Here is a 57,016-nt window from a genome sequence, read left to right as displayed (position 1 = left end):
GTGGTTCCTCTTTTTCGGTTTTTGCGGGCTTTGCCTGCACCTTGGGTGCGGGTGCAGCCTTTTTTTCAGGTTTTGCGTTTTTTGCTTCGGCCTTTGCGGGCTTCGGCTGCTTTGCGGCAGGCTTTTCTGCCGGTTCAGCGGCGGCTGCCTTGGGCTTTTTGCCGCGCACCGGCGGCTCCGGGCGCACCGGCGCGGGCACGCCGTCCCACGGGTGGCCGCTCACCACGGGAATTTTGCGGCGGTTCAGCTTTTCGATGCCTGCCAGATACTCCTGCTCCTCAGGTGCACAGAAACTGACCGCCGTACCGTCGGCACCGGCGCGGGCCGTGCGGCCGATGCGGTGCACGTAAGTCTCCGGTACCTCGGGCAGGTCGTAGTTGAACACATGGGACAGCTCGCTGATATCGATGCCGCGGGCGGCGATATCGGTGGCTACCAGCACCTTGGTCTTACCGGCCTTGAAGTTTTCCAGCGCGGTCACGCGGGCGGTCTGGCTCTTGTTGCCATGGATGGCCGCCGCCGGGATGCCCTGCTTGGTGAGGTCTTTTGCAATTTTATCCGCGCCGTGCTTGGTGCGGCTGAACACCAGCGCGTTCACCACCGGGGGCTGCAGGTTCTTGATGAGCCACGGCAGCAGGAATTTCTTGTTGCCCTTTTCCACATGGTACAGGCTCTGCTGGATGCGGTCCACGGTGCTGGACACCGGGTCCACCTTCACAAAGGCGGGCTTGCGCAGGATGCCTGCGGCCAGCTGTTCGATCTCGGTGGGCATGGTGGCGCTGAACATCAGGTTCTGGCGCTCCCCCGGCAGCTTTGCGATCACCTTCTTCACATCGTGCACAAAGCCCATATCCAGCATCCGGTCGGCTTCGTCCAGCACAAAGATCTCAAGGTTCGAGAGATCGATAAATCCCTGACCGATCAGGTCGTTGAGCCGTCCCGGGCAGGCGATCAGGATGTCCACGCCCTTTTTCAGCGCTTCCACCTGCGGTGCCTGGCCCACGCCGCCAAAAATGACGGTGCTGCGCAGCTTGAGATACTTGCCGTAGGCATCAAAACTTTCGCCGATCTGCAAAGCAAGCTCACGGGTAGGGGTTAGGATCAAGGCGCGGATGGCACCCTTTCTGCGGGGCGCATTGGCCGTGAGCCGGTCCAGCATGGGCAGCGCAAAAGCAGCCGTCTTGCCGGTACCGGTCTGGGCGCAGCCCATCAGATCCCGGCCGGACAGCACCGGCGGGATCGCCGCCGCCTGAATGGGCGACGGGGTCTCATAGCCTGCCTCCTGCACAGCGCGCAGAAGCGGGGCGGACAGATTCAATTCTTTAAATGTCATGGTTCTCCAATAATTATTCCGTAATTTTCCGGCACTCCACATAGTACCGCTTTTCTTCTGCGTGGCCCATGCTGAAGGTCTTGCGCGGCAGCACGCCGCCCATCACAACGCCTTTGAACAGGTCACTCTTGGCAAACGGCGGCATCAGGAATGCCACAGCACCTTTTTTGCACAGGGCGCGCACAGCAGGCTCGTCGTGCACATAGTCCACGCGGGCTTCCTTGTGGTGCTCAAGATAGTATTCGATAAATTCGTCAATGGTGCCCACGGTCAGCGGTGCGGTCGGGTCCTCAAAGCTGAGCACGTTGGACATGTGCGGCCCGGCCAGCGTGAAGGGCTGCTGCTTGCTGCCGCCAAAGCTGCAGCCGGCCATATTGGAATCGCTCCAGGTGATCAGGCTCAGCAGCACCGCTGCGCAGTCCACATTGAACAGCACGCGGTGGATCGGCTCGATCTCGATCGCAGGCGAGTGCACATTGCACACCTCGGCCAGACACCAGCGGGCCGGATGGTTTGCTGCCTGCTCCGGTGTGAGTGTCTTTTTCAGCTCCTCCCAGCAGGCCTTTGCAGTGGCCAGCGAGTGGTTGCCGTCGCCCACGGCCAGCGTCAGCGGGTCGCGGCGGGTGGCATCCGGATACTTTTTGTCGAATTCTTCCTGACTGCCCAGCACAGCCAGCGCATCTTCGATCTGCGCAATGAGGGCAGGGTCTTCCACAGCCCAGCCCGCAATGTGGCCACCGTTCAGCATCAATTCGCCCTCGTACACCTTGGGCAGTTCGGCTTTATGCGCCGCCACCGGCTCGATGAGGGTGCAACCGGGGTCGTCCGCCAGCATCATGATGTGAGGCGTTTCCAGCGCGGCACCGGTGCGCACCTTCATGCGGGGCGGGATGCGGCTTTCCACGGTGCTCTCGCTGGGGCGCACCGTGCATTTCTCGCCCCGGCGGTAGCTGTAGGCTTCCAGATCCACCATGCCCACAAGGCCCTGCCGCACCTTGCCGCTCTGCTCGGTGCGCTCCACGTAAACAAAGCCGTCCACCGCGCGGGTCAGCACGTTCCGGGCATAGTCATCCATGGTGGCATGGATCTTCTCAATGCGTGCATCGGCATCGCCGTCCTCCAGATAGACCTCCGGCAAGATCATGTTCAGGGTGCTGGGGCTGCCTGCCGCGGCAGCCTCGGCTTTCTGCCAGTAATCCCGGTCACTGGTGAACTGATCGCAGGCAATGCAGCCCCACTTTTCCAGTGGGATCTGCTCCGAAGGCAGAAGGATGTGGGCCGGTGCAAAGCAGGATTTGGTATTCATAGCAGATTCCTCCCTCTTATAAAACCAGAGACGTTACTGGAAAATGTCGGCGCTGTGCAGCACCAGATGCTGCACGCCCTGTCCGGCGGCAGACTGCTCCAGTGCGGTGCGGCTGTCGGCGTCCATCGCCTTGTCTGCCGTCACCAGCAGGTTGTCCATGCCCAGCGTCACAGCGGGCACATCCAGCGACACGCTGTTGGTATTGCACTGATCCAGCGTGTAGCTGAACCACAGGGTCATGCTGCCCGCAAAGCGGCTCTGCAGGGCGGCGATATCCGCCTTGAGCTGATCCGCGCGGGAAACGCCGCTGGTCTCGCCGTAGTCCTGTTTGCGGCTGAGCTTCGGGAACTGGACATTGGTCAGGACTACCTGCTCAAAGCCCATGCCCTGCACCTCGGCTACCAGATCGCCTACATATTCCACTGCCGCAGCGGAGTAGGGATTCAGCCATGCATTGCCGTCCTTCTGGGCGTCCAGCCACAGGCCGTCGCCGTAGTGGATGGCCATGCTGCGGTCGGTGCGGGAGGAGATGGGGTCCTTGAAGGCTGCAAGCTGGGCCACAGGGATCACGCCCTCCTCCCGGAAGATGGCCGCGATGCGGGCCGGGTCCACGGTGGTGTCGGCAATGCTCTGGGCGGCAGCCGGCACCTGCGAAGCGTAGCAGATGCTGCCATCCGGTGTTTTCAGGGTCACAAGGCCGTAATCCGCTCCCTGCGCCTTGAGCTGCTGCGCCGCTGCACGGATGGCCGCATCATCGGCAAGGGTGCTCACATCCACTGCGGCCCAGCTGCCGCCGGTAATGGCCTTGCCGTCCAGCTCCTTGGGCTGTTCCGGCTCCGGCTGGGACGAAGCCGCTTCCTGTACCGCCGAGGATGCAGCTGCTTCGGACGAGGCGGCTGCGCGGGATGCCGATTCAGCTTCCAGATCACGGTTCTTCACCACAGTATACCAGGTGTGGGTAGCCCAGTCCAGCACGTGGGGTGCTGCCAGCCAGGCTGCGCCCAGCACCGCCAGCACCAGCACCACGATGCCGATGCCTTTTTTGATGCGTGTACCGCGGCTGTAGAAGCTGCGGCGGTAGCGCTTGACCTTCTGACGTTTATACTTTGCCATTGTCGATTCTCCTCCCTGCCAATGTTACAGGATCACAGAATGTCCGGTGAAACCATAGATTGCCAGTGCCAGCACGCCGATATACACCAGCGTGATGGGCAGGCCGCGGAATGCTTCCGGGATGGCCTTGCTGCGCAGGCGGTGGCGGGCTTCCGTTACCAGCAGCACCGCCAGCACATAGCCAAGGCCGCTGCCAAGGCCAAAGCCAAGGCTCTGCCCCAGCGTAAAGCTCTGGGTGCGCTCCACCAGTACAGTGCCCAGCACACAGCTGTTCAGGCCCGCCAGCGGCACGATGCGCAGCAATGCGCTGCGGTGCGGCAGGCCCTTCGCCAGCCACAGCACGGCGTGCTCCAGAACGCACACCACGGCAATGCTGGCAATATACACCAGCGGGCGCAGCTGGGCACGGTTTGCCAGCGGCGCGATCCGGCTGCCGGCATACCACGCAAAGGGCGTTACCAGCACCTGCGTGATGCACAGCTGCATACCGAACAGCCAGCTGCTGGTGCGGTCATCGCCCACCAGCTGCACCAGACGCGAAACGCCCAGTGCACGGGTAAAGACGGCGTTCTGCGCGAACACCGCCAGCAGTGCATAGCTGAAGAACACTGCGCTTGTTGTTACAACATCTCTCATTGTTCGCGGTCCGCCTCCTTCTGGGAATGCACATCCACAAGGTTGCGTGCCTCTTTGGTGAGATATGCCTTGCGCTTTTGGGCCAGTGCACGCCATACGGCGCACAGCACGCCCAGCACGATAAAGCCGCCTGCCGGCATGCTTGCCATGGGCAGCACCGGGCGGCTGACAACCACACCGAACATGGTGCCTGCGGCCAGCCATTCACGGACGCAGCCCAGCAGCACCAGCAGCAAAGCATAGCCCACCGTGATGCGCAGGCCCTTGGAGACAGCCTTGCGCACCGTCTCCTGCACGCGGCCAAAGCGGTAGGTCAGCAGCGGCTCCACCGTGAGCATGGGCAGGTAGATGCCAAGGCTCAGCAGGCTGGTGCTGAACAGCATATTCAGGATGGGATACACCGCCAGATACACCACCGCCGTGCTGAAGCCGTACACCAGTGCACGGGGCAGCAGCTTTTTCTGCAGCGTTTCCGGGGCGGGATCCTCGTCGTGCAGGGGCACAAGGCGGCTCAGCAGACAGGCCAGCACGCGGGAGGGCACCAGCAGCAGCGCCACCGCCACCGCCAGCATCACCGCATTCTGGCCGCTGGTGGCAAGCACCACCAGCGGGGCAAGGCCCATGCCCTGCATGACCACCGGGTTATTCAGGAACACACGGTCGTGGTGGGCAAACTTGTTGGGATCTTTTACGATCAGTTCAGCCGTTGCGCGTCTCATTGTGCTGCCTCCTTTCCGGCATCTGCCTGCAGATGGGTCAGGTGATACAGCTTTGCCTCGGTGCGGTCGATCCATGCCGACACACTGTTGACCACCAGCAGCGCAAAGCACACACCGGTCTCGTACACGCCATAGTAGCGGAAGCCCATGCTCACAACGCCCACCAGCACGCCGTACAGCACACGGCCCATGCGGTGGTGCACGCAGGTGTAAGGCTCGTTGATCAGGAACACCGCGCTGAACAGGATCGCGCCAGTCAGCAGCTCATCCCGCACACACTGCAGGCGGGGCAGGATATTTGACAGCACGGCACTGTCGGCAAGGCCCGCCTGCCGCGGGAAGAAGAACGCAATGACCGCACAGGTCACAAGAAAGCTGATCGATGCAGACATGTGGGCATCCTTCTGGGTCCACAAAAACAGGCCGCAGGCAAGGATCACCAGCGCAGCGCCGGTGCCCATGGGAGCAGCATATTCGCCCAGACCCAGCGCCAGCGAGCCGATGTTCAGCATGCCGCCGCTGCGCAGGGTGTCCCCAATGGCGCTGGAGACCGGCACCATGGAAGCGTCCCACAAAGGGATGTTCGTATAGGGCTGCGGATAGCGGAACACCTGTTCCGGCCATGACACTGCCGCCACCACATAGCCCACAGCAGCCGGGTTGAAGGGGTAGCTGCCGTAGCCGCCAAAGATCTCCTTGCCGATCAGCACACCGGCAAGCACTGCGGCGATCAGAACATAGATATCCACCGTCACCGGCATCAGCAAGGCAATGACGAGCGCAAAGCTCTCGTTGGAAAAGTCACTGCCCTGATACACGCGGCGGCGCAGCAGCGAAACGAGACGGTCGCACAGGTTGCCGGTAAGCACCGCAATGCCGCACAGCAGCAGCGGGCGCACACCGTACAGAAAACAGGCCATGCACAGCACCGGCACCGCCATAAAGCAGATATGCTTATAGTAGCGGCCGGTCTTCTGGAGCTGTGCCTCCTGCTCCCGGATCAAAGATTCATCCATAAATGGTTATCCTTTCAAAGGCTGGCGAGGTGCTGCACGGCTGCAGCAGGGTCTGCTGCGCCGAACACTGCACTGCCCGCCACCAGAATATCAGCGCCCGCTTCCACGCACTGGGGCGCGGTGGCATTGTCCACGCCGCCGTCCACTTCCAGCAGATAGTGTGCGCCGCGCGCTTCGCGCTCTGCCTTGAGCCAGCGCAGCTTGTCCAGCGCCGAGGGCATGAACTTCTGCCCGCCGAAGCCGGGCTCCACGCTCATCACCAGCACAAGATCCAGCTGGTCAAGATACGGTGCCAGCGCCTGCGGCTCGGTGCCGGGCTTGATGGTCAGCCCCACCTTGCAGCCCAGCGCCCGGACGGCATCGATGGTGGCCTGGATATCGTCCTCGCACTCAAGGTGGAAGTTGTACAGGGTGGCACCGGCTTTGATGAAGGCTTCCGCATACTGCAGCGGATGGCTGATCATCAGGTGCACATCATAAAAGGCATCCGGCAGATTTTTGTGCAGGCTCTTGAGCACCGGCACGCCAAAGCTGATGTTGGGCACAAAGTGGCCGTCCATCACGTCGTAATGCAGCATCTGTGCACCGGCATCCAGCACCATGCGGCAGTCTGCACCCAGTTTGCCAAAATCAGCGGAAAGGATCGAAGGACTTACGATTGCCATATTCTATCTTTACGCTCCGTTATTTTATAATTTCTTATTCCCATTTGTCCCATTATGCTGGCGGTTTCAAACCGCAAAAACAGCATGGGCATGGTTATCTTTTAGTTTACATGAAAACGAGCAAAAAATCAAACCCGCCAATGGCTTTTTCACGGAAATGACGTATTTGGAAAGATCTGTCCATTTGCGAAGTAAACTCCCTCAGTCAAAGCCTGACGGCTTTGCCAGCTCCCTCGGAGAGGGAGCCTCTGGCACGCCCGGAAGATTTGCACTTTAACCGGAAGCTTTACCGCCATGCCAAGGGCCCCATCCCAGAGGGGGCTGGCATTGAGCGCAGCGAGATGACTGGGGGAGTTTCATCGGCGGCAAGGTTTCCCCACGCCAAAACAGCCAGACCGCCCCGGGTCCGGGGCAGTCTGGCTGGAAGTTCATTCTACGGGCTTCATGCTTGCAGGGTCTTCCACGGTGGGTTCACCGCCGGCTTCGTCCGGCAGGCGCTTCATGCCGCCGGGGTTCGGGGCCACGGTGGGCAGGGTGAACACGAACCGGCACCACTCGCCCTGCTGGCTCTCCACCCGGATCTGCCCGCCGGAAAGGTTCACCAGCACCTTGCAGATGTTCAGGCCAAGGCCAGCGCCCCGGGCGTGCAGGCCGCGGGAGCGGTCCTCCTTGTAGAACCGCTGGAACACGTAGGGCAGCGCTTCCGGGCTGATGCCCTGACCGGAGTTCCAGATGGAGATCTCGGCTTCCGGGCCAAGCTTTTCCACCCCGAAGCGGATGGTGCCGCCCGCAGGCGTAAACTTGATGGCGTTGTCCAGCAGGTTATACACCACCTGATGGATCAGGTCGGGATCGGCGTAGACCAGCACCTTTTCGTCCATGGTCAGGCCGTCGATGTCGATCATGCCGTCGTTGATGCGCTGCTCTGCCGACAGCGCCACGCCGGTGATCGTCTCCCAGATGTTGAACATCCGGGCATTCACCTGATATTCGCCGCTTTCCAGCTTGGAAAGATCCAGCATGTTCTGGATGAGCCGTGCCAGACGGCCCGTTTCCTCACTGACCAGCTGCAGGTAGTGGTTCTGCATATCCGGCGGGATGGTGCCGTCCAGAATGCCGTCCACAAAGCCCTTGATCGTGGTCATGGGGGTGCGCAGCTCGTGGGCAATGTTGCCCATGAACTGACCGCGGGAGTTGTCGTTCATCTGGATGTTGTCTGCCATGCGGTTGAAGGTGCGGGCAAGGTCGGCTGCCTCGCCTTCGCCTTCCACTCCCTCCACACGGACGGAAAGATCACCGCCGCCAAAGCGCTGGGCAGCATCCGTCACCTTCTGCAGCGGGTCGGTGAGCTGGCGCATCAGGATCTTGGTCAGGATGCTGGCACACAGCAGCATCACACAGGCCGACAGCAGGAAGTTGGACCAGAACTGCTGCTTGAACTGGGTCAGCTGCTCGCCGGAAGAGCACAGGAACAGGTAGCCGCTGGGCTGGCCGTTCTCATTGCGCATTTCGCTGACCGTGATGTAGCTTTTCCCGTCCAGCATGCCGCCCAGCGTGCCGAACACATGGTAGTAATCTGCATCGGAAGCGTCGATCTTCTCCATCATTTCTTCCGGCACGGTCAGGCTCTCCAGCTTGTCCGGGCTGGAGGCGATCATCACCCGGCCGTCGTTGTCGGTAAAGAACAGATAGGCCTCTGCGCTCTCGCCGATGATCTCCAGCTTGGTGCTCAGTGCGTCCAGCTCATCGCCTTCCGGCAGCTCCGCCTGCTGGACCAGATACTGGGCCGTGCGCTGGGTGACACCCACCACCTGATCCAGTGTTTCGTAGCGGTCCTTGGCGAAGTAGTTCTTGAACAGCACCCACTCCGAAGCGCCCATCAGTACGATGCCCAGCACCATCAGGGTGGACACCAGCGAGAAGAATGCCACCGAGATACTTTTGCGCATTACTGACGCACCTCGAACTTATAGCCCACGCCCCATACGGTCTTCAGCTCCCATTTGTCGGAAGCACCGGCCAGCTTCTCGCGCAGGCGCTTGACATGCACATCAATGGTGCGGCTGTCGCCGTAATACTCAAAGCCCCACACCTCGTCCAGCAGCTGGTCACGGGTGTAGACGCGGTTCGGATGGGAGGCCAGACAGTTCAGCAGTTCCAGCTCCTTGGGGGGAGCCTCCACCACCTTGCCCTTGACCCGCAGCTCATAGCTGTTCATGTCCAGACGCAGGTTGTCGAATTCGATCACGCCCTCGGTGCTCTCGGCAGCAGCCGTGGTGGTCTGGCAGCGGCGCAGCACCGCCTTGATACGGGCCACCACTTCCTTGGCATCAAAGGGCTTTACCATGTAATCGTCTGCACCCAGCTCCAAGCCCAGCACCTTATCAAAGGTCTCGCCCTTGGCCGTGAGCATCATCACCGGGGTGTTGCCCGCCTTGCGGATGCGGCGGCACACTTCCAGACCGTCCATCTTGGGCATCATCACGTCCAGCAGCACCATATCGGGCTTGACCTGATTGAACTTTTCCAGACCTTCTTCGCCATCGTTTGCCACCGTGACCTGATAGCCCTCCTTGGTCAGGTACAGCCGCAGCAGCTCGCAGATATTGGTATCGTCGTCCACAACGAGGATCTTTTCGTTGGCCATAATGATCTCCTCCCATTTTATCGGATGCCCGCCGGGGCAGGCAGAGCAGCAAAGTATTCCACTTCTTATTATACGGAAGAGTTATGACAAAATAAAGAAGGATTTGTATGATTTTTTCACAATTCCGGCCCGGCCTTACTCGATCATCAGCCGGATGATCTCCTCATTGGTCTCCTTCATGCCGTTCTTGCCCAGACGGCCGATGCCCTTGATGGTGGTCTCGATGTCCTTCATCACGATGCCGTCGCCGCCCTTGAACTCCTGATGGCACTTGTACATGTTGTAGCCAAGCAAGGCCGCGTCCACCGAGGATGCGATCTTTGCCGCGCAGGAGGCCTTTGCGCCGTCGCACACGATGCCGGACACGATGGCCAGCGCATTGACCACCGTGTGGATGGCGGCCTGATAGCCGTCGCCGCACAGATATACGATGCCCGCGCCTGCGCCCGCACCGGCGCTGACTGCGCCGCAGTAGGCGGACAGGGTGCCGATGCCGGTCTTTTCGTGGATGGCCACCAGATTGGAAATGATGAGGGCACGGTAAAGCTTTTCCTTGCCGCTGTGCAGCTCCTTGGCATATTCAATAAGCGGCACCGAGCAGGTGATGCCCTGATTGCCGCTGCCGGAGTTGATGATGACCGGCAGCTCACAGCCGTTCATGCGGGCATCCGAACCGGCGGCCGCCTTGGCCTTGGCCCGGATAGACACATCGTTGCCGTAGGTAGAAAGCAGTACCCGGCCGATGTTCGCGCCATAGTCGCCCAGAAGGCCCTCCTCTGCAATGGCGTTGTTATAGCGGATCTGGCGTTCCAGCAGGTCCGCCACATCCTGCAGGTCGGCCGTCTCGGCAAAGTCCCAGATGTCCTTCATGTTCAGCAGGCTGCGGTCGGCCCGGCTGTCCCGCCGAGCCTCCTCGTTCAGCAGCGGCTTTTCGTAGAGCACCCGGCCATTCTTTTCGATCAGGCAGATGTTGGTGTGAAAATCCGCAATGCGCACCTTTGCGTAGGAATCCCCGCTGCGCTCGGTAACGATGATATCGAACACATGCCCCTGCTCGATGTGCTGGATGGAAATGGGCACCGTCTGCAGATAGTCCCGGATGGCAGCCTTCTTGTCCTCGCTGACCTCGGAGATGACTTCCAGCTCTCTGTCTGCCGAACCGGCAATGATGCCCGCTGCCACAGCGGCTTCCATGCCTTTCAGGTGGCCGGTGTTGGGCACGATGACGCTCTTCACATTCTTAATAATGCTGCCGCTCACCTGCAGCTGCACGCTCTCGGGCAGTGCGCCCAGCACCTCGCGTGCCCGGGCCGCAGCATAAGCCAGTGCAATGGGCTCTGTGCAGCCCATTGCCGGGATGAGCTCCTCTTTTAATATTTCCACATACGCCTGATAGCGCGGATCACTGCATTCCATGACGGGTCCCTGCCTTTCCTGTCGATTCGATATTTACCAACAGGAATAGTATACTATAGAACCCGCGCAATGTAAAACAAATTCTTCCCCGCCCGCAGGGCCGGCTATTGCAAAGCGCAAACCGCAGAAGTAGAATAGGAGCATCCAAACCGATAAATCCATGGAGGGTCTTCCAATGATCGAAAAAGAAGTACAGGAGCTGCTGTCCTTCATTGACGGCAATCCTACCGCATACCACACCACTGCATCCGTCCGGAATATCCTGCTGAAGGAGGGCTTTTCCGAGCTGCTGGAGAGCCGCCGGTGGCAGCTGGAACCCGGCGGGAGCTATTTTGTCTGCCGCAACGGCTCCAGCATCCTTGCATTCCGCATGGGAGAACAGCTGGAAAACTACAGCTTTAACGTGGCCGCTGCCCACACGGATTCCCCCTGCTTCCGCATCAAGGAAAACGCCGAGATCCACATGGGCCGGAAGTACACCAAGCTGAACACCGAGGGCTACGGCGGCATGATCTGCTCCACATGGATGGACAGGCCGCTGTCGGTGGCAGGCCGTGTGCTGATAAAGGAGAACGATGCCATCACCTCCCGCCTGCTCACACTGGACCGCGACCTGCTGATGATCCCCAGCGTGGCCATCCATATGAACCGCGAGGTCAACGACAAGGCTTCCTACAACAAGCAGGTGGATATGCTGCCCCTGCTGGGCGGTGCCGCCGAGGAAGGCGTGCTGAAAAAGCTGATCGCCGCTGAGCTGCAGGTCGCAGAAGACCAGATCCTTGGCAGCGACCTGTTCCTCTGCATCCGCGAAAAGGCCGCCGTCTGGGGCTGCAATGAGGAGTTCATCTCCTCCGGCCGTCTGGATGACCAGCAGTGCGTGTTCGGCATCCTGAAGGGTTTTCTGAACGCGCACTGCGCCCGGTCCATCAATGTTGCCGCCTTTTTCGACAACGAAGAAGTGGGTTCCGGCACCAAGCAGGGCGCGGCTTCCACCTTCCTGTACGACGTTCTGCACCGCATCGCCCAGAACGTCTGCCCCGGCGATGAGGACTTCCACCGTGCGGTGGCTTCCAGCTTCATGTTCAGCGCCGACAACGCCCACGCCGTGCACCCCAACCACCCGGAATATACCGATGTGAACAACTGCACCTACATGAACGAGGGCGTTGTGGTCAAGGTCCACGCCGGCCAGAAGTACACCAGCGACGGCATGAGCATGGCCGTTGCCAAAGAGCTTGCCGCCCGCGCCGGTGTCCCGCTGCAGTATTTTGCCAACCGTTCCGATAAGGTCGGCGGAAGCACTCTGGGCAACCTTGCCATGGCACAGGTATCCATGAACTGCGTGGACATCGGCCTGCCCCAGCTGGCCATGCACTCCTGCTACGAGACCGCCGGTGCCCGGGACATCATTTCTCTCATCCGGCTGATGGAGGAATTCTACGCCAGCCACTTTGAAGAGACCGCGTCCGGCACCCTTACCATCTGCAAGTAAGACCCGTACAACCTGAATCATAAGGACTGCCCGTGGAAAAGCAGCACTGCTTTTCCACGGGCGGCTTTTCGTTTCCACTTAAGTGAGTATTGAGAAAAAACGTCCATTGTGCTACAATTATCCTGTTATAATATCGCTTTTTACCGCAGCGTAAAATCTTTTTCGCAAGGAGTATAATAAAATGAAATTAGGTATCGTCGGCCTGCCGAACGTCGGCAAGTCCACTCTGTTCAATGCCATCACCTCCACCAAGAACGCAGAAGCCGCAAACTATCCCTTCTGCACCATCGAGCCGAACAGCGGCATCGTAGCCGTGCCGGACAAGCGTCTGGACAAGCTGGCCGAGATCTGGCAGACCAATAAAAAGACCCCTGCCATCGTGGAGTTCGTGGATATCGCGGGCCTTGTAAAGGGTGCCAGTCAGGGCGCGGGCCTTGGCAATAAGTTCCTGGGCCACATCCGCGAGTGCGACGCCATTGTGCATGTGGTGCGCTGCTTTGACGATGACAACATCATCCACGTGGTGGAGGATGTTTCCAAGGCTGAGGCCGTGGACCCCATTGCCGACATCGATGCCATCGACTACGAGCTGATCCTGTCCGACCTTGAGGTGGTGCAGAACCGCGCAGGCCGCATGGCAAAGGCTGCCAAGAGCGGCAACAACAAGGGTGCTGCCGCCGAAGCCGCATGGCTGCAGCAGCTGGCCGACCACCTGAGCGCCGGCAAGCCTGCCCGCAGCTTCGATTTTGACGAGGGCGATGCCGAGCAGCAAGCTGTTCTGCATGAAATGGGCCTGCTGAGCGCAAAGCCGGTGCTGTACGCCTGCAATGTGGGCGAGGACGACCTGATGGAGGGCATCGAAAACAACAAGTATGTCCCGCTGGTGGCCGCACGCGCCAAGGAAGAGGGCGCACGCTACATTCCCATCTGCGCCAAAACCGAGGAGGATATCGCCGACTACTCTCCCGAGGAAAAGAAGGCTTTTCTGGCTGAAATGGGCATTGAAGCCAGTGGTCTGGACAACCTCATCACTGCCAGCTATGATCTGCTGGGCCTGATCTCCTTCCTGACCGACGGCAAGAAGGAGTGCCGCGCATGGACCATCCGCAAGGGCACCAAGGCACCGCAGGCTGCCGGCAAGATCCACAGCGATTTCGAGCGCGGCTTCATCCGTGCCAGCGTCATTGGCTACAGCGATCTGGAAGCCAACAACTTCGATTACGCCGCCGTCAAGGCCAAGGGTCTGCAGCGCACCGAGGGCAAGGAGTACGTTGTCAACGACGGCGATGTGATCGAGTTCCTGTTCAATGTTTAAAGGGAAACCCTCTCAGTCAAAACCCGACGGTTTTGACAGATTCCCCCTTTTGTCGCTGCGTGACATCTTCCCCCGGCCGGGGGAAGTCTTTCCTCTCAGGGGGAGCTCGATTGCAGCGAACCGGAAGAGCCATAAAAGCTCTCCCTTTGGGAGAGCTGGCATCGCGCAGCGATGACTGAGAGGGTTCGTTCCCCAGCCTTCCTGAATTAAAAAGAGTCATTCCCCTGAATATGGCCAGAGCGCACGCGTCGGCCATTTAAAATCGTAAAAGAGGTTTCCTATGATTTTCGGTATTATGGGCGCAATGCCCGATGAAGTCGATCAGCTGTGTGCAAAGCTGGAAAACGTCACCGTGGAGCCCTACGGCGGCGTGGATTACCACAAGGGCACGCTGGCCGACAGACAGGTGGTGGTGTGCTGTGCCGGCATGGGCAAGGCCAATGCCGCCGCCACCACGCAGGTGCTCATCACAAAATTCGGCGCGGAGAAGATCATCTTTTCCGGCATCGCAGGCAATATGACCTCGAAGATCGGCATTGGTGATGTGGTCATCGGCAAGACCGTGCTGTACCACGACGCACAGCTGGACATGATCTGCCAGAACCCGCCGTTCCTCAAGGAATACACCGGCGACCCGGAGCTGATCGCTGCCGCCGAAAAAGCCTGCGCCGAAGCGGGTGTGAAGGCTCTGGTGGGCAAGATCACCACCGGCGACCTGTTTGTGGGCGACAGTGAAACCAAGGCTGCCATTGAAGCCAAATGCGCCCCCGACTGCGTGGAGATGGAGGGTGCCGCTGTGAGCCAGATCGCCGCCAAGAACGGTGTGCCCTGCGTCATCCTGCGCGCCATGAGCGACAACGCTGACGAGGACGGCCACGAGGTGCTGGTGGTGAAAAAGTTCAGCATTGCTGAATATGTAGCCACCGCCACCAAGATCGTGGCAGCAATGGTGGAAGCACTGTAAAAAAGAACCCTCTCAGTCAATGCTTCGCATTGCCAGCTCCCCCGAAAGGGGGAGCTTTTGACATTCCGGAAACGTTTTCCGTTTTGCCAATGGCTCGCCCTTCGGGAGAGCTGGCGAACAAAGTGAGCCTGAGAGGGTTTTCTTTTACAAGAACTGTTCCAGCCTTACCCGGCTATCCTCCTGAAACTCCTGCAGTCTTTGGGCAAGGCGCTTTGCGCCGGGCGCGGCATTGGGGTAATCCTTCTGGGCCTTTACGCAGTCCACCACCCCCATGCCGCTGCCCTGTGTGAGCATCTCGGCCAGATTGCGGGTGGACTTGTCCGTGAGGGTCTTCATACTGATGCCCATTTTCGTGTTCAGCTTTGCCATGGCGCTCTGCCCCTGCGCGGTGCCGCCGCAGGCCTCGATGGCGGTGTGCGCTTCCTGATTGAGCTGGTGGTACACATTGCGCTGGCGCAGCAGCTCGGCCTTGAACTGCACATCGTCGGTCATCGGCACGATCTGTTCCAAGGTGTTCTTGCCCATCTCGGTATTCTGCACCACGGCTTCCAGCAGGTTCAGGTTGTCGTTTTTCTGGTTTTCCATACAAAAAATCCCCCTTCTGGCCTTAGTCTGCGCCAAAAGGGGGATTTTATACACTGGTTTTATTCTGCACGCATCTGATCGCCGCCGGCGTTCTGTGCCTCCCGCAGGCGTGCATCGCACAGCTCGTACAGCGCCTGCCAGTTCTTTGCAGAGACATTCTCCAGCCCGGCTGCGCCGCAGCTCAGGGTAAAGGGTACCCGGCGCATCATGCCGGTGGTGGTGATGCATTCCCGGGGCATCTGCCGATACAGGTTCTGCATTTCCTCTGCCAGCTGCTTGCCGTCGGCATCCAGACAGCCCACCGCAAAGATGCTGCCGGTCAGGCGGCAGACCACGCGGGTCGCAGGGGTATCAAAGTTCTTTTTCCACTGGTTGCCCACAAAGCAGTGCAGTTGGTCCATCACAGGCTGGCCGTAGGTATCCCGCAGCTTCTGGCCGTTGTCGATGCTCACCAGTGCCACGGCCGCTTTGCGGCCCTGCGCTGCACACTGTTCCAGCTTTTGGGCAAACACCGTTTCCAGATAGCGGCGGTTGTACACGCCGGTAAGGAAATCGTGGCTCATATCCTCGCGGCACAGTTCCCGCTCCCGGGGTGTCATGCGCTCTTCCGGCAGCACATTGCCTGCCAGCGGTGCACTCATTTCCAGCTCCCAGCATTTGCCGTCCGCTTCCACTCTGCGGTGCAGCACACAGTCCACACGGCCATTGCGCAGCTCGTAGTCCACCCGCAGGCCATCGTCCTGCCAGCCGTCACAAAGCGGTGCTTCGGTCAGGGTCACTGCCTCAAATACGGCCTGCGCTGAGCGCGCAAGTTCCCGCAGATCCTGCTCGGTACATTCTTTCTTCATGTAATTTTCCCCATCATCTGCGCACGCGGCGCTCCCGTATCCCGCGTGCAGTCACCTGTTCCCCATACGTTCAGGAACCATCTGCCGCATTATGCATCCCGCGCCCGCCCTGTTTCCGGAAATGCCGGGAACGCATCAGGCAAAGAAAAATGGCATAATGCTGCTTTAGCAACATTATACCATTCAGCTTCCGATTTTACCAGCAAAACGCACAATTTTCTGCCGGAGTTTTTATATTTTCGTCAAATTGCTAAGCTCCCGCCGCTCTGTGCCTTCTGTTTATACGCGGCAGTACACACTGCACTCGTCGTGGATGGTCTTGGCCAGTGCCTTGGCGGCAAAGCCGTCAGCGGCGCGCCATGCCCAGTTTCCACCCAGCTTGCCGGGGGTATTCAGGTGTGCTTCCGCACCCAGACCCAGCCAGTCGTACATGGGGATGATGGCCCGGTCAGCCACCGACCCCAGCGCTGCGCGCAGCAGAGCGATGCGGACATCATCGGTCCGGATGGCCGCCAGCTCCTTTGCGGTGGGCTTTACGCCGGTCAGGTGCAGGTAAGCGGCAGCGGCAGCCTTTTCCTTTTCGGAAGCGCCGTTCTCCCACCAGTCGGTCAGGGTGGTGTTATCGTGGGTGCCGGGATACACTACGCTGTTCTTGACGTGGTTGTGGGGCAGATACTCGCTGTCCCCACCGCTGAAGGCGAACTGCAGCACCTTCATGCCCGGGAAGGTGCTGTCGGCCAGCAGCTTTCGCACGCTGGGGAACAGTTCACCCAGATCCTCGGCAATGATGGGCAGCTTGCCAAGGGCAGCTTCCAGCGCATCGAACAGCTCCATGCCGGGGCCGTTCTCCCACTTGCCGGTGCGGGCGGTGGTGCTGTCCGCCGGAATGGCCCAATAGGTATCGAAGCCGCGGAAGTGGTCGATGCGCAGCAGGTCGTAGATGCCCAGTGCGTGGCGCACCCGGCGCACCCACCACGCGTAGCCGGTCTTTTTGTGGTAGGCCCAGTTGTACAGCGGGTTGCCCCACAGCTGACCGTCAGCAGAGAAGTAATCCGGCGGGCAGCCCGCCACACGGGCAAAGCCGCCGTCGGCGTCCAGCTCAAACAGCGCGCCGCCCACCCATGCATCCACCGAGTCGGCAGAGACATAGATGGGGATATCGCCCAAAATCTGCACGTCCTTTTTGTTGGCGTAGGCCTTCACCGCCTGCCACTGGGCCGCAAACTTGTACTGCACGAACTTCCAGAAGCCGATCTCCTCCTCGTTTTCGGCGGCAAAGGCAGCAAGGGCCTTCTTGTCGCGCAGGCGGTAGGGCTTGTCCCACTCCACCCAGTTCTTCATGCCGTTGGCCACTTTCAGGGCCATGTACAGGGCGTAGTCGTCCAGCCATTCCTCATTGGCGAGGGTAAAGGCATAATAATCATCCGGGAAGTAATAGCTGCAGCCGTGCAGCCCGGCGCACTGCTTGCGCCATGCGGCGTAGGCGGTGCGCAGGACTTTAAAGCGGCTCACATACAAAGTGCCGTAGTCCACCTCTTTGGGGTCTGTGCCCCATTTTTCGGCCTTGAGCTGGGCGGCGGTGAGCAGGCCTTCTTCCTTCAAAGCGTCGAGGTCGATAAAATAGGGGTTGCCCGCAAAGGCCGAGCAGCTCTGATAGGGGCTGTCACCGTAGCCGGTGGGACTGAGCGGCAGGATCTGCCAGATCTTCTGGCCCGCTTGTGCCAGAAAATCCACAAACTTGAATGCTTCCTTGCCAAAGCAGCCAATACCGTAAGGGCCGGGCAGGCTGGACACCGGCATCAGGATTCCACTTTCACGCATGCTATTACCTTCCTCATTTTTAACATTTTATGGGAATATCGTTGTTTCTTATCATAACATATCCGCAGACTATTTTCCACAGGCAAAAAACGTGGTATACTTATTTTTAAACTGGGTGTGTATCCCTTTTTCGATTTTAAATAGCCTCCGCTTTCGCTCTGGCTATGTTCAGCGGAATCTAGATTTTTTATTTCGCGTTTGTCGCGGCCTGCGGAACTTGTCGGGGCAAGGCCCCCTCCATCTGCTGACGCAGACCGCTCGCCGCTTAAAAGCCCCACCGGGGCTTTCATTGCTGCGCAAACGCGGGCCGCTCCAAACGCATTTTCACCAGAAGGGCCGAAACCGGCAGATGCAGTAAAATCTCTTTTGTTGTTGGCCTTTACGGCCCCTTGCGTGAAAAAGCAGAATTGGAACGACCGCAGTCGTTCCAATTCTGCAAAAATAAAAATAAATTTTCCGCTGAATATGGCCAGAGCCTGCGGCGGCCATTTTAAATCGTCAAACTGCACCCTGAACAGGAGGTACCCGCGCCATGCAGCGCACAGAAAAATACTTTGAACAGGACGCTTTCCGCACCCAGTGCGAGAGCACCATCCTTGCCGCAGAGCCGGACGAAAAGACCGGCGGCGGGCGCATTGCGCTGGACGGCACGGTGTTCTACCCGGAGGGCGGCGGTCAGCCTGCCGACCGGGGCACCCTGACCCTGCCGGACGGTGCCACGCTGAATGTGACCGCTGTGCACGAGCATGACGGCATCCTCTGGCACAGCGTGGACGCTCTGCCGGAAAGCGCTGTTCCCGGCACTGCCGTTTCCGGCTGCATCGACTGGGAATGGCGCTTTGACAAAATGCAGCAGCACACCGGTGAGCACATCCTTTCCGGCATCCTGCACCAGATGTTCGGGGCCGAGAACGTGGGCTTCCACATCGGTTCCGAGGCTGTGCGCATGGACACCAGCGTGCCCATTTCTGCCGAGGGCCTGCAGGCAGCCGAGCTTGCCGCCAACCGCATCGTGTGGCAGGATGTGCCGGTGCTGGTCAGCTACCCCACCCGGGAGGAGCTTGCCGCCCTTGTCTACCGCTCCAAAAAGGAGATCGAAGGGCAGGTGCGCATCGTGACCATTCCCGGTGCGGATGTCTGCGCCTGCTGCGGCACTCACACCCGCACCACCGGACAGGTGGGACAGATCAAAATTCTGGCCAGCGAGAACTACAAGGGCGGCGTGCGGCTGAGCGTGGTGTGCGGCCAGCGGGCATTGCTTGCTGCACAGGCTATGCGCCAGCGGCAGGCAGAGATCGGGGCACTGCTCTCGGCCAAAGCCGACCAGACCGCTGTGGCGGTGCATCGCGTCTACGATGAGTATACTGCGCTCAAGTTTACACACTTTGGTGTATGTTCTCAGCTGTTCGATGCACTTGCCCAGCTGGCAAACCCTGGTGAGGATGCCATCCGCACAGTGCCCGGCCTTGACCCGGACGGCCTGCACCGGCTGGCGGTGCGCCTGACCGAAGCCACCACCGGTCTCTGCGCCGCCCTGACCCCCACCGAAAAGGGCACCGGCTACTGCATCGCGCAGGCAGACGGCGATGTGCGCGCCCTGACCAAAGCCCTGAACGCCGCCCTGAACGGACGCGGCGGCGGCAAGCCCGGCATCTGTCAGGGCAGCTGCGCCGCTGCACCGGAACAGGTGGAGGAATTTTTGCGGGAGCAGAATTTGTAAGCATCCTCGCCCTCTCCGTCTTTGCTTCGCAAAGCCACCTCTCCCAAAGGGAGAGGCTTTGGCAGTACGGAAAGCCTTCCGGCTTTGCCAAGGGCTCCCCCTTTGGGGGAGCTGGCGCGTCAGCGCCTGAGAGGGCGAGCCACGTTAATTTTAAGGAGAACAACAAACTATGAGAATGCGTTTCAAACCCTATGCCCACGACGAGCTGATGGCAGCCGACTTCCATGTGCACGAGCCGCTGATCTGGGGCGGCAGGTGGCACGCCCAGTATGCCCGCCCGGAGCAGCCCTTTGTGCTGGAACTGGGCTGCGGCAAGGGCGGCTTCATCTCCCAGCTGGCCTGTGCCCACCCGGAAAACAACTATCTGGGCATTGATATCACCGATAAGGTGCTCATCCTCGCCAAGCGCAAGATCGAAGCCGCCTATCAGGCTGCAGGCCGCCCCATCGACAACGTGAAGATCATGAGCACCGACATCGAGCGCATCAAGGGGGTCATTACCGCCGAGGATACGGTCAGCCGCATCTACATCAACTTCTGCAATCCGTGGAGCAAAAACGGCTCTTCCCACAAGCACCGCCTCACCTACCCGCGCCAGCTCATCAACTACCGTGAGTTCCTCAAGGACGGCGGCGAGATCTACTTCAAGACCGACGACGATGATCTGTTCCGCGACAGTCTGGAATACTTCCCCGCTTCCGGCTACGACATCGAGTGGATGACCTTTGACCTCCATGAGAACGAGCCGGAGTGGAACATCCGCACCGAACACGAGGGCATGTTCACCGAAATGGGCATCAAGATCAAGGCCCTGATCGCCCGCAAGGACCCGGACCCCGCCAGCGTGACCTGGATCGAGCCGAAGATCCTCAAGCGTCAGGCCCGCGAAGCGGCCGAGGCTGCTGCCAAGGCTGCACAGGAAGGCGAAGGCAATGAATGACCCCTGCGAGATCTGCCTGAACAATGTGCAGGACGAGTACGGCAGCTGGTACTGTGCTCAGGGCGGCTGTCTGGACGAGGACGAGATGGCCCGCTATCTTTCCTGCAGCACGGCCGCCTGCCCGTTCTTTGAGCCGGGCGATGAATACAAGATCATACAAAAACAGAACTGACCTGCACAGCAGCCTGATTCTCACAGGAGGTGTTTTATGCTCAACTTTCTCACGACCACCACAGTATGCGGCTTTTCGCTGTATCATGTGCTGGCCTTCTTTCTCATTTATTCCTGCACCGGCTGGTGTCTGGAGGTCATCTTTGCCGCCGCCACCACCGGTCAGCTGGTGAACCGCGGCTTTCTCAACGGCCCGGTGTGCCCCATTTACGGCTTCGGCATGGTCATTGTGCTGTTCACCCTGACCCCTTTGCAGGACAGCGTCCTGCTGCTGTACATCGGCGGTGTCATCCTGCCCAGTGCGCTGGAACTGGTAGGCGGCTGGGCACTGTATAAGCTTTATCATACCCGCTGGTGGGACTACAGCGACTTTCCCTTCAACATTGGCGGCTATATCTGTCTGGAATTCAGCCTGCTGTGGGGCGTGGGCACGCTGGTGGTCATGCGCATCGTCCACCCGGTCGTCGCCGGTCTTGTGGATATGGTCCCGCCCTTTGTGGGCTTTGTCGTTATGTGTGTGCTCTATGCAGTCTACGCGGCAGACGTAGTCGTTACGGCCTTTGCCGCCTCCGGTCTGGCCAAGACGCTGGATGCCATGGAGCAGCTGGCCGACAGTATCCATGCCGTCAGCGATGCCATGACCCAGCTGCTGGGCACCACCACCCTGAACGCCGACCAGAAGCTGGACGAGCAGCGCCTGCAGCTCAAGCTTGCTGCCGCTGAGGCCCGCGAAGCCGCACCGAAAAAGCGCGCCCTGCGTGAAACGCTGGCCGCCGTCCGTGCCAAGACCGAAGAGGCCCGCGAGGCCGCAAAGCGTGCTTCCGAGATCGCCAAGCTCAACACGGCCGAAGCCGCCAAGGCTGCACAGCTGGCCGCCAAGGGCACGATGGAGCGCGCTGCCGAGCTGCTGCGTCTGGAACAGCTGGCCGAGGAGCTGCAGGCCCGCAGCGATGAAATGCAGGCCCAGCTGCTGCGCACCCCCCGCATCGTTGGCCCGCGCCGCATGCTGCGCGCCTTCCCCGGCCTGAAGCATGGCGTAAAAAAGACCACCCTCAAGGCCCTGCGCCTTGGTCTTGCCCGCCGGGAAAGCCCCGAAGAAGAACCGAAGAAAAACGGCTCCGACACTCGCAAGGATGCCTGAGACCGCTGCCCAAAAGACCGCTGCACAGGAATGCAGCGGTCTTTTTATGCCCCGCCTTTCGGACCCGTCCGGCGTTCCGTTCTTTTTTGCCGCAATGTCGCAATGTTTTAAATATCTATTTTCAAAGGTTTAAAATCGTGCTATACTGTTTTCTAAAATGCCATATTTTGTCGAAAACATCCAACAGCGAGGGATTTATCATGTCCGAAGAACTGAAGTCGAATGAAAATGTCGGCGCACCGCAACCCGATGCACTTGCACAGATCGCATCGGTAGACCCCAGCCCGGCCGTAGGCGGTATGCACCGCTTTACTCCGGCCATGCTCAGCCGTCTCAAGAAGCAGCGTCAGCTGCTGAGCGAGCTGGAGCACGCCCTGAAAAATCACGAGTTCTGCTTCTTTCTGCAGCCCAAGTGCAACAGCATGACCCGCGCCATCGTGGGCATGGAAGCACTGGTGCGCTGGAACCACCCCACCCGCGGCTGCGTGCCCCCGTCTGAGTTCATGCCCCTGCTGGAAAGCACCGGCCTTGTGACCCAGCTGGATCAGTACATCTGGGAGTCTGTCTGCAAGACCCTGCACAAGTGGCAGGAGAGCGGCAGCAATCTTGTGCCTGTATCTGTGAACGTTTCCGTGGTGGATATCGTCAATCTGGACGTGCCGCAGATCTTCTCCAACCTTGTGGAAAAGTATCAGCTGGAGCCCAAGCTCCTGCTGGCCGAGATCACCGAGACCATGCTGGCCGAAAACGCTTCTCTGGTGGAAAACACCATCCAGGGCCTGCACCGCAAAGGTTTCTCTGTGATGATGGACGACTTTGGCAGCGGCTATTCTTCGCTGAATATGCTCAAGGACACCAACGTGGATGCCATCAAGCTGGACATGAAGCTCATCGACATGAACCAGCAAAACCGCAGCAAGGGCGTGCAGATCGTGGAATCGGTGGTGGATATGGCCCACCGCCTGAATCTGCCCATCATCGCCGAGGGCGTGGAAACGCCGGAGCAGGTCTCCATGCTGCAGGCCGCCGACTGCCTGTATACGCAGGGCTATTATTTCTACAAGCCCATGCCGGTGGAGAATGCCGAGGCCCTGCTGGCCCAGCCCAACAGCGAGGATTACTGGGATATGCGCCGCGACCTGATGTGCCGTGACCGCCGGGCACCCATCTCCGACAGCGAACAGACCGCACTGGCGCTGCAGGCCTACCAGATCTTTGCGGATAATGTGCTGGAGCTTTCTCTGCTGAACCTTTCCACCGGCGAATACCGGGTCATCAAGCGGGATCCGCGCCTGCCCGGTGCGGGTTCGGACACTGAGGAGGACTTTGCCGCTTACTGTGAGCGCATGGTGACGAACAAGGTGATCCACCCGGACGACGCGGAGATGTTCACCGACCAGACCGATCTGGAGGCCCTGCGCTCCGCTGTTTTCAGCACCCAGCAGCCGGAGGCCTACCGCTTCCGCAAAAACGTGTCCGGCCAGTTCGTGTGGATCACCATGGAATTTCTGCCCTGCCGCAACTGCTGCGCCCAGAACCCATGGGCCACCGTGGTGGTGCGTGAGGATGCACAGGCCGACCATCTCAGCGAGGAGCTGGACTTCTCCTACAGCCACGACACCCTGACTGGCCTGCTGAACCGCAGCCTCTTCGAGACCGATCTGCGGACGCTGCAGGCCAGCGAATACGACTCCATGGTGTGCACCTATATCGATGTGGTGGGCCTGCACGAGATCAACAACCATCTGGGCCACCGCAGCGGCGATGCCATGCTCTGCTTCATTGCCAATGCGGCCCGCAAGTTCTTTGCTTCCAGCCGCATCTACCGCATCGGCGGTGACGAATTCGTGATCCTCACCCCGAACCAGCCGCCCTACAGCGTGTGGGTGGCTGTGGACAAGATGCGTGCTTTCTTGCGCGAGAAGGAATATGAGGTCTCGGTGGGCATTCAGAGCACCAACGACCTGCACCGGCTGGACGATGCCATGAATCAGGCCGAAGCTGCCATGCGGCAGGACAAGCAGGCCTATTATGCCCGCAACGGCCAGGAGCGCCAGCTGCGGGGCCTGAACGAGAAGCTGGAGCAGACCCTGACCGAAAAGCGGGATGCCGAGCATTTCCTGCGGGTCCTTGCCCCCAAGTACAAAAGCGTGTTCGTTGTGGATCTGAAGACCGACCGTATGCGCGGCGTGATCGTCCCGGACTATTTCCAGAAAATTCTGGACACCTCCGGCGGCTCTTTCCTCGCCGTTCTGCAGCAGTACCGTGATACGCAGGTGCAGCCCGCCTACCGCGAGAGTCTGGCGGACCTGCTGGACTACAACTATATCCGCAGCAAGGTCCTGACCGGCGACATCGTGGAGCACACCTATAAAAAGACCGACGACACCACCTTCCGCGTCAAGGTGACACCCTACTCCAGGAGTGGCTCTCATATCGATGAAACGCTCTGGATCTTCTCGGATGAAGGGGCATCCCTTACCCCTCCCCAGACAAAATAAGTGATTAAACGTTAAAAAATCGGAAACGACTGCGGTCGTTTCCGATTTTTGTTTTTACAGAAAAGTTGTGCCGGGTGCCCAGAGCCAAGCGGAGGGCATTTTAAATGGTCAGGCCCACAGATTTTCCGGGTACTGGCCCTCTGCCGTTTTGCGGGCGATGGCTTCCACCACCAGCGGCTTGTCCTCACGGTAGGTAACGCCGTACCATTTATCCGTGCTGCGCAGCACCTGAATTTTTGCCTTGCCCTCTTCGATCAGCTCCGTGACCACCAGCGGCAGGAAATACTCACACTTGAGCGGGTTTTTGGGCAGATTTTCGGTCAGCCAACCCGCAAAGCGCTGCTCGGCTTCGTCCAGAAAGCTTTTGCCGAAGCCCCACAGGTTCATGCTCACCGGGGTATCGCCAGGCAGGTCGGTCCAGCTTGCGCCGCCGTCCTCGGTGAAGTGTACGCCGTTTTCGTACGTTTCAATGCGGGTGCGTTCGGTCACACTGTGCAGAGTGCCGTCGGGTTCGGTCACGCATACGCCGCGGGCCACGCTGCCATTCTCGGAGACAGTGTTCCGGAGCAGATAGCTTACCATGCAGTAGTCGTAATAGCTGCCGTCCTCGTGGGTGGACAGGTAATCATACATCACCCGGAAGGCCTCCGGGCCGTAATAATCATCGGCATTGATGACCGCAAACGGGCCGTCGATGAGGTCCTTTGCAGCCAGAACGGCGTGGCAGGTGCCCCAGGGCTTGACACGGCCCTCCGGCACGGCAAAGCCTGCGGGCAGCTCATCCAGCTGCTGGAAGGCGTATTTCACGTTCATGGCCTTGGATACACGCTCGCCGATGGCTGCCTTGAAAGCATCCTCGATCTCATGCTTGATAACAAAGATCACCGTCTCAAAGCCTGCGCGGCGGGCATCGTAAAGGGAATAATCCACGATCACCTGACCGTTCGGCCCCACCGGGTCGATCTGCTTCATGCCGCCGTAGCGGCTGCCCATGCCAGCCGCCATGACCACCAGTACCGGTTTGTTCATATAAGGTTCCTCCCATATCTGAGCCGCAGCCGCGGCAGAATATTTATTGTCTCATTATACTCCATTTTGGACAGAAAAACAATTTGAAATGGCTCCGCCTCGCTCTGCCATTTTTCAATCGTCCCTTCGTTACGCAAGTTAAAATTTCCAAAATATGCAATTTATTCTTGCAAAAGTATTGTTTTTGCCATGTGAATATTGTATAATGGCGGCATCAATGCAGGTTTTACCTGTCAAAAAGCGTCCTTTAGTGAAAGCAAAGCTTTCCAATACGATCAAGAAAGAGGTATTTTATCATGAATGAAGCCGTTACCAAGCGCTTTCTGCTGTATTTCCGCCTGATGCTGCTGGTGTGGATCCTGATCGCCAATGCCATCATCCATGTGACCGGTCTGGAGTACAGCTGGCTGATCTTTCTGAGCAATATCATGATGTTCACGCTGGAAGGCGATGTGAAGGATCGCTTCGTCACCGTTGAGCTGGGTGGTCTTGTGGGCCTGATCCTCACTGTGATCGCTCTGCTTTCCATCACGGCCCTGACCCCGGTGCTGGGCGGCTTCTTCGGCTTCCTCATCCCGCTGGCCGTGGTGCTGTTCATCCTCATCATCCTGCACCCCTACGCACCCAAGGTGCTGAACAACGTGGGCTTTGCCTACCTGACTGTGGCCTGCATCGACACCACCGCTCTGGCCACCCACCTGCCCCAGTTCTTCATCACCTTCATCGTGGGTTCGATCCTCTTCAACGGCGTGTGCGTGCTGCTGATGAAGCCCGCCAAGGCTCTGGCCGTCAAGAGCGTCCAGAAGGAAAACGTGTAACTCTCTTTACGGAGTATATAACATAAGCGAAGGCCCCGTTCCGATCGGAACAGGGCCTTCCCGTTTATGTGTTGTTATTTGCCGAAAATTGCACACTGTCGATTTTTGTGCTATACTGGTCGCGCTGCCCTTCCCATTCTGGCATCAGAAGGGGGTGAGGACCGATGAACTCAATTTTAGGCAACTTTCTCGTGGCTGTCGCAGCGCAGGTAACGGCAAACTATCTGTGCAAGTGGCTTGATAGTCACCGCAAGGGCAAGTAAGCACAAGAACCCCCTTGGAGCGGCAACTCCGAGGGGGTTCACTTTTGTGTGAGACCGATGTAATACTCAATCTCTATCAACTTTCTCTACCCTTATTATATGCATCCTTGCAAAAAAGTCAAGGCGGCGGTATTTTTTTCAGTTTGCGGCATCCATACGGATCCTTACATTCGTTGTTGCCATGCAAAAAAAGCGCCGCTCTCCCTTGCCGGGAAAGCGGCGCTTTGTGTTTTGCAGTGTCTGCTTACAGGCTGCGGTTGCGGATCTCGGCAGTCACCTTTGCGATGAATGCATCCAGCTCCATCGTGGTGGTCTCGCCCTTGCGGTCACGCACCGAGATGTTGCCTGCCTCGGCTTCCTTGGCACCCAGAACCAGCATATAAGGCACACGGTCCACCTGCTGTGCCTCGCGGATCTTGTAGCCGATCTTCTGGTTGTCGTCGTCCAGCACAACACGGACACCGGCTTCCACCAGCTTTTCGGTCACGCCCTCGGCGTAGTCCAGCGTCTTTTCGGAGACGGGCAGCACCTTGACCTGCGTGGGAGCCAGCCAGGTGGGGAACTTGCCCTTGGTCTCTTCGATCAGGTAGGCCATGAAGCGGTCCAGAGAGCCCAGAATGGCGCGGTGCAGCACCACAGGGGTCTTTTCGGTGCCGTCCTTGTCCACATAGGTCAGGTGGAACTTTGCGGGCAGGCAGAAGTCCAGCTGGCAGGTGGACAGGGTGTACTCGGCACCCACGGCGGGCTTGACGTTCACGTCCAGCTTGGGGCCGTAGAAGGCAGCCTCGCCGATCTCCTCGGTGAAGTGGATGCCCAGCTCGGTCAGCACTTCGCGCAGGGCCTGCTCTGCATGGTTCCACATGGCATCATCGTCGTGGTACTTCTTCTTATCGGCAGGATCACGCAGGCTCAGCACGCAGCGGTAATCGGTAATGTTGAAGTCCTTGTACACCTCAAAGATCAGGTCGCACACGTTTGCGACCTCGCTCTTGATCTGCTCCGGGGTGCAGAACAGGTGAGCATCGTTCTGGCAGAAGTGACGGCCGCGCTCGATGCCCTTCAGGGTGCCGGAGGACTCGTAACGGAAATCGTGGGCGATCTCACCGATGCGCATGGGCAGGTCACGGTAAGAATGGGGACGATTTGCGTAGATCATCATGTGGTGGGGGCAGTTCATCGGGCGCAGAACATAGCTCTCACCCTCCATCTCCATGGCGGGGAACATGTTCTCACGGTAGTGATCCCAGTGACCGGAGGTCTTATACAGGTTCACAGTGCCGATGCAGGGAGTCATAACGTGCAGGTAGCCGCGTGCACGCTCCTTCTCCTTGATATAGTTCTCCAGCTCCTGCCAGACGGTGTAGCCTGCGGGCAGGAACATGGGCAGGCCGCGGCCAACCAGATCGTCGGTCATGAACAGGCCCATTTCCTTGCCGATCTTGCGGTGATCGCGCTCACGGGCCTCCTGCTGCTCCTTCTCCCATGCATCCAGCTCTTCCTGATTGCGGAAGGCCACGCCATTGATGCGGGTGAGCATCTTGTTTTCCTTGTCGTTCTTCCAGTATGCGCCGGACTGCTGGGTGATCTTGAAGGCCTTCAGCGCCTTGGTGTAGGTCAGGTGGGGTCCGATGCACATATCCACGTACTCGCCCTGCTGGAAGAAGCTGAACTCAGTCTCATCGGCCAGATCCGCCATGTGCTCGATCTTGTAGTTCTCCTTGCGCTCTTCCATCAGCTTCACGGCCTCGGCGCGGGGCAGGATGAAGGGCTTGATGGGCAGGTTCTCCTTGACGATCTTGCGCATCTCTTTTTCGATGTTTGCCAGATCCTCGTCACTGAGCTTCTGGTCGCCCAGATCGACGTCGTAGTAGAAGCCGTTCTCGGTAGCGGGGCCGAAGGCGAAGTCAGCCTGCGGATACAGGCGCTTGATGGCCTGCGCCATGATGTGGGCTGCGGTGTGGCGGATAACGTGCAGTTCCTGATCCTGCGGGCACTCGTCCACATGGCCGTCCTTATAGATGATCTTCATAATGTTTGCTCCTTTGACTGATAAAGTAAAACAAAAAAGCGCTCCATCCCGCACACTTACTCACGGGATGAAGCGCCTGAAAAAATCAGAAACGTTCCACGGTTCCACCCGAATTGCGTGCTTTTCTGCACGCCACTCGCTGTGCTGTAACGGGCGCACCCGGCAGAGGTTCTCCTCTGCGCTCTGCGGTGGTAGAGCTCCGGCACATGACAGGCTGCTTGCAGCACCCTTGCGGGGCAGCCCTCTCTGCATCATGGAGACGGGAACTCAGTTTGTCCGCATCATCGCTTTTACAGGATGAAACTACGCTGATTGTAGCACGTCCCGCCGAAAAAATCAAGAGACGCAGCCATGAAATTTTTTCTTCATTTTTCTTCCTTCGGCTGCAGGAATTCCGAAAAAAGCTTGCTGGTGCGGAACCCCTGACTGGAGTACAGGCTGTGATAGCCGGAGAACATATAGCTCAGGCCGCAGGCCAGCGCCATCAGCTCAAACCCGGCCCCGCTGAACAGCTCAGCCGCCAGTACAATGGAAGCCACCAACGTATTGGTCGCCCCGCAGAACACGCACACCAGACCCACTGCAGCAGAAAAGCCCGCCGGGAGCCCCAGCAGCGGCCCCACCACGCAGCCAAACGTTGCGCCGATATAAAAACTCGGCACCACTTCGCCGCCCTTGAAGCCCACGCTCAGGGTCAGCACCGTAAGCACCATTTTGCACACAAAGTCCCACGGCAGAGCCTGCTCCAGCTCAACGGCATCCATAATGACATCCATGCCGGCACCGTTATAGCGGCCCACCCCCATCAGGTAGGACAGCGCCACCACAGCCGCACCGCCTGCAGCAGCCCGCACCCACGGATTCGGCAGCAGTTTGGGGATCTCATGCTCAAAAAAGTGCAGCATCTGGCAGAAAATCACCGCCACCACCGCGCAGCACATGGCCAGCACGGCGGTGCGCACCACCGTCCGGGCATCCAGCGGCGGCGCTTCCATCACAAACCGTGTGGGCGCAATGCCGGCCTTCAGCGAGATGCTGTATGCAATAAGCGCCGCCAGAAAGCCCGGCACGAACGCCACGGTCAGCATCAGGCCCACATCCACCACCATCATCGCAAACAGGGTCGCGGTCAGCGGTGTACCGAACAGCGCCGAAAAAAATGCCGCCATGCCGCACACGGTAGCCGTGCGGCAGTCATGATTGTTGAAGTGCAGCACCCGGCCAATATTCCAGCCGATGCTGCCGCCCATCTGCAGCGCTGCGCCCTCGCGGCCGGCCGAGCCGCCGCACAGATGGGTGAGCACAGTGCCCAGAAAGATGGCCGGGACCAGCCACGGCGTCACCGAGCTGCCATCCTGCACGGCCCGCAGCACATCGTTGGTGCCCTTGCCGACACAGCCCGTCGCCTTATACAGAGCCGTGATGGCGATGCCCGCCGCAGGCAGAAGCCATAGCAGCCAGACATGCTCCGTGCGCTGCTCGGTCACCCATTCCACTGCCAGATGGAACAGCGTTCCGATGCCGCCGCACAGCACGCCGGTGCACACAGCCAGAAGCGTCCAGCGGAACAGCGCCAGAAGCGAGACCCGGATCGCTTCCTTATAATGCAGGAACCATTCCTTTATTTTCCACATGTTTCTTCCCCGCACCTCTCTTATTTTCGATCTGATTTTGTCTATATGCGCCAAAACATAACATGTTTTTCTATCAATGTCAACCAAAGAACGGCAAAGGATATTATACAACTTTTACATACCCGGTAAAACAAATGCCAAAAGCCCCGCTTCTTTGTGCGCAGAAGCGGGGCTTTTGATTTGGTTGCCATTAGAAATTTTGGAGTTTTACTCCACATCCTGCAGGGCGGCAAAGTCCTCTTCGCCGGTGCGGATCTTGACCACGCGGGTCACGTTGTACACAAAGATCTTGCCGTCGCCGATGTGTCCGGTGTACAGTGCCTTCTTGGCGGCCTCCACCACAGCGTCCACGCTGATCTTGGAGACGATCACCTCCACCTTGATCTTGGGCAGCAGGGTGGTATCCACAGGCACGCCGCGGTACTTTTCGGAAGTGCCCTTCTGGATGCCGCAGCCCATCACCTGCGTGACGGTCATGCCGGTAACGCCCAGATCGTTGAGGGCAGTCTTAAGCTGATCGAACTTGGAAAGCTTTGCAATGATGGACACCTTGTGCATACCGGTGTCGTACACGCCATCGTGGATCACGGGCGAAGGCTCGCGCACCACAGGAACGGCAGCGCTGATCTGCTTGTCGGTGGCCTTTGTCACATCGTCCTCGCCGAGGTCGGTGTTCTCGTTGGGCACCATGGCAGCAGAGTTTGCATCGGAGATGGAGAAACCAGCGTAAGCGGATGCCAGGCCATGCTCGTGGATATCCAGACCGTCGATCTCCACCTCTGCGGGAACGCGCAGGCCGATGAACTTATCGATGAGCTTGAAGATAATGAACATCACAACGACAACGTAGATGTCAACGGTCACGAGGCCCAGCAGCTGGGTGCCCAGCTGTGCCAGACCGCCGCCGTAGAAGAGACCTGCGTGCTCGGTGTTGGCACCGGTGGAGAACAGGCCCACCGCAATGGTGCCCCACACGCCGTTTGCAAAGTGGACGGAAACTGCACCAACAGGGTCATCCACCTTGGCGATGTTATCGAAGAACTCAACGCTCAGAACAACGAGCAAGCCGGCCACAAAACCGATGAAGAATGCGCCGAAGGGAGAAACGGTATCGCAGCCTGCAGTAATCGCCACCAGACCGGCCAGAGAACCGTTCAGGGTCATGGAGACATCGGGCTTTCCGTAGCGCAGCCAGGTGAAGATCATAGTCACACAGGTGGCAACGGCTGCGGCAAGGTTGGTGTTGAAGCAGACCAGACCGGTCATGGTCATAGCCTCGTCGGTGGCAAGGCTCAGAGAAGAACCGCCGTTGAAGCCGAACCAGCAGAACCACAGGATGAACACGCCCAGAGCACCGGCGGTCAGGTTGTGGCCGGGAATGGCGTGAGGCTTGCCGTTCTTGTCGTACTTGCCGATGCGGGGACCCAGCATCCATGCGCCCAGCAGAGCGATGACACCGCCCACATTGTGGACTGCTGCAGAGCCTGCAAAATCATGGAAGCCCATGCTCTGCAGCCAGCCGCCGCCCCACATCCAGTGGCCGCAGATGGGGTAGACCACCAGCGAGATCGCAGCAGAATAAACGCAGTAAGCCTTGAAGTTGGTGCGCTCGGCCATGGAGCCGGAAACGATGGTGGCAGCCGTTGCGCAGAACACGGTCTGGAACACGATGTAGACCCACAGCGGGATATCCAGACCCAGATGGCTGTAATCGCCCTGAATGAACGGGTCGAAGCCGCCGATCAGTGCGCCGGTGCCGCCGAACATCAGGCCAAAGCCGATGATCCAGTAGCACGGGGTGCCGATGCAGAAGTCCATCATATTCTTCATCAGAATATTACCGGTGTTCTTGGCACGGGTGAAACCGGCTTCGCACAAGGCGAAGCCCGCCTGCATGAAGTAGACAAGGAACGCTGCAACCAGCGTCCAACAGGTGTTGATGGAGCTGAACATAACTTTTCATACCTCCCACGAATGTGATGCCGCAAGGCCACCAGAACCTTTTGGCGTGTGCGGTGTTCCCCGTGCCGATCGCACGCAGGAACGCTTCATTTGCACTCAGGAGACCCTCTATTTCCCCCCGAGCGGCAATATCCCCGAAAACACAAAAGGCGCTGGCGGAATCAATTCCGTCAGCGCCTTTGCTTTCGATGGCAAGAGTATAGTCCCTTTGTGCAAAAGTGTCAAGGGCTCATGTCAAGGTTTTACGTTTTTCACAACGCAAAGAAAGTTATCACGGCAAAAGTTTGGCAAAACTCTGTTTTCAGCTGCGCACTAGTCATTCTTTTCCGCTTCTGTGTCGTTTTCCGCTTTTTTGCGGCCGGAGCGGTGTCCGCCCTGCATTTCCCAGTGCAGCATCAGGCTCATCATGGCGCGCAGCGCAAAGGTGGCAGCCAGCGGCACCACCGACTCCAGATTCTGCAAAAGGAAGGTCTTTGCGATCTCCGCCGACATCAGGAATTCCAGCGCCGTGGTCAGGCCGCTGCTCATCTCGTGGTGGAAATCATGGTGATCATGGAAGAAGGTCGCCCGCACATAGTGGTAGGTGGCCTTGATAAGACTGGTGACGATGATAAACAGACCAATCACTTCGGCAAGGCCCGCGATCATGGGCACTGCGGTCTCCAGAAAGCCTTCCAGTCCATGGGTAATGCCTGCGTTCAGATGATAAAGCCAGCCCATAGCAGCATCCTCTTACAGCAGCGTCTTGACGTATGCTGCCAGCTCCTCGTCCTTGCAGGAGGCGAAGAACAGCTCGCTGAACTTTGCACCGGCCACAGCGCCCTTCAGCAGGTCCTGATCGATGCTCTTCAGGCACTCGATCAGCGGCTTGAAGGTAGCGGCACGCACGCCGTCCAGAATTTTCTTGTTGCGCTGCTCAGGCTCCACGCGCTCCTTGGGGTAGCCCTGACCGTGGCCGAAGCCGAACAGTTTCTCGAAGCAGTACTCAAGGTTCAGCTCACCGCCCCAGCCGAAGCCCTTGGCAAACGGCATGGCAACGGCGTTGCCGTCGTTCACGTGGGCAAAGGTGTAGGCATCCACAGGGTCCTCCACATGGCCGCAGATCACGCCGGGGAAGCTGTTCAGAGCCAGCATGGCACCCTCGCCGGTGCCGCAGCCGGTGATGACGTAATCGGCTGCGCCGCTGTTCAGCAGGATGGCAGCCAGAATGCCACACTGCACATAGGTCAGCTGGGCAGCATCGTCGGCAGCGTACATGCCGTAGTTGACCACCTCGTGGCCCATGGGCTCCACCACCTTTTTCAGGGCAGCTTCAATGATGCCATTCTTGGCGGCCTGACTGTTCTCGTTGATGAGTGCAATCTTCATAGTAGTTTCTTCTCCTTTTATGATCTTCTCCTGCAGGTGCAGGTGTTATACAAAGTCCTCGCGCATGGGGGTAAAGAAGTCCAGCATCACGCCGCCTTCCAGACACACACAGCCGTGCATCACGCCGTCCTGCTTGAGCAGGGTGTCGCCGGGGCCCACCTCGCGGGTCTCGTCGCCGATGGTAAAGCGGTAGCGGCCGGAGACGATGTAGGTGACCTGCGTGTGCGGGTGGCAGTGCATGGCACCCACACCGCCGGTTTCAAAGGTATTTTCCACGCACATGGCATCCTTGCTGTAGGCCAGAATGCGGCGCTTTACGCCCTTGCCGCACACCTCCGGCTCGATCTCGGCATGGGGCACCCATACTGCGTCTTTATGCTGTTTTTCCATTATAACACAACATCCTTTCCCATACAAACACAAAAAGCGGCAGCCAGCAGGCAAAGCCTGCCCGGCTGCCGCCGTGCTCAGTCCTTTGGGATATCCTCAGCCATTACTGGGGCTGCTTGCCGATGTAAGCCAGAATGCCGCCATCGACGTACAGGATCAGGCCATTGACAAAGTCAGAAGCCTCGGATGCCAGGAAGACAGCAGGTCCGCCCAGATCCTCTGCCTCGCCCCAGCGGCCTGCGGGGGTCTTGGCAACGATGAACTGGTCGAAGGGATGACGGCTGCCGTCGGGCTGGATCTCGCGCAGAGGTGCGGTCTGCGGGGTAGCGATGTAGCCGGGTCCAATGCCGTTGCACTGGATGTTGTATGCGCCGTACTCAGAAGCGATGTTCTTGGTGAGCATCTTCAGGCCGCCCTTGGCTGCAGCGTAGGCGGAGACGGTCTCACGGCCCAGCTCGCTCATCATGGAGCAGATGTTGATGATCTTGCCGCCGCCCTGTGCGATCATGTCGGGGATGATGGCCTTTGCCACGATGAAGGGAGCGTTCAGGTCAACATCGATGACCTGACGGAACTGAGCAGCGCTCATCTCGGTCATGGGGATGCGCTTGATGATACCGGCGTTGTTGACCAGAATGTTGATGTGGCCAACTTCCTCGGTGATCTTTGCCACCATAGCGTTGACGGCATCCTCATCGGTCACGTCGCAGACATAGCCGTGAGCCTTGATGCCTGCTTCTGTGTAAGCAGCGATGCCCTTATCCACCAGCTCCTGCTTGATGTCGTTGAACACGATGGTTGCACCGTTGGCTGCCATTGCCTTTGCAATCGCCATGCCGATGCCATAAGATGCGCCGGTGATCAGCGCGACCTTGCCGGTCAGATCAAAAGATTTGGGAGTGCACTGTGCCATAATAGAGTCCTCCAATCAAATTGTTCCTTTGCGGGGAAGCCCCGTTTTTGCTCTGCAGGACGCTCAAAAAGCCGAACTCTCGATTTTAGCATCCTTCTTGTATACAGGGTAACATTCTTTTTGGGCTCTGTCAAGGCATTTTCTTCTGCATTTTTGCTGTATTTTTAATTTTCCGGGAAATTTTTTCGTGAAAAGTCGTGCAAAGCTGCAAAAACCCGGGTTTTTCTTGTATACACGGTTTCAGTCATTAGCGGTGCGCACAATTTCGGCGGAAAAATTTGGGCTTGTTGACAAGAGCCATCTTAAGCCATCCAGAATATCATCCCAGCTTCTTTTTCTGCTGCCGTGCCACAATGGGCATCAGCAGGGAGGCAGGCAGCAGCTTCTGCGCCGTGGTGCATGCCCGCATAAAGGCCGAGGGCACAATGATGATCCTGCGGTGCATCATGCCGTGCATGGCTTCCTGTACGCAGAACTCCGGCGTGATGCCCTTGAGGGCAAACACCACCCCCGCCCGGTCGTTGAACTCGGTATCCACCGGCCCCGGGCAGAGCGCACACACGTAGACCGGGCTGTGCAGCTCCTGCAGCTCCCGGGCAACGCCCCGGGTCAGGCTGACCACATAGGCCTTGCTGGCATAGTAGCCCGCCATATAGGGCCCGCCGGGCAGCAGCCCCGCCGAGGATGCCACGTTCAGGATGGTGCCGCCGCCTGCCGCGTGCATCCTGCGCACCGCAAAGCGGAACAGCCGCGCCATGGCTTCCACATTCACTCGGATCATTTCCTCTTCCCGGGCGTCGTCGGTCTCCAGATAGCTGCCGCACACGCCAAAGCCCGCGTTGTTGATAAAGATATCAATGGTCTCCCCCTCCAGCTCCTTGAAAAGGCGCTGGCAGTCCTCTTCCTTTGCAAGATCGGCAGGCAGGATGCGGCAGGGCGTGCCCAGTTTTGCGGCCAGCGCTTCCAGCCGGTCGGTGCGGCGGGCGGTCAGGATGAGCCGGCAGCCCAGCTTTGCATAGCGGCGTGCAAACTCCTGCCCGATGCCGGAGCTTGCGCCAGTGATCCAGATGGTCTTTTGCATGGTGATTTTCCTTTTTCCTCTCGCCCCCAGAGCGGGGGCTTTCTGTACTTATTGCCCCTATTTTAACACAGTTTGGCCGCATTTTCTATGCAATTTTCGTAAACTATAAAAAGAGTGTCCGGAACACCTGCGGCATCCCGGACACTCTCATAGATCTTATTTCAGCAGGTTGTCGTTCTCGAAGTAATCGATCCGCATGGACTTGCGCACCTCGGCCAGCGTAGCAGCGGCAGTCTTTTCGGCATAAGCGCTGCCCTCCTTCAGGATCTCCACCACCTCGGGCAGGCGCTGCTCCCACTCCTTGCGGCGGGTGCGGATGGGCTCCAGCTCGGCCTGCATGACGCTGTTCAGGAACTTTTTCACCTTCACGTCGCCCAGACCGCCGCGCTGGTAGTGCGCCTTCACCTCGTCGAGGCTCTGGTATTCCGGCCAGAACTCGGCAAAGTGCTCCGGGCGGCAGAAGGCATCCAGATAAATGAACACCGGGTTGCCCTCCACCTTGCCGGGGTCCTGCACCCGCAGGTGGTTGGGGTCGGTGTACATGGACATAACCTTCTTTTTGATGTCCTCCGGTTCCTCGGACAGGTAGATGCAGTTGCCAAGGCTCTTGCTCATCTTGGCCTTGCCGTCGATGCCGGGCAGGCGCAGGCAGGCGGCGTTCTGGGGCAGCACGATCTCCGGCTCGGTCAGGGTATCGCCGTAAACAGCGTTGAATTTGCGCACGATCTCGCAGCACTGCTCGATCATGGGCTTCTGGTCCTCACCGGCAGGCACAGTGGTGGCGTGGAAGGCGGTGATGTCCGCAGCCTGACTGATGGGGTAGCAGAAGAAGCCCACCGGGATGCTGGTCTCAAAGTTGCGCATATGGATCTCGCTCTTGACGGTGGGGTTGCGCTGCAGGCGGCTCACGGTGACGAGGTTCATATAGTAGAAGCTCAGCTCAGTCAATTCCGGCACCATGGACTGGATGAAAATATGGGTCTTGGCGGGGTCGATGCCGCAGGCCAGATAGTCCAGCGCCACCTGCAGGATGTTCTGGCGCACCTTTTCCGGGTTGTCGGCGTTATCGGTCAGGGCCTGTGCATCGGCGATCATAACGTAGATCTCATCGTACTCGCCGGAGTTCTGCAGGCGCACCCGCTCCTTCAGGGAACCGACATAGTGGCCCACATGCAGGCGGCCGGTGGGACGGTCGCCGGTCAGAATAATCTTTTTCATGATGTTCTCCTTTTTTAAAGGGCAAACTCCCCCAGTCACGGCTTACGCCGTGCCAGCCCCCTCGGAGATGGGGCCTTTGGCGGTGCGGCAAAGTTTCCGGTTTTGCCAAAGCCTCCCTCAATGAGAAAGACTTCCCCCGGCCGGGGGAAGATGTCACGCAAGTGACAAAAAGGGGAGCAGTGGCATTGCCGCAGGCAATGACGGAAGGAGTTTCCTCCTGTTTCGCTTATTATTTTAAGTATATCCCGCCTCGCATTTTCTGTCAACAAAAGCGGCCGGAGAAAAAGAAAAAAGCGATGGAAAACTTCCATCGCTTTGCTGGCGCCTCTTGCCTGACTCGAACAGGCGACACCCTGATTAACAGTCAGGTGCTCTAACCGACTGAGCTAAAGAGGCATCTATATAAAACGGCACATGACCGTTTTACTACTATAAAATGGTGACCCGTACCGGAATCGAACCGATGTTAAAGGCGTGAGAGGCCTCTGTCTTAACCGCTTGACCAACGGGCCATACGTCCATTTTGCATCGGGTGTTCGCTCCCGACTTGGCTATTTTAGCATAGCACGCCTGCTTTGTCAACACAAAAATTCAATTTTTTTAAAAAATCTTCCGCACTCGGGCTGCGCCGGTGTGGAACAGGCCCAGCGCCAGCCCCAGATATACGCCGATCACCGTATCGTTCTGGTCAAATTCCATCTGCTGGCGCTGCGGCAGGCCGGCCAGTGTACCCTTGTATACGCACCGCAGCTCTTCCAGCCGGGTGTAGTCGTTCGGGTGCATCAGGGTGCTGTGCTTGGGCAGCTCCATGGCACCGCTCTTTTCCAGCACCTCGCTGACGAACTGGGAGCAGAAATAGTGCCGGCGGCGCTTCCAACGGATATGCATCCCGCAGAGCGCAAGACCGATAATGTTGAACTGGTAAAGGCTGCCGTGGGCCATCATGTGCTCGGCACGGCGGCGGGCACGGGTGTAGGCTTCATCGCTCACATCCAGCGCATACAGTGCGCAGGGCACGTTCTCCCGCAGACGGAACACACCCCGGTTCAGGTATTCCCTGCTGGGCCCTGCCGGGAACATGGTATAGCCGTTTTTGCGGGTAGAGCTGTACAGGCAGCTCAGGTCTTCGTCAAAAGCCAGCGAAGCGTGGGTATAATTTGCACCGGTAACAGCGTAAACAAGGTTTGAAAGCAGGGTACCCGACCGGGTGAGCAGGATGTAGATGGTCTTCATGATCTTTTTCCTTTTTCCTTTTTATATGTAGCACACAGAAAAAGCGGGGCTGTCCTTTTGTCAGATACAGTATACCACAGGCAAAGCTTCTTTGTCATAAAAATCGTCAAAATCTCGTAAATTTTGCACAAATCGGGCTGTGGATCCTGTTCCGCTCTTCCCTGCCGCGCCGTTTTGCGGGAAGGGCCGTTTTTGTGCTCGGTTTTTCATGCATCCCAGCTTGTTAAAATTTTACCAAAAAATTGTTTTTCTGCCTTTCCACCTTATTTTTTCAGGTCTCGCCCCCTGCTTTTGTTTTCTGAAATTGTTTCAGGCAGTTAAATTTCTTAATGAAATTTGTTTCTTTTCTGCAAATAGCACGATTCGTTTATTGATTTCGGGATACTTTTATGTATAATGATATACAGGAGAATTTGCATTTACAAACTGCAAGCCTTCTGCGCAGCGCCCGGCCCGCCGGGAAACGCTGTGCCCTATACAGGACGTATGGATCAAACGAAAGTAGAGGTATAGCGAATATGGCAAAGTTGGATCTTACCAAGTATGGCATTACCGGCACGACTGAGATCGTGTATAACCCCTCCTACGAGCAGCTGTTCGAGGAAGAGACCAAGCCCGGTCTGGAAGGCTACGAAAAGGGCCAGGTCAGCGAGCTGGGTGCTGTGAACGTTATGACCGGCATCTACACCGGCCGTTCTCCCAAGGACAAGTTCATCGTTATGGACGAGAACTCCAAGGACACCGTGTGGTGGACTTCCGACGAGTACAAGAACGACAACCACCCCGCTTCTCAGGAAGCATGGGCTGCTGTGAAGGCCATCGCTCAGAAGGAGCTGTCCAACAAGCGCCTGTACGTGGTGGATGCATTCTGCGGTGCCAACAAGGATACCCGCATGGCCATCCGCTTTGTCATGGAAGTTGCATGGCAGGCACACTTCGTCACCAACATGTTCATCAAGCCCACCGCTGAGGAGCTGGAGAACTTTGAGCCCGATTTCGTTGTCTACAACGCATCCAAGGCCAAGGTTGAGAACTACAAGGAGCTGGGCCTGAACTCTGAGACTGCTGTTGTGTTCAACATCACCAGCAAGGAGCAGGTCATCGTGAACACCTGGTACGGCGGCGAGATGAAGAAGGGCATGTTCTCCATGATGAACTACTTCCTGCCGCTGAAGGGCATGGCTTCCATGCACTGCTCTGCCAACACCGACCTGAACGGCGAGAACACCGCTATCTTCTTCGGTCTGTCCGGCACCGGCAAGACCACCCTGTCCACCGATCCCAAGCGTCTGCTGATCGGCGATGACGAGCACGGCTGGGACGACAACGGCGTGTTCAACTTCGAGGGCGGCTGCTACGCAAAGGTCATCAACCTGGATAAGGACTCCGAGCCCGATATCTACAACGCCATCAAGCGCAACGCTCTGCTGGAGAACGTCACTCTGGATGCTGAGGGCCACATCGATTTCGCTGATAAGAGCGTTACCGAGAACACCCGTGTGTCCTACCCCATCAACCACATCAAGAACATCGTCCGCCCCATTTCTTCTGCACCCGCTGCAAAGAACGTCATCTTCCTGTCTGCTGACGCATTCGGCGTTCTGCCCCCGGTCTCCATCCTGAGCCCCGAGCAGACCCAGTACTACTTCCTGTCCGGCTTCACTGCAAAGCTGGCAGGCACCGAGCGCGGCATCACCGAGCCCACCCCCACCTTCTCTGCATGCTTCGGCCAGGCCTTCCTGGAGCTGCACCCCACCAAGTATGCTGAGGAGCTGGTCAAGAAGATGCAGAAGAGCGGCGCTAAGGCTTATCTGGTCAACACCGGCTGGAACGGCACCGGCAAGCGCATCTCCATCAAGGATACCCGCGGCATCATCGACGCCATCCTGAACGGCGACATCAACAATGTGCCCACCAAGAAGATCCCCTACTTCGACTTCGAGGTTCCCACCGTGCTGAACGGCGTGGACACCGGCATTCTGGATCCTCGCGACACCTATGCTGACGCTTCCCAGTGGGAAGAGAAGGCCAAGGATCTGGCAAGCCGCTTCATCAAGAACTTCAAGAAGTACGAGGGCAACGAGCACGGCAAGGCTCTGGTCTCTGCCGGCCCCCAGCTGTAAGCTGATCTCTGCCTGATACTGAAGCGATAAAAAAGGACGTGTTCCCGCAAGGGAGCACGTCCTTTTTGTTTTGTAAGCCGGAAGGTAAACGTTCCGTCGGTTGTATTTTCCACATTCCTGTGTTATCCTGTGGAAAAGGATGTGAGCAGAATGGATGCAAAAGAATTTGGTGCATTCCTTGCACAAGTGCGCCGGGAGCGGAACATGACGCAGGCCGAACTGGCTCAGCAGCTTCACGTTACGGATAAAGCCGTCAGCCGCTGGGAACGCGGCATCGGGCTGCCAGACATCAACACGCTGGAGCCGCTGGCCGATGTACTGGGCCTGACCCTCGCTGACCTGATGCACTGTCATGACTCCCGTCAAAAAGATGACACTCCTCCCGTTCCTCTGGAAGATTTTTTCACCATGCTGCGCCGCCAGCACACTGTAGACTGGCATTCTGTGCGTACTGCTCTTCTTGCATTAAGCATTGCACTTGCCCTGTGGGGAATTTTTGCCTGTCCAGGCAGATTAGCTGTGCACTGGCGGACTCTCAGCGATGGTTCGCTTCAGGCCGACGGCTGGATGTCCTCCCTGGTCATTTTTCCATTGTTTGCCGGATTTGAATTTCTATCTCTTGAGCTCTGGAACAATTTTGAGCAAACCGGTTACTACCGGCGCTGGGGTGAGGTGAATCTTTTTATCATTCACGCCATGTCTTTCGGCACGCCGCTTACCCGTCTGATGCGGCTCGTGCTGGATTTTCTGTTCTTTTTCTGTTTTGGATTTCTGCTTCCATGCTGCGAAGCATGGCTGATTCTTTTGAATTAAATGCCGCTTTCCTCTGCGTCCCCACCCGTGAAAAAGCAAAAGAGCAAAGCCCGCCGGCTTTGCTCTTTTGCATAAGCATCAATCATTTTTCCGCTGCTATGCCCAGAGCGCAGCGGAGGGCATTTTAAATCGTTTTTACTTGGCAGCGTCGAACTCTGCCTCGATCTCTGCCGAGGGTGCCGGGGTGACAAGGCTCACCACAACACAGACCACCAGAGAGATCAGGAAGGCAGGCAGCAGCTCGTAGATGCCAAACACGCCGCCCAGCGGGCTGATGATGTACTTCCATACAAAGACCATCAGGCCGCCGGAGAGCATACCGGCCAGTGCGCCCTGCCAGTTGCAGCGCTTCCAGAACAGGGAGCACAGCACCACTGCGCCAAAGGAGCCGCCAAAGCCGGCCCATGCAAAGCTGACGATGCCGAACACGCTGGAGTTGGGGTCGCGGGCCAGCACCACGCCCACCACGCTGATGCAGATGATGGTCAGGCGGGCAGCGAACAGGCTCTGCTTCTCGGTCAGCTTCATGTGGCCGAACTCCTGCAGGATGTTCTGAGATACGCTGGAGGCCGCTGCCAGCATCTGGCTGTCGGCGGTGGACATGGTAGCGGCAAGGATGCCGGCAAGGATCAGGCCTGCCAGAATGGCTGCCAGCACGCCGTGCTGGGCGATCAGGCTGGCCACGCGCACGATCAGGGTCTCGCTGGAAGAGCCGCTCAGGAACTCCAGCGCGCCCGCCTTGGTCATGCCCAGACCCACCATGCCGATGACGATGGAAGCGGTCATGGCAATGACCACCCACACGCTTGCAATGCGGCGGCTGAGCACCAGCTTCTTTTCGTCCTCAATGGCCATGAAACGCAGCAGGATGTGGGGCATGCCGAAGTAGCCCAGACCCCATGCCAGCGTGGACGCGATGTCCAGCAGACTGTAGGAGGTGGCGGTGTTGTCTGCCGCATTGTGGCTTGCAGCCATGGTCAGGTAGCCGGGCAGGCTGCGGGCGTTGTCCAGAACCACGTCCCAGCCGCCTGCCACGCTGACGCCATACACCAGCACCGCGATCAGCGCCATGCTCATGACAACGGACTGGATCAGGTCGGTGGTAGACACAGCGCGGAAGCCGCCCATGATGGTGTAGCCCACAATGACCACAGCGGACAGGACCATGGCCGCCATGTAATCCACGCCAAACAGGCTGTTGAACAGCTTGCCGCAGGCGGCAAAGCCGGAAGCGGTGTACGGGATGAAGAACACGATGATAATGACCGCGCCCAGCGCGTTGAGCAGGTTGCGCTGGTCATGGAACCGCAGGGAAAGGAACTGCGGCACCGTGATGGCATCCAGATTGGCCGAGTAGCGGCGCAGGCGGCGGGCCACGATGAGCCAGTTGAGCCATGTGCCCACAGCAAGGCCGATGGCCGTCCAGCCCGGCGACGCGATGCCGGTGAGATATGCAAGGCCCGGCATACCCATCAGCAGCCAGCTGGACATATCGCTGGCTTCGGCGCTCATAGCCGTGACCAGCGGGCCCATCGTGCGGCCGCCGAGGTAGAAATCGCTGCTGTCCTCGTTGGATTTGCTGTAGACAAAGCCAACCAGCAGCATTCCCACCAGATAGATCACAATGGTGGCAATGATGCAGATATTGATCATTTGATTACCCCTCTCTTTCTTCCCCTCAACGGGAACATATCTTAAATATTACCACAAAAACCTGCATTCCTGCAAGCTTTTCGGGCAATTCAAGAGCACAAACTGCTGTTTTTCCGGGTTTTGAACAGAAAAAGCAGCATTTCTGGTGCAAAATCCATCAGAAACACTGCCGTCGTAAATTGATATCCGCAGCCCGGCGTAAAACCGTATCCGTGTTGAACCAAAAAAGCACCCTCTGCCATGGCCTTGTAAGGGTCAGCAGCGGGTGCTCTTTTTGGTTTATGTCCGTACAAAGAAATCCGGGAACCGTTCCAATATCTTCTGGAAATTCTCGCGGTACATGCCAAGGTGATGCTCAAACAGGGCTTCTACGTCCACGTCCAGCGGCAGGCCGTCCCGCAGGTAGCCAAAGATCTGCTCGTGCTCTTTCTGCACCGAGGCAATATTTCCCCGGCAAAGGGCCGAGTCCAGATACCGCACACGGTCCATATGGGAAGTAACGTTGTGCATGGCCTCCCAGATGCGGTCGTAGCCGGAATCGTGGTACAAAAGCCTGTGGAAGTCGTTATCCAGCGAGATGAAGAAGTCATCTGCTGCATCCTGATCCAGATAAAGGTCTTCGTTCTGCCGGTTCAGCAGTTCCTGAAATTCGTTCAGCTGTTCCCTTGTCAGCTTTCCGGCCAGCCCGCGCAGCAGCGCCGGTTCCAGAATGCGGCGCATGGCAAAGCCTTCGTTCAGGTATGGAACGCTGATCTTGGACACAATGCTGCCGCGCTGCGGCAGAACATCCACAAGCCACTCGCTTTTCAGCATCATCAGCGCTTCGTGTACCGGTGTGCGGCTCATGGCCAGCTGTTCGCACAGTTCGGCCTCGCTCAGCTGACAGCCCGGCTGCAGCTGCAAGGTCATAATATTTTTGCGCAGCATACGGTAGGCGTAAGCCCGGTTATTTTCGTCCATTCTGCGCACGTCCAGCAGCAGCGGCAATGCGCTGGCCTTTTCTTCTCTCATAGCAGTTCCCTTTTTTGCTTGCCGTAATTTTACCGCAGGGCGCACCGCCCCGCAGACATCTGAAATCATTCTTATTATAAAGCATCCCGCGGCACATGTCAAAAAGAAAAAGCACCAAGCATTGCTGCTTCGTACTTTTTTGTGGTGCGCCTCGCGCACTCCTATCCGGACGGTGCGCCGCTGGTGGCCATCACCGGCCAAGTGGGGTGCACGGCCGGATATGACCATTCTCCTTTTCCTGTTTCATCTCTCCCTCAAAGCCGCCTTGCCTTTCAGGGTAACAAAAAAAGACGCGTCCCGATCCATATTCTGTACTTTTTTATTTGTTCTTTGTCGTTTTTATTTTTGAATAAGTATTACTTCTGCCGCTATTCTGCAATAAACTTTCCAAAATCAAGTCCAGAACACTATACTGTTACGCCCAGTTCATCCGGCCGTAGCGGGTGGTCAGCTGGCAGATCTCCTTTTGAAGCTTCTTTGTCAGCTGGGTCTTTTTCAGCCGCCAGCGCCAGTTCTGGCCCACGGTGGAGGGTTTGTTGATGCGGGCAGAGTTGTCCAGCCCCAGCCAGTCCTGCATGGGAACGATGCAGGTCGCCGCTGCGCTGCGCAGGATCAGTGCGATCATGCTCTTATAGAGCTGCTCCTCCGGGGTGGCGTAGTCGTACAGATAGTCCCGCACCATGGCGCGCTCGGCATCGGTGACAGTCTGATACCACGATACCAGCGTCTCGTTGTCGTGGGTGCCGGTATAGGCCACGCTGTTCACCGGGTAGTTGTGGGGCAGATAGTCGCTGGCACTGCCGGTGTCGCGGGAGTCAAAGGCAAATTCCAGCACCTTCATGCCGGGGAAGCCGCTGTCCCGCACCAGCTGACGGACCGTCTCGCTCATATAACCAAGATCCTCCGCAATGATCTCCCGCTTGCCCAGTGCCTGCTCCACGGCACGGAACAGCTCGATCAACCACATCGAAAACCCGAATCTTCTGGCAACCAAGATCATCGTGCCGCATAAGCTCATCCAACGGGAGAGCTGCTGCCCGCCGCCGGAGGCCTGATGTGCAAAAAACGAGGCCGTTTCCTCTCTTTTCCAGAGAGGCAGAACGGCCTCGTTTTGCTTATTTTTTCCGGTACTCCCGGGGTGTCATGCCGAAGTGCGCCTTGAACGCCCGGTTAAAATAGGAAAGGTTCTCAAACCCGCACCGGGAAGCGATGGTCAGAACCGTCTCATCCGTGGCCTGCAGCGCTTCGGCGGCGGCGTTGAGCCGGTACTCGTTCAGAAAGGCCACAAAGCTCTGCCCGGTCATCTGCCGGAACCACCGCATGAAGTGGCTGGCACTGAAGGAGCAGACCCCGGCGGCATCGGCGACCCGGAGTTCCTCGGTATAATGGGCCGAGAGCCATTGCAGGAGCGTTTTCAGCCGCTGGGTGTCGGTTGTCTCGGCGGCAAGCCGCTGCCGGCCCTGTGCAAGGAGCAGGGCAAGAAACCGCAGCAATGCCCCCTTGACCTGCAGCTCGTAGCCGGGGAGCTTGGCGCGGTTGGCATCCTCCACCTCCCGCAGGCAGGCGGCGGCCTGCAGATAGCACAAATCGTTCGGGGTCAGCCGCGCAGGCAGCGACAAGCGCCCGCTTTGCAGCGGAAGCAGATATTTCTCGGCACAAAGGTCCTCTGCGCCGCCCAGAAGCTCCAGCTCAAAAATGATATTTTCGTATTCCATGCACTGCCCTTCGGCCTGCCGCAGGGCATGGAGGGTGCCGGGCGTAAAAATAAAGATGTCCCCCATGCGGGCCGGGCAGCTCTCAGCGCCCACCTGCACCAGTCCTGTGCCCCGCTTGACAAAGACCAGCTCCATGCTCTCCTGCCAGTGGAGCGCCACCTGCGGAAAGTCCCCCGGAATGGTGCAGGGATACAGATTGAAGGGAAACCGCACGGCACCATGCTGCTTGGTCTCCTGCAAAGATGCCTGATTTTGCATCGTTTCACCTCCCGATGATAGGATTGTACCACAGTCTGCGCTTTTTAGGCAAGATTTTGATTGTTTTATGTGGTATATCTGGAAGTACAGATGTCAAACCTGTTTTCCGCAAGGTGTATTTGAAAACAAAGAAAATGACGAATATTTCGCAAGCCCAAACGGGATCTAAGGCTGTTTCACGCAAGATCCGGCTGTGCTTGTAGAAATAGACTAAATTTTCGACTTTTCAGATACACCCTAACAAAGGAGGATGCATTTATGAGCTTTACCGAAACGTTACAGGGTCTCACGGGCAAGCCGCTGGTGGACTGCACGAATCAGGAGCTGTATCTCGCGCTGCTGGAACTCGTCCGGCAGAAGAGCGCCGACCGTGTGCAGCCGGTCACCGGCCGCAAGCTGTACTATATCAGCGCCGAATTTCTCATCGGCAAGCTGCTGTCCAACAACCTCATCAATCTGGGACTGTACGATGAAGCCCGCGATGCACTGGCTGCCGTCGGCAAGAGCCTTTCCGATATCGAAGAGGTGGAGCCGGAACCTTCTCTGGGCAACGGCGGTCTGGGCCGTCTGGCTGCCTGCTTCCTCGACTCTCTGGCAACGCTGAACCTGCCCGGCGACGGCGTGGGCCTGCGGTATCACTTCGGCCTGTTCCACCAGTCCTTTGAGGACGGCGTGCAGAACGAAAAGCCCGACCCGTGGCTCACCGCCCACAGCTGGGCCGAAAAGACCGACATCACCTACCCGGTGGAGCTGGCTGGCAAGGAGTACACTGCCCGGCTGTACAAGCTGGCCGTTACCGGCTACGAGGGCCGCACCAACACCCTGAACCTGTTTGACCTTGACACCATCGATGAGAGCATCGTCCATGACGGCATTGCCTTCGATAAAACTGCCATCGACAAGAACCTGACCCTCTTCCTCTACCCGGACGATTCCGATGAGGCAGGCCGCCGCCTGCGGGTGTATCAGCAGTACCTGATGGTCTCTGCCGGTGCCCAGCTCATTCTGGCCGAGTGTGCCGCCCGGGGCTGCGATTACCATGATCTGGCCGACTACGCCGCCATCCAGATCAACGACACCCACCCCAGCATGGTCATCCCGGAGCTGATCCGGCTGCTGGGCGAAAAGGGCATCGAATTTGAGGAAGCCGTAAAGATCGTCACAAAGACCTGCGCCTACACCAACCACACCATTCTGGCCGAAGCGCTGGAAAAGTGGCCCCGCGCCTATCTGGATGCCGTGGTGCCCCAGCTGATGCCCATTATCGAAAAGCTGGACGCGCTGGCCCGCACCCGCACCAAGGACGAGAGCCTTGCCATCATCGACAAGGACGACCGGGTGCACATGGCCCACATGGATATCCACTTCACCCACTCCACCAACGGCGTGGCGGCGCTGCACACCGAGATTTTGAAAAAATCCGAGCTGCACGGCTTTTACGAGCTGTACCCGGAAAAGTTCAACAATAAGACCAACGGCATCACCTTCCGCCGCTGGCTGCTGGAATGCGACCCCCGCCTGACCGCCGCGCTGGAACAGCACATCGGCTCCGGCTTCCGTAAGGATGCCACCGAGCTGGAAAAGCTGCTGGCTTTTGCTGACGACGAAGCTGTGCTGGAGCAGCTGACCGCTGTGAAAAAGGCCAACAAGGAAGCACTGGCAGACTGGCTGCTGCGCACCCAGAAGGTGAGCGTGAACACCGATGCTGTGTTCGACATCCAGTCCAAGCGCCTGCACGAGTACAAGCGCCAGCAGCTGAACCTGCTGTACCTCATCCATCAGTACTACGAGATCAAGGCCGGGCACCTGCCCGCTGCTCCGCTGGTGAGCATCTTCGGTGCCAAGGCGGCACCTGCCTACACCATTGCAAAGGACATCATCCATGCGCTGCTGACCCTGTCCAAGGTCATTGCCGCAGACCCGGAAGTGTCCAAGTGGCTGCAGGTGGTGTTCGTGGAGAACTACAACGTTACCGCCGCCGAAAAGCTGATCCCCGCCTGCGACCTGTCCGAGCAGATCAGCCTTGCCTCCAAGGAAGCTTCCGGCACCGGCAACATGAAGTTCATGCTGAACGGCGCGCTGACGCTGGGCACCATGGACGGTGCCAATGTGGAGATCAGCCAGCAGGTGGGCGAGGAGAACATCTATATCTTCGGCCAGACCTCCGATCAGGTCATCCACCGCTACGCCGTGGGCGACTACGACCCCGCCCAGTGGGTGGAGGGCGATGCCAACATCCGCCGCGCCATCAACTTCCTCACCGGCCCGGAGATGCTGGCCGCCGGTCACGCCGAAAACCTGACCCGCCTGCACAACGAGCTGATCCATAAAGACTGGTTTCAGACCCTGCCGGACTTCAACGCCTACGTTGTGCGCAAGGGGCAGGCCCTCAGTGATTACGCCTGCGACCCGAAGGGCTGGCGGCGCAAGTGTCTGGTGAACATTGCCAAAGCGGGCATGTTCTCCTCCGACCGCACCATTGCCGAGTACGACCGCGACATCTGGCATCTGGGCAAATAGTTTATTATCGCAATTTTATTGATCTTCTGCCGCAGGACGAGATCTATCTAACCATGGGCACCGCCTACGATTTGCGGCATCAAAGAAGATTTCCAAAATCTACTGTACGCAAAATTTCTATCGGCACAAACTCTATGCTGCCAGAATTTCTGCGCGACCCGCAGACATAGACCATCACCACGCAGGAAATCGCCGAAATGATGTTGCTACAGAATGCGAATCTACGCTGCTGTCCCATCACGGAAGAGCCACCGCCAGAGCGTACCGCCTATCTTTTGCTTTATAAGTACCTGAAACCGTGGATCAACGACCCGTGCACTCTCTTTCTGGATGAGGTGGTTGCCGCCATCCGGAAGCACCCCTATTTGGAGCTGCTCTATGAGCCGGGCGCAGATGAACACAAATAAAAGACGGGGTGCTGCACAAATGCACAGCACTCCGTCTTTTACTTATTCTGCTTTCCCTTCCAGTCTGCTTTTATACCCTTCGCCCCATGCCCACATGGCATCCAGAACCGGCTTCAGGCTATACCCCAGTTCCGTCAGCGTATATTCCACCCGGGGCGGCACTTCAGCGTAGACCTTCCGGGTCAGCAGCCCGCTTTCCTCCATCTGCCGCAGCTGAGCGGTCAGAACCTTCTGAGTTACATGACCGATGGACTTTTTCAGCTCTCCAAAACGCTTTGTGCCCGGCATCAGATCCCGAATGGCAGGACGCACACCCGGAGTTTCCCAGCATCGTCTTTCACGGTCTGCGGCATTCCAGTGCGACTTATCAGCTGATGATCTCCGGCGGCGATGTGAAGGCCGTTCAGGGAACCACTGGACACGCTACGGCAGATATGCTGGTGAACACCTACGCCCATATCCAGCAGTCCTCTCGTGTTGAACTGGGGAAGAAGTTCGAGGAAGGGTTCTATGCCAAACAGGAAAGCCCCAGCCCGCAGGCTGTGCCCGCCGCAGACGAACCGACCATTTCTATGACCGCTCTGCTGGAGCTTCTGAAGAATGCAGACCCCGAAGTAAAGGCGCAGCTCCGTCTGGCTCTGCTGACCTAATGCAAAATTTACCACGCATTTCAAAGTAATTCCAGCCCATGCAGAGGATTCCTATGAAAACTCCAACCGTGCAAAAACCGTGCATTGACCGTGCAAGCCCCGATTTTTTCGGGGGTACATAACAAAAAAGAACGCCAAATCTTACGATTTGACGTTCAATATCTGGTGCACCTCCAGGGACTCGAACCCTGGGCCCACTGATTAAGAGAAACCAACGTGCAACAATCGTCAATTTCCAGAATTGCGCAAATTCGTTACTTTTATCGTTTCCCCGTAAATTTGTGTTTTGCATCCGCTGCATTCTTTGCACCCGCCATCCCCTCTTGCATCCGTTATCCAGACGTTCCGGTGTGCAAAAAGTGTGCAAAAATGTGCAGAGCCAAAATCAGCCCCTTAAAACAGGTATCGGATTTTTATGCAAAGCCGGGAAAACGGTCGGGTTCGAGCCCGATACGGCAGCTACGATCTTGCCTGTTCAGGCCAAGCATCAAATGTACATCAACAACCATGATTCATGGCAAGGATTTGGACAACTGAATAGACACCGCCTTATTATATAGCAGGTACACTATGGAAGCATGGTGTATCTGCTCCTTTTGTTTTATCTAGGATACAGCGAATCAATAAGTCGTTCAAAATCTTCATGCAATTCATAACGCGCTAATTTTAGTTTGAAGGAATTATCGTAACTCTTGTCCTCATCTTTTTTCAACGCATTCCATGCTTCAATTTGAATATTAGTTAGCTTCGGTGCCGATGGATCATACTCATAATCAATTTTTTTATCACATTGCAATTCGGCAACTTCATTTAGTAACGTTTCTCCGTATGTTCGCTTTAATTCCTCATAACGTTGAGTATCGTCATAGTAAGCCGCATCCAGCTCTTTTAAGTCCCTAATGAACGTTGGAAACTGCTCAGCAATTAAGAGATTGTTGATAATGCGTTGATATGTTCCCGCTTGCTTTCCCCACTCAATGCAGTCATGCGAAGAACCTGTAATATATTTAATGACGTTCCCGGTTCCCTCAATGATTCCCAAATATTTACAAGTTCGTTCCATCTCAAATGTTTCATAGTCAGTTTCTCCTGTAAGGTAGCCAACGGTCACATTGAAAAAAGTCGCAATTTTTTTCATAGTTGGGTATTCTGGAAAACCAATCATTTTTCCTTTCGCTGATAAAGTTCCTACGTTTATCCACCTGCTGACATCTGCTTGATTGCCCACCCCAAAGGTTTCTTTAAATTTTTGCGCAAATTCTTTCTGTGTCCCAAAGTTCTTCTTGATAAGCTTTCCGAGGCGCTCATTCCAAATTCTGGCTAACAACTGCGTCTCATTCGATGTCTCGCAGCAATAATTAGTATTCATTTAAATTTTTCTCCTGCTTTCTACATAAATTATCTGTATTAGAATTGGCTTCATCATATTGACGTTTGTAAGCTTATCATATATACTGAAAGTGGTCAAGAGATTTAGAGCGTATTGACATCAAATGGTAACAATCTTAGTTATGGAAGTGAGGCAAACATTATGGAGCGTATTCCAGTTTCCGTCTTGTTGGCAAGTGATGGAAAAACCTGTGCACAAATCACACACATTCTCAAAATTTTGGGGAACGGCAGTATGCAAGAAGGGCTCCAAAACTTTTATGCTTATGCAGAAGGCCGCGGCCTTCTGCAAGGCCGCTTACAAGGCGCAGCAGGTATGCTTTGTGCTTCAATCACTTTATATTTTATCCTTAACAGCTGGAAAATGAAACAGAGTCTTGATAATAAGGAGCACTCTCTTCAAACGGCTATCAAGGAAAGTTCCCAAGTTGATGAAACCAATGTAGACGCTCAGGATTTTTCAAAACAGTGAGCGGCACAGCCGAGTTTCTATTATGAGCAGTGCACAAAAAAGAACTTAAATTTTCAGGCTTTTACTAATTGAAAGCATTCCCACACTGGTATATATTTAATAAAAATAAAATTGGGAGGACTTACATATGAGCGGACGTTTTTCTAATGTGGACTGGTGGTGCGATTATTGTGGTGCATTATTAAATTACCAAAATGGTTTTGATGACAGTAATGACACTTGGGCTTGCACGGAATGCGGCACAATTAATCGAATTTCTGCCTCCGAAATCTACGAATCCCATAAGGACTACAGAAAAAAGAATCATTTGGATTAACACGGAAAGGAAACAGCAATGCACGAAATTTTAGCAAAATCCGACCGTCAGCTGGGGATGTGCCTGCGGATGTTGTATGACGAGGGGATGCCCGGTCCGCTGGATGTCCACTCGGAAATCAACGACAAGGGCAAGATGGAGTTTCATGTGCTCCTTCCCGTGGATGACGAAACGTTTGAACGGCTGCAGAAGCGGTTTGAAACCATGGTGCGATAACCTGATTCTGATTTCCAAAACCTTGTCAAGAGGGCTGGCACCGTCCAGCCCTCTCTCTTTTTGCCAAAGTTTCCCTTGCCTTTTCTTGCAAGTTGCCAAAAGCAACGCGTTTTCAAAACTTTTTGTTGACACGGCTCGATTTTTGTGGTAATCTATCCCAACAATTGAATATAACATATTTTTACATATTCGTTCAGGCCCTGCGGGGCTGAACATCTTGGCTTTCAGCCGTTACATAACCGACTAGCATGACCTTCCAGAAAAAGCGAAGGCGAGGCTGGTCTGTTTTGTGACGGCTTTTTTGTTGCCGTTTTGCCTGTTGAACCTTGAAAACCGCATGACCGTCTGCATGGGATACCCGGCGATGACCCCCAAGTGGGAGAGCCGGAAAACGCCGCCGGAAGGGGGCAGGAAAGCCATGCAGGGAGAACGGCAGGATGTTGATTTCCCAGTTGCGGAGAAAAACGATGTGCTCAAAATGATCATATCGTTTTTCCGTAACGCCAAGAAAGGACGGTGTGCCTATGAGTAATTTTATCCCTGCATGGTTCAAGAAAGGTTTTTTCAACGAATCCCTGTTCTGTGACGATTTTCTGAGCACCCACCAGCTGCTTTACTCGAATGGCGCATTTTTCACCCCGGACGGCAGAATGGTGGACCCCATGCCCCTGCGCTGCGAGATCTTCGAGATGATGCGTGAATACGTCGGGACGAACCTTGCCAAGAAGGTCACCAATGTGGTGGACGTGCTGAAACTGGCGGCACAGGTAGAGGACTTCCCACCTGTCACTGATCGCATTGCGCTGGCAAACGGCACCCTGTATCTGGACGGCACCTTTCAGGAGGGCAAGCCGGAGATCGTCCGTAACCGGCTCCCGGTCAAATATGACCCGAAAGCCCCACAGCCCACCCATTGGCTGCGGTTCCTGTCCGACCTGCTCTACCCGGAGGACATCCCCACGGTGCAGGAGTTCATCGGCTACTGCCTGATCCCCAGCAACAAGGGTCAGCGCATGATGGTCATCAAGGGCAACGGCGGCGAGGGAAAATCGCAGATCGGCGTGGTACTGTCCCGGCTGTTCGGTTGCAACATGAAGGATGGCAGCATCGGCAAGATCTCGGAGAACCGCTTCGCCCGTGCCGACCTCGAACACACCCTGCTCTGCGTGGACGATGATATGCGGATGGAAGCCCTGCGTCAGACCAACTATGTCAAGTCCATCGTGACCGCACAGGGGCAGATGGACTTGGAGCGCAAGGGCAAGCAGAGTTATCAGGGCTGGATGTACGCCCGCCTGCTGGCGTTCAGCAACGGCGATTTGCAGGCATTGTATGACCGCTCGGACGGTTTCTACCGCCGTCAGCTCATCCTGACAACTAAGGACAAGCCCTTGTCCCGTGTGGATGACCCGGACATTGCCGAGAAGATGGCGGCAGAGGTCGAGGGCATCTTGCTGTGGGCATTTGAGGGCTTGCAGCGGCTGGTGAAGAATGGTTTTCAGTTCATCGAGAGTGACCGTGCCAAGCGCAACCGGGAACTGGTGAAGCGGGACAACAACAATGTGTTCGATTTCCTCGAATCCGAGGGCTACATCCACCTGAAGGCGGATGCCTGTACCAGCTCGAAAGAGCTGTATGAGGTCTACAAGATGTGGTGCGAGGAGAACAGCCTGAATGCGATCAAGGCCAGAGGGTTCAGCGATGCACTGATTGCCAACCAGTGCAGGTACAATCTGGAATCTACCAACAACATCGTCAACTCGTCCGGGCGGCGTGTCCGGGGCTTTGTGGGCATCGAAGCCCTTGTGCAGCCCGACCTCACCCCCAATGGCTGGCGGGCATGACCCGCTTTTGATCCCCCTATATGGTACGTTTTCGGTCTTTCGCTGCGTACGTGCGTACAGAGAAAGCCGTCTGCTGCGTACGCACGTACGCAGCAAAACGCCCGAGTTCTCCTTTATAGGGGGTGTTGGCAAAGTGTCAGGTTGATAGTTTGCCAAAATCAGAGGGTCAAAACGACCCTCTGAAAAGCCGGACGAGCTGTCCATTCAGGACAGCTTGCCCGGTGCAAGAGTGCAGAGAGCGCAGCTCTTCTTTGCCCCAGTGATATGATGCTGTGCGTCATATCCTACTGGGTATTATCTGGCGCAAAAAGGCGGCAGATCCAGCAGCTTCGCTGCTGCGTTCTCCCCACCAAGCTGTTGAAGCGGAGGGATGTCTATCTGAAATTAACACGACACAATGGACGAGCCGGAGCACACGGCACTTACAACCCCAAGCACAATGACCGCAGTTTCAACCTTTCCAACAGCGAGCACATTGACCCGGAACGAGCCAAGGGCAACATCTACTGGGACTGTTTCCACGGTTTCCGTTCGGCTCTCGACCCACAAGACCCGGATGATCTGGCGGCGACCTTCTCGGAGGTGGAACGTCAATTCTACGAGACCCACTACACGGCTTTTGTGGAAAGCCAGAACGAGCGCAACGCCAAGATCCGGCACACAGAGCGCAACCGCTCCATTCCCGACCTGCTGTCCAGCCGCAAGACCTGCCCGGAAGAGACCATCTATCAACTTGGAACGTTGGATGAACACGCTTCGGCAGAGGACTTGCTGAGCGTCGTCACAGAGTTCATCGAGAAGTTCAAAGCCAAGTATGGCGACCATGTTCATGTGCTGGACTGGGCACTGCATCTGGACGAAAGCACACCCCACATCCACGAGCGTCATGTGTTCGACTGCGAAAACAAGTACGGCGAGGTGGCACCCCAGCAGGAAAAGGCATTGGAAGCACTGGGCTTCGACCTGCCCGACCCGGGCAAACCCCTCAGCCGCCGCAACAACCGCAAGATCACCTTTGATGCCGCCTGCCGAAAGATGCTGTTTGAGATTGCAAAACGGCACAGGCTGGAATTGGAGGAAGAAGCGGAGTACGGCAACCGCAAGTATCTGGAAAAGCAGGACTTTATCCTTGCCAAGCAAAAGGAGCAGCTTGCCGCCCAGCAGAACAGGCTGGACGAGTTGACCCTGAAAGTTTCGGACATGGAGACCTTGCTGGAAGATGTTTCGGCTGCGGCTTACGACAAGGCGGTGGAGGTCGTGACAGACGTGGTATGCACCGAGACCCGGAAGGAAGATATGCGGATGATCGAGGACGCAAAAAAGTGGGTGCTGTCCCCGGAGCGCAAGGCTCCCAAAGCCACGAGAGAGTATGCAGCGCACCGTTTGGACGATGTTCTGGACAAATTCCTCAAGACCATGCAGACCACCGCCGCCCGCCTGCAGGAGAAACTCCTGAAGCCGGAAGTCCGGCAGAAGGGCAAGGCGTAGGTCAAGGAGAAAGCACGGGATTCCGTTCTGCAACTGCTGAGCCGTTTGCAGGCAGAACAGGCACAAAACAAACCAGCGGCACAACCCCGCACACAGGAGTGGCACTCGGAAATCTGAACCTCATCGGGAACGTTCGGGGTAGAAAGCTGGCACTTTCTGCCCCGACACCCGGTTACAAGGAATTGGAGGTCTGCCTATGAATATGAATCGGCCTGACATGACCGAAGATGTGAAATATAAAGATTATACGAATAAATCCTTGCAAATGGACTCGAACCCGTTTACAATGAAAGCGTCCAAAACCCCTGCCATTGGATCTTCTGACCAGACCAAAGCAGCCAAGCTCGAACCTCTTGTTTACCGGGTGGAGGAGATCGCCCAGCTTCTGGCGATTTCTCCCCGCGCTGCGTACAACCTGTGCAACACAACGAAGGATTTCCGGGTGCTGCACATCGGCACCAGCATCCGGGTGAACAAGCAGAGCTTCGACAACTGGTTTGCAGCGGTCTGAGGGAGGTAATCTATGGCATCTATTATGAAGCGCGGAGATTCCTACTCCGTCCGTTACAAGTACAAAGACCATTCCGGCAAGCCCTGCGAGGAATGGGAAAGTTTCAAGACCAGAAAGGAGGCGCAGGAGCGAAAGATCACGGTCGAGAAAGAATTGCTGGACGGCACATTCCTCGTCCCCGACACCATGACGGTGGAGGAGATGTTGTACAAATGGATCCCGATCCAGTCCACAAAGCACAAGTGGTCCCCCAAGACCTACACCCAGTCCGTGGCGATGGTGCAAAACCTTATCGTGCCGTATATCGGGAAACGGAAGGTACAGGAGCTGCGCACCTACGACATCGAGAAGTTCTATGCTACCCTTGCCAAGACCCCCTGCGGGCAGTACGTCCACGGCGTAAAGCAGACCCTAACCAACAAGCAGAAGAAGCGGCTGCTGTCTAGCACCTCTATCCACGAAGTCCACACGCTGCTCAAGACCGCATTTTCCTATGCAGTGGAGTGGGACCTCATCCACAAGATTCCCCTGCCCCGTGATGCCCCCAAGGTCAACATCGAGGAGCGCACCATCTGGGACGAGAAAACCATGCTGGCAGCGTTGCAGACCATCGAGAACCCTGCCCTGCATCTGGCGGTGCACATGAGTATGATCCTTTCGCTCCGTGAGGGCAAAATTCTCGGCTTACAGCCGAGTGATCTGGATTTCGATGCCGCCGATGGGCGCGGCACCATCTCAGTCAGCAAGACCATGCAGCGAGCCAACAAGGACGCTTTGGAAAAGCTTGACCCCAAGCAGGTCTACTACACCTTCCCAGACAGGCGCGAGGGCAGCAAGTCCTCTCTCATCCTAAAAAAGCCCAAGACCAAGAAGTCCAACCGTGTTCTGTATATGACCAAGCCCTTGAAGGAAGAACTGCTGGCATGGCTTGAAAAGCTCAAACAGGACGAGCAGAACGCCCCGGAGAAATATAGCAACTGTGGGCAGTTGTTCCGACTCCCGGACGGCTTGCCCATCGCGCCGGAGCTGCTGACAAAGTGGTACCGCCTGTGGAGAGCCGAGCACCCGGAGTTTGAGCAGATCGTATTCCACGGTCTGCGACATTCCAGTGCGACCTACCAGCTCTTGCAGTCGGACGGCGACTTCAAGTCGGTGCAGGGCAACACAGGTCATGCGACGGCATCTGTCCTGATGGACACCTACGCCCACACGCAGGACAAGCCCCGGCTGGAGCTGACCGAGAAGATCGAAGCTAACTTCTATTCCCAAAACCTGACCCCGGCAGCATCCCAGCCCCGGCAAAACGAAAAGCCGGCGGCAACAAAAATCTCCGGTAAGGAGAT

Annotated in this window: 54 protein-coding genes and 2 tRNA genes (1 of these 56 cut by a window edge); 22 read left to right on the top strand and 34 right to left on the bottom strand. The window is 57.3% G+C overall.

Annotated elements, in window-relative coordinates; genetic code table 11:
- From DWY76_RS10760 to DWY76_RS10715, 10 genes are all read right to left on the bottom strand, one after another.
- On the bottom strand, positions 1-1,333 hold the 5' portion of the coding sequence (locus DWY76_RS10760; protein ID WP_120081333.1) for a DEAD/DEAH box helicase. It extends 584 nt beyond the left edge of the window; 1,333 of the gene's 1,917 nt are visible here — the first part of the coding sequence; the start codon lies at positions 1,331-1,333; its stop codon lies beyond the left edge, outside the window.
- Between the two features lie 13 nt (positions 1,334-1,346).
- On the bottom strand, positions 1,347-2,639 hold the full coding sequence (locus DWY76_RS10755; RefSeq protein WP_005938304.1) for a DUF1015 domain-containing protein: 1,293 nt from the start codon (positions 2,637-2,639) through the stop codon (positions 1,347-1,349).
- Positions 2,640-2,672: 33 nt separating this feature from the next.
- Complete coding sequence (locus DWY76_RS10750; RefSeq protein ID WP_097774162.1) at positions 2,673-3,752, bottom strand: putative glycoside hydrolase; 1,080 nt, start codon at positions 3,750-3,752, stop codon at positions 2,673-2,675.
- A 24-nt stretch (positions 3,753-3,776) separates the two neighbouring features.
- Positions 3,777-4,388, bottom strand: coding sequence for an Rnf-Nqr domain containing protein (locus DWY76_RS10745; protein WP_005938298.1), 612 nt, complete (start codon positions 4,386-4,388; stop codon positions 3,777-3,779).
- Positions 4,385-5,107 (bottom strand): Rnf-Nqr domain containing protein, encoded by a 723-nt coding sequence (locus tag DWY76_RS10740; RefSeq protein WP_120081332.1) that lies wholly within the window; start codon positions 5,105-5,107, stop codon positions 4,385-4,387. Before DWY76_RS10740 ends, DWY76_RS10745 begins: the two co-directional genes overlap by 4 nt.
- Positions 5,104-6,123, bottom strand: a complete 1,020-nt coding sequence (locus DWY76_RS10735; protein ID WP_120081331.1) for an RnfABCDGE type electron transport complex subunit D — start codon at positions 6,121-6,123, stop codon at positions 5,104-5,106. The genes DWY76_RS10740 and DWY76_RS10735 overlap by 4 nt, the downstream gene beginning before the upstream one ends.
- Positions 6,124-6,137: 14 nt before the next feature.
- Positions 6,138-6,788: a ribulose-phosphate 3-epimerase gene (gene rpe, locus DWY76_RS10730; RefSeq protein WP_097774165.1), complete on the bottom strand. Its 651-nt coding sequence runs from the start codon at positions 6,786-6,788 to the stop codon at positions 6,138-6,140.
- Positions 6,789-7,216: 428 nt separating this feature from the next.
- Positions 7,217-8,737, bottom strand: a complete 1,521-nt coding sequence (locus DWY76_RS10725) for a HAMP domain-containing sensor histidine kinase (protein ID WP_120020658.1) — start codon at positions 8,735-8,737, stop codon at positions 7,217-7,219.
- Complete coding sequence (locus tag DWY76_RS10720) at positions 8,737-9,435, bottom strand: response regulator transcription factor (protein ID WP_005938284.1); 699 nt, start codon at positions 9,433-9,435, stop codon at positions 8,737-8,739. Before DWY76_RS10720 ends, DWY76_RS10725 begins: the two co-directional genes overlap by 1 nt.
- Before the next feature lie 135 nt (positions 9,436-9,570).
- Positions 9,571-10,851: an L-serine ammonia-lyase, iron-sulfur-dependent, subunit alpha gene (locus DWY76_RS10715; protein ID WP_120081330.1), complete on the bottom strand. Its 1,281-nt coding sequence runs from the start codon at positions 10,849-10,851 to the stop codon at positions 9,571-9,573.
- A gap of 175 nt (positions 10,852-11,026) precedes the next feature.
- Between DWY76_RS10715 and DWY76_RS10710 the strand changes: the two genes are divergently transcribed.
- From DWY76_RS10710 to DWY76_RS10700, 3 genes are all read left to right on the top strand, one after another.
- Positions 11,027-12,343: a M18 family aminopeptidase gene (locus DWY76_RS10710; protein WP_120081329.1), complete on the top strand. Its 1,317-nt coding sequence runs from the start codon at positions 11,027-11,029 to the stop codon at positions 12,341-12,343.
- A gap of 181 nt (positions 12,344-12,524) precedes the next feature.
- Positions 12,525-13,658 (top strand): redox-regulated ATPase YchF, encoded by a 1,134-nt coding sequence (ychF, locus tag DWY76_RS10705; protein ID WP_097774170.1) that lies wholly within the window; start codon positions 12,525-12,527, stop codon positions 13,656-13,658.
- A 280-nt stretch (positions 13,659-13,938) separates the two neighbouring features.
- Entirely contained in the window at positions 13,939-14,622 is a 684-nt protein-coding gene (locus DWY76_RS10700; protein WP_120081328.1) for a 5'-methylthioadenosine/adenosylhomocysteine nucleosidase, read from the top strand.
- A gap of 144 nt (positions 14,623-14,766) precedes the next feature.
- Here DWY76_RS10700 and DWY76_RS10695 read toward each other — a convergent pair whose 3' ends face one another.
- From DWY76_RS10695 to DWY76_RS10680, 4 genes are all read right to left on the bottom strand, one after another.
- A complete protein-coding gene (locus DWY76_RS10695; protein ID WP_120081327.1) occupies positions 14,767-15,207 on the bottom strand; it encodes a hypothetical protein in 441 nt (146 codons plus the stop codon).
- 59 nt (positions 15,208-15,266) lie between these two features.
- Positions 15,267-16,055, bottom strand: a complete 789-nt coding sequence (locus DWY76_RS10690; protein ID WP_120081326.1) for a diguanylate cyclase — start codon at positions 16,053-16,055, stop codon at positions 15,267-15,269.
- A gap of 279 nt (positions 16,056-16,334) precedes the next feature.
- A complete protein-coding gene (malQ, locus tag DWY76_RS10685; protein ID WP_005938260.1) occupies positions 16,335-17,876 on the bottom strand; it encodes a 4-alpha-glucanotransferase in 1,542 nt (513 codons plus the stop codon).
- Positions 17,855-18,385: a hypothetical protein gene (locus tag DWY76_RS10680; RefSeq protein WP_120081325.1), complete on the bottom strand. Its 531-nt coding sequence runs from the start codon at positions 18,383-18,385 to the stop codon at positions 17,855-17,857. The genes malQ and DWY76_RS10680 overlap by 22 nt, the downstream gene beginning before the upstream one ends.
- A gap of 23 nt (positions 18,386-18,408) precedes the next feature.
- Here DWY76_RS10680 and DWY76_RS10675 point away from each other — a divergent pair, with 23 nt between their 5' ends.
- From DWY76_RS10675 to DWY76_RS10655, 5 genes are all read left to right on the top strand, one after another.
- A complete protein-coding gene (locus tag DWY76_RS10675; protein ID WP_120081324.1) occupies positions 18,409-19,596 on the top strand; it encodes an alanyl-tRNA editing protein in 1,188 nt (395 codons plus the stop codon).
- 169 nt (positions 19,597-19,765) lie between these two features.
- A complete protein-coding gene (gene trmB, locus DWY76_RS10670) occupies positions 19,766-20,536 on the top strand; it encodes a tRNA (guanosine(46)-N7)-methyltransferase TrmB (RefSeq protein WP_120081323.1) in 771 nt (256 codons plus the stop codon).
- Complete coding sequence (locus tag DWY76_RS10665; RefSeq protein ID WP_120081322.1) at positions 20,529-20,708, top strand: DUF6472 family protein; 180 nt, start codon at positions 20,529-20,531, stop codon at positions 20,706-20,708. The genes trmB and DWY76_RS10665 overlap by 8 nt, the downstream gene beginning before the upstream one ends.
- A 36-nt stretch (positions 20,709-20,744) precedes the next feature.
- Positions 20,745-21,848, top strand: a complete 1,104-nt coding sequence (locus DWY76_RS10660) for a putative ABC transporter permease (RefSeq protein ID WP_120081321.1) — start codon at positions 20,745-20,747, stop codon at positions 21,846-21,848.
- A 200-nt stretch (positions 21,849-22,048) separates the two neighbouring features.
- A complete protein-coding gene (locus DWY76_RS10655) occupies positions 22,049-24,349 on the top strand; it encodes a GGDEF domain-containing protein (RefSeq protein ID WP_120081320.1) in 2,301 nt (766 codons plus the stop codon).
- A gap of 108 nt (positions 24,350-24,457) precedes the next feature.
- Here the strand turns inward: DWY76_RS10655 and DWY76_RS10650 are convergent, their stop codons facing one another.
- Positions 24,458-25,378 (bottom strand): sugar phosphate nucleotidyltransferase, encoded by a 921-nt coding sequence (locus DWY76_RS10650; RefSeq protein ID WP_097774179.1) that lies wholly within the window; start codon positions 25,376-25,378, stop codon positions 24,458-24,460.
- Between the two features lie 296 nt (positions 25,379-25,674).
- Between DWY76_RS10650 and DWY76_RS10645 the strand changes: the two genes are divergently transcribed.
- On the top strand, positions 25,675-26,196 hold the full coding sequence (locus DWY76_RS10645) for a hypothetical protein (RefSeq protein ID WP_120081319.1): 522 nt from the start codon (positions 25,675-25,677) through the stop codon (positions 26,194-26,196).
- 507 nt (positions 26,197-26,703) lie between these two features.
- On the opposite strand, the gene thrS is transcribed toward DWY76_RS10645, so the two are convergent.
- The 12 genes from thrS to DWY76_RS10585 all read right to left on the bottom strand — a co-directional run bounded on the left by thrS (position 26,704) and on the right by DWY76_RS10585 (position 38,287).
- Positions 26,704-28,488, bottom strand: a complete 1,785-nt coding sequence (gene thrS, locus DWY76_RS10640; RefSeq protein WP_005938348.1) for a threonine--tRNA ligase — start codon at positions 28,486-28,488, stop codon at positions 26,704-26,706.
- A 365-nt stretch (positions 28,489-28,853) separates the two neighbouring features.
- Positions 28,854-30,122, bottom strand: a complete 1,269-nt coding sequence (locus DWY76_RS10635; protein WP_120081318.1) for a chloride channel protein — start codon at positions 30,120-30,122, stop codon at positions 28,854-28,856.
- 207 nt (positions 30,123-30,329) lie between these two features.
- On the bottom strand, positions 30,330-32,075 hold the full coding sequence (locus DWY76_RS10630) for an ammonium transporter (RefSeq protein WP_120081317.1): 1,746 nt from the start codon (positions 32,073-32,075) through the stop codon (positions 30,330-30,332).
- A 321-nt stretch (positions 32,076-32,396) separates the two neighbouring features.
- The gene (locus DWY76_RS10625) at positions 32,397-32,804 is read right to left on the bottom strand and encodes a DUF1622 domain-containing protein (RefSeq protein WP_097774183.1); all 408 of its coding nucleotides are present in this window, start codon (positions 32,802-32,804) and stop codon (positions 32,397-32,399) included.
- 12 nt (positions 32,805-32,816) lie between these two features.
- Positions 32,817-33,452 carry an RpiB/LacA/LacB family sugar-phosphate isomerase gene (locus tag DWY76_RS10620; protein WP_097781014.1) on the bottom strand — a complete coding sequence of 212 codons (636 nt, stop codon included), beginning with the start codon at positions 33,450-33,452 and terminating at the stop codon, positions 32,817-32,819.
- Positions 33,453-33,497: 45 nt separating this feature from the next.
- Positions 33,498-33,842, bottom strand: coding sequence for a cupin domain-containing protein (locus tag DWY76_RS10615; protein ID WP_005938337.1), 345 nt, complete (start codon positions 33,840-33,842; stop codon positions 33,498-33,500).
- A gap of 103 nt (positions 33,843-33,945) precedes the next feature.
- Positions 33,946-34,755 carry a gluconate 5-dehydrogenase gene (locus tag DWY76_RS10610; RefSeq protein ID WP_005938335.1) on the bottom strand — a complete coding sequence of 270 codons (810 nt, stop codon included), beginning with the start codon at positions 34,753-34,755 and terminating at the stop codon, positions 33,946-33,948.
- A gap of 319 nt (positions 34,756-35,074) precedes the next feature.
- Positions 35,075-35,836: an SDR family oxidoreductase gene (locus DWY76_RS10605; protein ID WP_005938331.1), complete on the bottom strand. Its 762-nt coding sequence runs from the start codon at positions 35,834-35,836 to the stop codon at positions 35,075-35,077.
- Between the two features lie 156 nt (positions 35,837-35,992).
- A complete protein-coding gene (gene trpS, locus DWY76_RS10600; RefSeq protein ID WP_120081316.1) occupies positions 35,993-37,054 on the bottom strand; it encodes a tryptophan--tRNA ligase in 1,062 nt (353 codons plus the stop codon).
- A gap of 319 nt (positions 37,055-37,373) precedes the next feature.
- Positions 37,374-37,450, bottom strand: a tRNA-Asn gene (locus DWY76_RS10595).
- Positions 37,451-37,491: 41 nt separating this feature from the next.
- Positions 37,492-37,566, bottom strand: a tRNA-Glu gene (locus tag DWY76_RS10590).
- 88 nt (positions 37,567-37,654) lie between these two features.
- Positions 37,655-38,287, bottom strand: coding sequence for a hypothetical protein (locus DWY76_RS10585; RefSeq protein ID WP_120081315.1), 633 nt, complete (start codon positions 38,285-38,287; stop codon positions 37,655-37,657).
- A gap of 518 nt (positions 38,288-38,805) precedes the next feature.
- On the opposite strand from DWY76_RS10585, the gene pckA reads away from it, so the two are divergent.
- Both pckA and DWY76_RS10575 read left to right on the top strand, forming a co-directional pair.
- Positions 38,806-40,410 carry a phosphoenolpyruvate carboxykinase (ATP) gene (gene pckA, locus DWY76_RS10580; RefSeq protein WP_097774186.1) on the top strand — a complete coding sequence of 535 codons (1,605 nt, stop codon included), beginning with the start codon at positions 38,806-38,808 and terminating at the stop codon, positions 40,408-40,410.
- Between the two features lie 150 nt (positions 40,411-40,560).
- Entirely contained in the window at positions 40,561-41,223 is a 663-nt protein-coding gene (locus tag DWY76_RS10575) for a helix-turn-helix transcriptional regulator (protein ID WP_120081314.1), read from the top strand.
- A 135-nt stretch (positions 41,224-41,358) separates the two neighbouring features.
- Here the strand turns inward: DWY76_RS10575 and DWY76_RS10570 are convergent, their stop codons facing one another.
- The 5 genes from DWY76_RS10570 to DWY76_RS10555 all read right to left on the bottom strand — a co-directional run bounded on the left by DWY76_RS10570 (position 41,359) and on the right by DWY76_RS10555 (position 45,860).
- Positions 41,359-42,876: a sodium/proline symporter gene (locus DWY76_RS10570; RefSeq protein ID WP_120081313.1), complete on the bottom strand. Its 1,518-nt coding sequence runs from the start codon at positions 42,874-42,876 to the stop codon at positions 41,359-41,361.
- Between the two features lie 89 nt (positions 42,877-42,965).
- Complete coding sequence (locus DWY76_RS14080) at positions 42,966-43,118, bottom strand: hypothetical protein (protein ID WP_165852627.1); 153 nt, start codon at positions 43,116-43,118, stop codon at positions 42,966-42,968.
- Positions 43,119-43,155: 37 nt separating this feature from the next.
- A complete protein-coding gene (locus tag DWY76_RS10565) occupies positions 43,156-43,887 on the bottom strand; it encodes a GntR family transcriptional regulator (RefSeq protein WP_165852626.1) in 732 nt (243 codons plus the stop codon).
- Positions 43,888-44,302: 415 nt separating this feature from the next.
- Positions 44,303-44,854, bottom strand: coding sequence for a 4-alpha-glucanotransferase (locus DWY76_RS10560; protein ID WP_343252081.1), 552 nt, complete (start codon positions 44,852-44,854; stop codon positions 44,303-44,305).
- A 148-nt stretch (positions 44,855-45,002) separates the two neighbouring features.
- Entirely contained in the window at positions 45,003-45,860 is an 858-nt protein-coding gene (locus tag DWY76_RS10555) for an AraC family transcriptional regulator (RefSeq protein ID WP_120081311.1), read from the bottom strand.
- A 258-nt stretch (positions 45,861-46,118) separates the two neighbouring features.
- On the opposite strand from DWY76_RS10555, the gene DWY76_RS10550 reads away from it, so the two are divergent.
- Together DWY76_RS10550 and DWY76_RS10545 are read left to right on the top strand one after the other, a co-directional pair.
- Positions 46,119-48,380: a glycogen/starch/alpha-glucan phosphorylase gene (locus DWY76_RS10550; protein WP_120081310.1), complete on the top strand. Its 2,262-nt coding sequence runs from the start codon at positions 46,119-46,121 to the stop codon at positions 48,378-48,380.
- Positions 48,381-48,577: 197 nt separating this feature from the next.
- The gene (locus tag DWY76_RS10545; RefSeq protein ID WP_120081309.1) at positions 48,578-48,787 is read left to right on the top strand and encodes a hypothetical protein; all 210 of its coding nucleotides are present in this window, start codon (positions 48,578-48,580) and stop codon (positions 48,785-48,787) included.
- A 42-nt stretch (positions 48,788-48,829) separates the two neighbouring features.
- On the opposite strand, the gene DWY76_RS10540 is transcribed toward DWY76_RS10545, so the two are convergent.
- Positions 48,830-49,075: a helix-turn-helix domain-containing protein gene (locus tag DWY76_RS10540; protein WP_097781026.1), complete on the bottom strand. Its 246-nt coding sequence runs from the start codon at positions 49,073-49,075 to the stop codon at positions 48,830-48,832.
- Here DWY76_RS10540 and DWY76_RS10535 point away from each other — a divergent pair.
- A complete protein-coding gene (locus DWY76_RS10535) occupies positions 49,063-49,437 on the top strand; it encodes a tyrosine-type recombinase/integrase (protein WP_207665848.1) in 375 nt (124 codons plus the stop codon). The two genes, DWY76_RS10540 and DWY76_RS10535, sit on opposite strands and share 13 nt — an antisense overlap.
- Before the next feature lie 601 nt (positions 49,438-50,038).
- Here the strand turns inward: DWY76_RS10535 and DWY76_RS10525 are convergent.
- Positions 50,039-50,806 (bottom strand): hypothetical protein, encoded by a 768-nt coding sequence (locus DWY76_RS10525; RefSeq protein ID WP_112149204.1) that lies wholly within the window; start codon positions 50,804-50,806, stop codon positions 50,039-50,041.
- A 162-nt stretch (positions 50,807-50,968) separates the two neighbouring features.
- On the opposite strand from DWY76_RS10525, the gene DWY76_RS10520 reads away from it, so the two are divergent.
- From DWY76_RS10520 to DWY76_RS10490, 8 genes are all read left to right on the top strand, one after another.
- Positions 50,969-51,298: a hypothetical protein gene (locus tag DWY76_RS10520; protein ID WP_120081308.1), complete on the top strand. Its 330-nt coding sequence runs from the start codon at positions 50,969-50,971 to the stop codon at positions 51,296-51,298.
- Positions 51,299-51,425: 127 nt separating this feature from the next.
- Positions 51,426-51,614, top strand: a complete 189-nt coding sequence (locus DWY76_RS10515) for a Sec23/Sec24 zinc finger-containing protein (protein WP_112149206.1) — start codon at positions 51,426-51,428, stop codon at positions 51,612-51,614.
- Between the two features lie 18 nt (positions 51,615-51,632).
- Positions 51,633-51,830, top strand: a complete 198-nt coding sequence (locus DWY76_RS10510; RefSeq protein ID WP_120081307.1) for a hypothetical protein — start codon at positions 51,633-51,635, stop codon at positions 51,828-51,830.
- 289 nt (positions 51,831-52,119) lie between these two features.
- Entirely contained in the window at positions 52,120-52,362 is a 243-nt protein-coding gene (locus tag DWY76_RS14075) for a hypothetical protein (protein ID WP_165852625.1), read from the top strand.
- The gene (locus DWY76_RS10505; protein WP_120081306.1) at positions 52,355-53,674 is read left to right on the top strand and encodes a phage/plasmid primase, P4 family; all 1,320 of its coding nucleotides are present in this window, start codon (positions 52,355-52,357) and stop codon (positions 53,672-53,674) included. Before DWY76_RS14075 ends, DWY76_RS10505 begins: the two co-directional genes overlap by 8 nt.
- Before the next feature lie 357 nt (positions 53,675-54,031).
- Positions 54,032-55,162, top strand: a complete 1,131-nt coding sequence (locus DWY76_RS10500) for a plasmid recombination protein (protein ID WP_243112014.1) — start codon at positions 54,032-54,034, stop codon at positions 55,160-55,162.
- Positions 55,163-55,358: 196 nt separating this feature from the next.
- Positions 55,359-55,673 carry a helix-turn-helix domain-containing protein gene (locus DWY76_RS10495; RefSeq protein ID WP_120081305.1) on the top strand — a complete coding sequence of 105 codons (315 nt, stop codon included), beginning with the start codon at positions 55,359-55,361 and terminating at the stop codon, positions 55,671-55,673.
- Between the two features lie 12 nt (positions 55,674-55,685).
- Positions 55,686-57,016 (top strand): site-specific integrase (locus DWY76_RS10490; RefSeq protein WP_133300815.1); only part of this gene is annotated, 1,331 nt, incomplete at its 3' end.

The organism is Faecalibacterium sp. AF27-11BH, assembly GCF_003603005.1.
Taxonomy (GTDB): domain Bacteria; phylum Bacillota; class Clostridia; order Oscillospirales; family Ruminococcaceae; genus Faecalibacterium; species Faecalibacterium taiwanense.
This window is presented reverse-complemented; position numbering and strand designations above follow the sequence as displayed.

Excerpts from the sequence above, each read along its gene's own strand:
- trmB (WP_120081323.1), top strand. The coding sequence starts at position 19,766 with ATGAGAATGCGTTTCAAACCCTATGCCCACGACGAGCTGATGGCAGCC.
- DWY76_RS14080 (WP_165852627.1), bottom strand. The coding sequence starts at position 43,118 with ATGGCAGAGGGTGCTTTTTTGGTTCAACACGGATACGGTTTTACGCCG.
- DWY76_RS10555 (WP_120081311.1), bottom strand. The coding sequence starts at position 45,860 with ATGCAAAATCAGGCATCTTTGCAGGAGACCAAGCAGCATGGTGCCGTG.
- DWY76_RS10630 (WP_120081317.1), bottom strand. The coding sequence starts at position 32,075 with ATGTTCAGCTCCATCAACACCTGTTGGACGCTGGTTGCAGCGTTCCTT.
- ychF (WP_097774170.1), top strand. The coding sequence starts at position 12,525 with ATGAAATTAGGTATCGTCGGCCTGCCGAACGTCGGCAAGTCCACTCTG.
- DWY76_RS10495 (WP_120081305.1), top strand. The coding sequence starts at position 55,359 with ATGAATATGAATCGGCCTGACATGACCGAAGATGTGAAATATAAAGAT.
- DWY76_RS10690 (WP_120081326.1), bottom strand. The coding sequence starts at position 16,055 with ATGAAGAAAGAATGTACCGAGCAGGATCTGCGGGAACTTGCGCGCTCA.
- DWY76_RS10665 (WP_120081322.1), top strand. The coding sequence starts at position 20,529 with ATGAATGACCCCTGCGAGATCTGCCTGAACAATGTGCAGGACGAGTAC.
- DWY76_RS10540 (WP_097781026.1), bottom strand. The coding sequence starts at position 49,075 with ATGCCGGGCACAAAGCGTTTTGGAGAGCTGAAAAAGTCCATCGGTCAT.
- DWY76_RS10575 (WP_120081314.1), top strand. The coding sequence starts at position 40,561 with ATGGATGCAAAAGAATTTGGTGCATTCCTTGCACAAGTGCGCCGGGAG.
- DWY76_RS10710 (WP_120081329.1), top strand. The coding sequence starts at position 11,027 with ATGATCGAAAAAGAAGTACAGGAGCTGCTGTCCTTCATTGACGGCAAT.
- DWY76_RS10520 (WP_120081308.1), top strand. The coding sequence starts at position 50,969 with ATGGAGCGTATTCCAGTTTCCGTCTTGTTGGCAAGTGATGGAAAAACC.
- DWY76_RS10560 (WP_343252081.1), bottom strand. The coding sequence starts at position 44,854 with ATGTGGTTGATCGAGCTGTTCCGTGCCGTGGAGCAGGCACTGGGCAAG.
- DWY76_RS10505 (WP_120081306.1), top strand. The coding sequence starts at position 52,355 with ATGAGTAATTTTATCCCTGCATGGTTCAAGAAAGGTTTTTTCAACGAA.
- DWY76_RS10570 (WP_120081313.1), bottom strand. The coding sequence starts at position 42,876 with ATGATCAATATCTGCATCATTGCCACCATTGTGATCTATCTGGTGGGA.
- DWY76_RS10675 (WP_120081324.1), top strand. The coding sequence starts at position 18,409 with ATGCAGCGCACAGAAAAATACTTTGAACAGGACGCTTTCCGCACCCAG.
- DWY76_RS10550 (WP_120081310.1), top strand. The coding sequence starts at position 46,119 with ATGAGCTTTACCGAAACGTTACAGGGTCTCACGGGCAAGCCGCTGGTG.
- rpe (WP_097774165.1), bottom strand. The coding sequence starts at position 6,788 with ATGGCAATCGTAAGTCCTTCGATCCTTTCCGCTGATTTTGGCAAACTG.
- DWY76_RS10735 (WP_120081331.1), bottom strand. The coding sequence starts at position 6,123 with ATGGATGAATCTTTGATCCGGGAGCAGGAGGCACAGCTCCAGAAGACC.
- DWY76_RS10755 (WP_005938304.1), bottom strand. The coding sequence starts at position 2,639 with ATGAATACCAAATCCTGCTTTGCACCGGCCCACATCCTTCTGCCTTCG.
- DWY76_RS10620 (WP_097781014.1), bottom strand. The coding sequence starts at position 33,452 with ATGAAGATTGCACTCATCAACGAGAACAGTCAGGCCGCCAAGAATGGC.
- DWY76_RS10635 (WP_120081318.1), bottom strand. The coding sequence starts at position 30,122 with ATGTGGAAAATAAAGGAATGGTTCCTGCATTATAAGGAAGCGATCCGG.
- DWY76_RS10525 (WP_112149204.1), bottom strand. The coding sequence starts at position 50,806 with ATGAATACTAATTATTGCTGCGAGACATCGAATGAGACGCAGTTGTTA.
- DWY76_RS10715 (WP_120081330.1), bottom strand. The coding sequence starts at position 10,851 with ATGGAATGCAGTGATCCGCGCTATCAGGCGTATGTGGAAATATTAAAA.
- DWY76_RS10740 (WP_120081332.1), bottom strand. The coding sequence starts at position 5,107 with ATGAGACGCGCAACGGCTGAACTGATCGTAAAAGATCCCAACAAGTTT.
- DWY76_RS10750 (WP_097774162.1), bottom strand. The coding sequence starts at position 3,752 with ATGGCAAAGTATAAACGTCAGAAGGTCAAGCGCTACCGCCGCAGCTTC.
- DWY76_RS10660 (WP_120081321.1), top strand. The coding sequence starts at position 20,745 with ATGCTCAACTTTCTCACGACCACCACAGTATGCGGCTTTTCGCTGTAT.
- DWY76_RS10515 (WP_112149206.1), top strand. The coding sequence starts at position 51,426 with ATGAGCGGACGTTTTTCTAATGTGGACTGGTGGTGCGATTATTGTGGT.
- pckA (WP_097774186.1), top strand. The coding sequence starts at position 38,806 with ATGGCAAAGTTGGATCTTACCAAGTATGGCATTACCGGCACGACTGAG.
- DWY76_RS10645 (WP_120081319.1), top strand. The coding sequence starts at position 25,675 with ATGAATGAAGCCGTTACCAAGCGCTTTCTGCTGTATTTCCGCCTGATG.
- DWY76_RS10745 (WP_005938298.1), bottom strand. The coding sequence starts at position 4,388 with ATGAGAGATGTTGTAACAACAAGCGCAGTGTTCTTCAGCTATGCACTG.
- DWY76_RS10615 (WP_005938337.1), bottom strand. The coding sequence starts at position 33,842 with ATGGAAAAACAGCATAAAGACGCAGTATGGGTGCCCCATGCCGAGATC.
- DWY76_RS10650 (WP_097774179.1), bottom strand. The coding sequence starts at position 25,378 with ATGAACAAACCGGTACTGGTGGTCATGGCGGCTGGCATGGGCAGCCGC.
- DWY76_RS10700 (WP_120081328.1), top strand. The coding sequence starts at position 13,939 with ATGATTTTCGGTATTATGGGCGCAATGCCCGATGAAGTCGATCAGCTG.
- DWY76_RS10545 (WP_120081309.1), top strand. The coding sequence starts at position 48,578 with ATGATGTTGCTACAGAATGCGAATCTACGCTGCTGTCCCATCACGGAA.
- DWY76_RS10510 (WP_120081307.1), top strand. The coding sequence starts at position 51,633 with ATGCACGAAATTTTAGCAAAATCCGACCGTCAGCTGGGGATGTGCCTG.
- DWY76_RS10725 (WP_120020658.1), bottom strand. The coding sequence starts at position 8,737 with ATGCGCAAAAGTATCTCGGTGGCATTCTTCTCGCTGGTGTCCACCCTG.
- DWY76_RS10655 (WP_120081320.1), top strand. The coding sequence starts at position 22,049 with ATGTCCGAAGAACTGAAGTCGAATGAAAATGTCGGCGCACCGCAACCC.
- DWY76_RS10720 (WP_005938284.1), bottom strand. The coding sequence starts at position 9,435 with ATGGCCAACGAAAAGATCCTCGTTGTGGACGACGATACCAATATCTGC.
- trpS (WP_120081316.1), bottom strand. The coding sequence starts at position 37,054 with ATGAAAAAGATTATTCTGACCGGCGACCGTCCCACCGGCCGCCTGCAT.
- DWY76_RS10625 (WP_097774183.1), bottom strand. The coding sequence starts at position 32,804 with ATGGGCTGGCTTTATCATCTGAACGCAGGCATTACCCATGGACTGGAA.
- DWY76_RS10610 (WP_005938335.1), bottom strand. The coding sequence starts at position 34,755 with ATGGCACAGTGCACTCCCAAATCTTTTGATCTGACCGGCAAGGTCGCG.
- DWY76_RS10585 (WP_120081315.1), bottom strand. The coding sequence starts at position 38,287 with ATGAAGACCATCTACATCCTGCTCACCCGGTCGGGTACCCTGCTTTCA.
- DWY76_RS10605 (WP_005938331.1), bottom strand. The coding sequence starts at position 35,836 with ATGCAAAAGACCATCTGGATCACTGGCGCAAGCTCCGGCATCGGGCAG.
- DWY76_RS10695 (WP_120081327.1), bottom strand. The coding sequence starts at position 15,207 with ATGGAAAACCAGAAAAACGACAACCTGAACCTGCTGGAAGCCGTGGTG.
- thrS (WP_005938348.1), bottom strand. The coding sequence starts at position 28,488 with ATGAAGATCATCTATAAGGACGGCCATGTGGACGAGTGCCCGCAGGAT.
- malQ (WP_005938260.1), bottom strand. The coding sequence starts at position 17,876 with ATGCGTGAAAGTGGAATCCTGATGCCGGTGTCCAGCCTGCCCGGCCCT.
- DWY76_RS10565 (WP_165852626.1), bottom strand. The coding sequence starts at position 43,887 with ATGAGAGAAGAAAAGGCCAGCGCATTGCCGCTGCTGCTGGACGTGCGC.